This is a genomic window from Vulgatibacter sp. (genome assembly GCF_041687135.1).
In the GTDB taxonomy this organism is placed as follows: domain Bacteria; phylum Myxococcota; class Myxococcia; order Myxococcales; family Vulgatibacteraceae; genus JAWLCN01.
The window spans coordinates 159,175-216,679 of record NZ_JAWLCN010000007.1 but is presented as its reverse complement, the minus strand read 5'-3'; the positions used below and the strand labels follow the sequence as shown (position 1 = coordinate 216,679).

Below are 57,505 nucleotides of genomic sequence, written 5' to 3'. Positions count from 1 at the left end.
GCGGGCGGAATGGGACGGGTGGTGGCCTGGTTGAAGAGGCCTTTTTCCTGATTGACAGCCAGGGGTCGGATCCCTACTATCCGCCCCGCTTTACGGCGCTTTCTGGTTACGTAGCTCAAGGGTAGAGCACTGGTCTCATAAGCCGGTTGTTGGTGGTTCAAATCCACCCGTAACCACCAGATACGGCCCCGATCGCTTCCGCGGTCGGGGCCGTTCTTTTTTGCCGCCGGCTCGATGTCGGACCCCCGCGCTACGCTCGCTCCCGTCCTTGTCGACCGGGGAGGGGAGATGGAGAGCGAACGGGAGCGGGCGTTGCGGATCGCGCTCTGGATGGTCCGCGGGATCTCCGCGCAGGCGATCGATCGGATCGCGGGGCAGGACTTCGTCGGCACCTGCCTCGGCGACAGGCGCGCGCTCGCCGAGGCGATGGCGCTGCGCGAGGGAGGTCGGGAGGCGCTCCTCGCGGCGCCGCCGGATCTCGCCGCGTGGGCCGCGGCGCAGGAGGCGGCGCTGCGCTCGAGGGGCGGGCGCTTCGTCCTGCGGGGCGAGGCAGGCTATCCGCACCTGGGCACATTGGACGATCGGCCCGAGGTGCTCTCGGTGCGTGGCGACCTCTGCGGCGCCGGGGGCGGAGCGCTTCCCCGCGCGGTGGCGGTGATCGGATCCCGCCGGGCCGATCCGGGCACGGTGGGGCTGGCGCGCCGCTTCGGCGCTGCGCTGGCGCGGGCGGGGTTCACCGTGGTCTCCGGAGGCGCACTGGGGATCGACGCCGCTGCCCACGAGGGCGCCCTCGAGGCAGGCGGCGAGACCGTGGCGGTGCTGGGCAGCGGGCTGCTGCGGCCGACGCCCGCCCGCAACCGCGGCCTCTTCGCGAGGATCCTCGCAGCAGGGGGCGGCCTCTGCTCGGAGCTGCCGCCAGGCGAGGGGGCGATGAAGTGGCATTTCCCCAGGCGGAACCGGCTGGTGGCTGCGCTCGCCCGGGCGGTGGTGGTGGTGCGGGCCGCAGCAGGCAGCGGCTGCTTCCATACCGTGGACGCGGCGCACCGGCTGGGCCGGCAGGTGATCGCGGTGCCGGCGCCGGCGGTGGGGGCCCGCAACGCCTACGGCGAGGCGCTGCTCCGGGGCGAGGGGGACCGGCCGCCGGCATCGCCGGCGGGGGACGTGGACGAGCTGCTCGCCCTCTTCGGCAGGCAGCGCGAGCGGCCCGTGGCAGCGGGGCTGGAACCGGAGGAGCAGCAGGTGCTAAGTGCCCTGGGCGAGGCGCCCGCTCCGTTGGGGGCCATCGCCGCCGCCGTCGGGATCGAGGCGGGGGTCGCAGCACGGATCCTCGCGCGGCTCTGCGCCAGGGGCCTCGCCAGGGCGGCGGGGCCCGGCCGCTTCGCCGCCTGAATGGAAGGAGCCTTCTTGGCCAGCCGTCTCGTCATCGTCGAGTCTCCCGCCAAGGCGCGCACGCTGCAGCGCTACCTGGGCAACGACTGGACGGTGCGCGCCACCGGCGGCCACGTGAAGGATCTGCCGGAGGGGCGGCTCGCCATCGATCTCACCGGGAGCTACCAGCCCGAGTACCAGGTCGCCAGGGGCAAGGGACACGTGCTCCAGGAGCTGGCCCGGGAGGCCCGCGTGGCGGAGGAGGTCTTCCTCGCCACCGATCCGGATCGCGAGGGCGAGGCGATCGCCTGGCACGTCGCCGAGGAGCTCGGGCTCGAGGGCCGGGCGCGGCGGGCGCGGATCCTCGAGATCACGCCGGCGGGGCTGGAGCGGGCGCTGCGCGAGGCAGGTCCCCTCGACCGGGCGCGCTACGACGCGCAGCAGGCGCGTCGCGTGGTCGACCGCATCGTCGGCTTCCAGCTGGCGCCGCTCCTCGGCAAGGTGATCCAGCGCGGGCTCTCCGCGGGCCGGGTGCAATCGCTGGCGCTGCGGCTGGTGGTGGAGCGGGAGCAGCGGCGGCGCACCTTCCGCGGCGCCACGCGAAGGTGGGTGGAGGCGACCTGCACGCCGGCGAAGGGCAGGGCGTTCGTGGCCCGCTGCGAGGCGGCGACGCGGCAGGAGGCGGAGGCGATCGCCGCGGCCTTGCACGGAGCAGCCGCGCAGGTGGACCGCGTGGAGTCGAGCGAGCTTTTGCGGCCGGCGCCGCCGCCCTTCGTCACCGCGGCGCTGCAGCGCGAAGGGTACGAGCGGCTCCATTTCGGCCTGAAGAAGACGATGCGGCTCGCGCAGCAGCTCTACGAGGGGGTGGATCTCGGGCCTGCGGGGCCGGTCTCGCTGATCACCTACGCGCGCACCGACTCGCCGCGGGTGAGCGAGCTGGCGCAGCAGGCTGCCCGGCGTCTCCTCGCCGCGCGCTTCGGCGGAGCGGCGCTGCCGGCGGAGCCGCCGGTGCACGTGGTCGGGGCCGCTGCGCAGGACGCCCACGAGGCGATTCGGCCCGCCTCGGTGGAACTCGATCCGGCGCTGGTGAAGCAGCACGTCGACCGCGACACCGGCAGGCTCTACGAGCTGATCTGGAAGCGCTTCTGCGGAAGCCAGCTCGGCCCTGCGCGCTACGACGCGCGCCGCATCGAGGTGGTGGCGGGCGCCCATCGCTTCGTCGCGAGCGGCGCCGCGCTGCGCGAGCCCGGCTTCCTCGCGGTCTGGGACGGCAAACACCAGGAGCCCTTCGTCGGCGAGAAGGTGCAGCTGGGGCCCGTCGCGAAGCTGCCCGCGGTGGAGGCTGGCGATGCGCTCGCGGTGGAGGGGATCGCGGTGGTGGAGGAGGTGGAGGATCCGCCGCCGCCCTTCACCGAGGCGACCCTGCTCGCCGCGCTGGAGCAGCACGGCATCGGCAGGCCCTCCACCTGGACGCAGGTGGTGGAGACCCTGGTCGACCGCGGCTACGTGCAGCGGACCCGCGGGTTGCTCGCCGCCACCGAGCTGGGCGAAGCGGTGGTGGGTCTGCTGCTGCAGGCGGTGCCGGAGCTCGTCGATCCGGAGCTCACCGCGCGGCTCGAGGCCGACCTCGATCGCGTGGGCAGCGGGAGCAGCGATTGGGTCGAGGCGGTGCGCCGCTTCCACCAGCCCTTCGACCAGCGGCTCCGGGAGGCGAAGGAGCGCTTCGGCGCCACCGCGAAGAAGGGGCTCGTCGACACGCCTTGCGAGAAGTGCGGCAAGCCGCTGGCGCTGCGCTGGGGGCGGTCGGGGCCCTTCCTCTCGTGTTCCGGTTATCCGGCCTGCAGGTTCACCCGGGATCTGGCGCGGCCCGGTGAGGCGGCGTCGCTGGTGATCGGCGGTGGTGGTGCCGCAGCGCAGAACGCCGCGGTGTCGGCTGCGGACGGCACGCCGCTGCTCGTCGCCGAGGAGCCGCCGCTGGCGCCGCCCACCCACGGCAACTGCCCGCGCTGCGGATCGGCGCTGGTGGAGCGGCGGGGGCGGAGCGGGCCCTTCCTCTCCTGCAGCGCCTACCCTGCCTGCAGGACCGCGGTGCCGATGTCGACCGGCGTGAAATGCCCCGCCTGCAACGAAGGCGAGCTCGCCGAGAAGCGCTCGCGGCAGGGGCGGACCTTCTTCGGCTGCAACCGCTACCCGGCCTGCTCCCATGCGATGCGGGAGCGGCCGGTGCCGCAGCCGTGCCCGCGCTGCGGCGCGGGCTTCGTGGTGCAGCGCTTCTCGCGGCGGGAGGGCGGGGTGCTTGCCTGCGCTGCCGACGGCTGCGGCCACTGGCAGCCCATCGCCGAAGCGCTGGCGGACTGAAACGTCGCGCGCTCGGGCCGTTACTCCTCGAGCTTGCCGGGCTGCTGGGCGGGCGCGCCCTGCGCCGGGGCGGCAGGGGCTGCGGCAGGCTGGGCGTCGGGCCTCTCGGTCTCGTCCACCTCGGCGGTGGTCGGCTCCTCCACGATCAGCGACTCCTCGCTCTCGCCGGCGGTGCCGCCCTGGTCGACGTGGGTGAGCTGCGCCCGCACCGCGCCGAGGTCGATCACCCCCAGCGACGCTACGGGCAACCTGCGCTCGTCGTTCGAGATCCAGACGTGGACCTCGCGGCGGGCGGCGGGGTTGTCGGTGCGTACCGCCTCGCCCTCGAGGTGCCACGCCTCGAAGACGCCGGCGGGCACCTTCACCGTCTCCAGCCCCTTCACCTTGCCCGTAACGCGCCAGAGCTTGCGGATCGAGTAGGCGTCGAAGCAGACGCTCATCCCTTGCCGGTAGTCGAGGGTCCGCAGGTAGTAGATCGCCGAGACCGGATCGAAAGCCTCGTTGAGGTAGGCGTGGCTGCTCTTGCGCCTGGCGTTGTTGCGCTTGTAGTCGATGCGGATCTTGCCGCCCTCGCTCGGCCGCTCGAAGACCACCACCGCCGACTTGGTGAGCTTGCCCTCCTTGCTGTTCTCCTCGTAGCGGCGCGGATGCATGTCGCGGGCGCGCACGTAGGAGGTGGAGCGGCCGCGCACCTTGCGGATCTTCGAGAAGAAGGAGTTCGAGGCGGCGAGGGCGCGGAAGGGAAGCTCCGCCGACTTGCCCTTGCCCACCGGCGGCAGCGCGACGAGCGAGAGCTTGCCCGCCCTGGCGCCGACCACGTCGATGTCGAAGGAGAGGCGCTCGCCTGGCTGCCACGGCAGGTTCTCGCCGACGGAAGTCGGCAGCGGCGGGCAGACGTCACGCCCAGGCACCTTCTTCGCGGGATGGCCCGTGGGCCTGGGGGCTGCGACTGCGGTGACCGGCGGGAGGGCGAGGCATCCGGCGATCAACCCGGCGAGCAGGGAGCGGAGCATGCGGCGTGTCCTCGTCAGCGGCGTTGCTTGCCGCTCGTCGGCCCGGTCCATCCGAGCGTACTGGAACGACAGACGCGCGGTGGCGCGCGCCTATTCTTTCGGCGTGCGGGCCTGCGGCAAAGGAGCGGGCCCTCCGAGCGTGTGGAGAAAAGGGTCCGGCGAGCGCCGGGCCGCTTTCTCCGCTCGCGCTTCGCGCGAGAGACGCTCCTTCTTGCGTTCGCTCCGCCTTCGGCTCCGCTGGAGAGTTTGTTTCACAAACTCTCCCTCGCCTTCAGCCTACCGCGTGCCACCTGCCGGGCGCTTGCCGGCGAGGAAGTCGAGGAGCTCGTTCCGGGCCGACTCGACGGCGCCGGGATCGTCGGTGACCCGGTAGGGCGCGGCGGCGATCGCCTTCGCCGCCCGCATCGCCAGCGCGGCGCCGCCGGGCCTGGCGGCGACGAGGCGGAGCAGCTCGTAGTCCTCGAGCCCGTCGCGCACGTGGATCAGGCGGAGGGAGCCCACCGGCACGTGGGTCTTGCCGCCGATCCGCCCGGGCGTGCCGGGGTAGAAGAAGGTTCCGTCGCCGTTGCCGCCGAAGGCCCAGAGGGCGCCGGGGCTCCAGGGATCCTGCGCCTTCCCCTCGGGGGCGTAGGCGATCACGGTGTCCCAGTAGAGCTCCCCGCCGATCCCCTCCGCGTGGGCGAGCCAGCCCATCGCCCGGGCCCGGCTCCCTGCGGCGTCGACCACGTAGGAGGGCCAGCCCCGGAAATAGGCGGCGTCGTCGTTCTGCAGCTCGAAACCCTCGCCGCAGCCGTGGGAGGAGCAGCTCTGGTACCACCAGAGCTTCGCGCCGCGCTCCACCGCCTGCCGGTACGCCGCCTGCGGCGCCCGCCACGAGCACCACTCGTCTTCGCTCTTCTTCACGTAGAGGCAGTTGAGGTTCGGCGTCCAGAGATCGACCGGCCCCACCAGCGCGGGATCGAGCGAGGCGGTGAGGAGCACGCGGATCGAGTCGTCCGCCTTCTTCACCAGCTTCGCCCGCTCGAGGATCGGCGGCAGCTCCTCGCGCTTCGGCTCGTCGTGGGCGTAGTCGAAGAGGAGCGCCTCCCAGCCCTTCTCCTCGTGGTGCTTCACGATCGCCCGCCAGTAGGCGATGCGATCCGCGTCGCTCGCGAGCTTCGGGTGGGTGCGGAGATCGACGGTGGTGGCCCTGGCGCCGGAGGGGAGCGCGCTGCCGTCGAGGAAGGGGGCGAGCTCGCGGTCGTATTGCGAGAAGTCGAGCACGAGCTTCTTGCCCTCCTTGCGGAAGGGCGGCGGATCGAAGGTGCCGCCATGGGCCGAGATGCGGTGGCGGAGCAGGGCGGTGCGGTAGAGCCGATCGAGGGCGAGGACCTCCTCCTCCGTGCCGGCCCTGCCGTAGTGGCCCAGGGCGGCGCGGCGGGAGGAGAAGCCGAAGCTGGTGTCCAGGCTCGAGGTCGTTGGCAGCGCCTCCCGCTCGATCCGCAGCGCTAGGGGCACGTGCCGCTCGCTCGCGCCGATCGAGAGGGCCACCTGCGCTTCGCGCTCGCCGGGCGTCGCCTCCCCGCCCACGCAGACCTCGACCAGGATCGCGCGGCTCTCCCCCGAGGGGATCGCGAAGGGGAAGGCGCTGCGTTCCTCGCCGACGTAGGGGTCCACCGCCGGCACGAGGGGATCGGGCCAGCGCCCTGCGGCGCCCTCCGGGCCGGAGGCCTTCTTCAGCTCGACGAGCTCCACCCGGTGGAGCAGCACGTCGACCCCGTCGCCGAGGCTGCCGTCGATCCGCGCGCGCACGGTGGTGGGGGCCTCGCCTGCCCGCACCGCGATCTGCGCCGCCTCGCACTCGCCCCGCAGCGCCCGCAGGCCGATCCGATCGGCGCCTTCTGGTTCGTCGTCCGGGCGCAGCTTGGCCAGGGAGGAGATCACCGCCACCTGCTCGGTGGCCTTCGGCGCCGGCGCCCCCGCCTGTGGAACCAGCTTCGCCGCAGCGGCGTCGCCCGCAGCGAAGACGTCACCCGATCCGAAGGCGAGGGCTGCGAGTCCGCCGCCCACCACCAGCACCGCAAGCAAGCCGATCCAGGTCTTCATGGGGCCCAAAGCTCGGCACCCCTGCGGCCCATGGCAACGCGTGGCTGCGTCTTGTCCACTCGGCCCCGCTGGCGCGGGACCAGGCGGACAAGAAGCGCGCTTGCGCGCAAACTGCTTTGCGTTGGAGCGCCCCACTGGGCGCTACAGTTCCGTCGAGATCTCGAAGAGCAGGCGGTTCCCGCCGCCATATTTGGCCAGCTTGTCGAGGGCCTTGCCGACGCTGCCGGTGAGCCACTCGTAGGGGCCCTCGTCCCGGGGGGGCTGCGAGGGGCCGGGGGCGGGGGTGGGCTCGGGCTGCGTCGGCGGGCGATCGAGCCGCTGCTGCTCCGCGGCGATGGGCAGGTATTGCCCCACCGCCGCCGCGAGGCGGAAGCGGCCCACCGGCACGTAGAGCGCGCCGGTGAGGCCGAGCAGATCGGCCCGGGCCGGCCGGATCTCCTCGGCGGCGAGGGCGCGCTGCAGCGTGCCGGAGGTGATCGAGAAGTCGGTGGGATGGAGGAGCATCCGGAAGAATTGCGCCCCCACCGCGAAGCCGACGCCGTCCTCCACGTGGCGGTCCCAGCCCAGGGCGAATTGGTGGCCCTCGATCCGGTAGCCGCCGTCGAAGAAGAGCCCCATGTCGTAATCGACCTGGAGGAAGGCCCGCGCCGCAGCGGTGCCCACCTCCTCGCCCTGCGAGGCACCCGTGAGCGAGGAGTGGACGTAGCGGCCGCGGATCTGCCCCTTGCCCGTCTCCGCGTCGAAGCCGCCGAAGTAGCGCTCCCGGCGCATGCCGAGATCGACCTGGGCGATGGTGCCGGTGCCGTCCGCCTCCATGGTGTCGTCGAAGCGGTAGACCTCGCTGTCGAAGCCGAGCCGCAGGGCGAGCCAGGGCAGCGGCTTGCCGCCTGCCTCCGCCCAGAGATCCTGCACGTCCTCGAGCACGATGCCGCCGGTGAGCCAGGCGACGTTGCGGCGGCCGAGCTCGGCGCCGAGCTCCGACTCGCTCTGGAGATCGTCGATCCGGTAGTTCACCTCGGGCGACTGGATCTTCCGGGAGACGCCGTCGGGGACGGTGAGCTGGTAATCCCAGGAGGCGCTGCGCCTGCGGTACCAGGCCTCGACGAGGGGCCCGGGGCGGTAGCGCGCCTCGAGGAGCCAGGAGGGTCCGCCTTCGCCGTTCGCTCCCACCGACCCCGCCAGGGAGACGCCCCAGGGGAGCGCGGTGGCGACGCCGACGTCGACGCCGTCCCGGGACTCCACCGAGTCGATGAGCGTGCCGTCCTCGCTGGTGGCGAGGTGGAGCCTGCCGGTCTCCCGCCGCACCCCGACGAAGACGGTGGCGGGGATCTCGTCGAAGACCGGCCGCAAGGGGACGAGGGCGGTGAGCCGGAGCTTGCGATCCCAGGCCTCGGTTCCCGCGTAGCGCCCCGCGTCCATCCGCAGGATCGCCTCGTTCTCGAGCGAGAGCCGCAGCTCCGGGCGTTCCTGCGTGGCGAGGAGGGTGGGGCGCTCGAGGCGCCGGGCCTCGGCCCACCGGTCCCGGAAGACCGCAGCGCCACCGCTGCCCAGCCGATCGACGTCGCCGTCGAGGAAGAGCCGGAGAATGGGCAATGCCCCCGCTTCCAGGGGAAGGAGCACCGCCAACCCGAACGCCGCCCAACGCCACACCCGCACAGCCACCACTCCCATGGACGCCGGATGCGCCCGGGGATCACGGTGGGGGCGGTGGGGTGGGGGGGCAAGCGAGCCGCCGCCGCTGTGCAAGGGCGAGACGGTGGCCGTGCAAGGGTGACCCGGCCCGGGCGCCCGCCCGGCACGATCGAGCCACCGGTCAGAGGCGGATGCCGCGCTTGGCTTCGACCAGCTCGGCCACGATCGACCCGAGGGCGAACTCCGCCTCGAATTTGATCGGCACGTGGCGCTCGTCGTTGGAGAACCAGGCGAGCACGTCCCGCTTCGAGGCGAACTGGCCGTCGAAGCCGAGCTGGATCCGCACCGCCACCGCGTCGAAGGTGCCGGCCTTCGTCTTCACCTGCTCCTGCTTCTCGACGACGCAGCGCAGCTTGAAGACCTTCTTGCCGGTGAAGACGTCGACCTCCTCGACGCTGCCCGGGGTGAGGGGGCGGCGCCGCAGCTCGAAGATCGCGCCGGCGATGTCGTAGCTTCCGGCGGGGATCTGGTAGGTCTTCTTCGAACGCTCGCCGCTCCACTCGCGGATCCGCATCACCTCCGCCTTGCCGCTGGCGTGGTCGAGCTTCGAGGTGCTCCGGTGGCGCTTGCCGCCTTCGTCGGCGAAGAGGTCGGCGCCGATCACCCGGCCGCTCTCGGGGTGCCACCAGGTCACGAATTTGTCGCGCACGGTGTAGACCGAGTCGAAGAGGGAGTCGGTCCGCGCCTGCACCACCACCGGCCAGGCCTTCACGCCGTCGCGCTCCGAGCCGAGGCCGACGCTGATCCGCGCCTTGCCCGCGGTCATACCCAGGGCGGTGATCTTGTAGACGAGCTCCTCGCCAGGGGTGAAGGCGTGGGCCGCGGCCTTCTGCATCTCGGCGACGACGTTCTCCGCCGCCACCTCGGTGGCGACGCTCGTCTCGGCGGTGCCCTCGGTGGCTGGCGCCGCCCCTGCCGGCGCGACGAACGTGAGCAAGAGGGCTGCGACGAGCGGGACGATGCGGTGGCGCTGCACGGCTCTCACCTCCTCGAGGGCACCCGTCGACCGGGCGCCACATCTGCACCGACGCTGCCCGCGGCGGGCTTGTTCAACTGGCATCGAAGCGGCCCCTCCACGCTACCACGCCCCCCTGCGGCCCGCTCCAGACCCCCTGCCGCCTGCTTGCCTGCTTCGGGGCGGCTTCCCACCTTGGGGGGATGCGTCGCCTCGCCCTGCTCCCGCTCGTCGCCCTCGCCGCCTGCTCCGACCCGGAGGAGAAGGCGCCGGCGCCCACGTACCGCGCCATCGCTGGCTTCTCGATGGGGGCGATGGGCGCCACCTTCGTCGGGGGCGCGAACCCCGAGCGCTTCGACGCCATCGGCTCGCTGGGCGGCCCCGTCGACGTGGACTACCTGCTCGGCTACCTCGAGCGCTCCTGGGTCGGCGGCTTCTGCACCCTCGCGGAGCTGGAGGCGATCCTCGCCGCCCACCCCGGTGACCCGGCGGTCCTCGACGATCCGGCGCGGCTCCCCTGCATGGCGCCGGCTGCGGCGCAGGCCGAGGCGGTCCTTCCGGAGCACGCCCAATCCTTCGTGGGCTGGATCTACGGCGACAACGGCGGCTCCTTCGATCGCGACGCCTACCTCGACCTCTTCACCGATCTCTCCCTCGCGTTCGGAAATCCCCTCACCCACAACCCCGACTCGCCCTTCCTGCCACCGGGCGTGAGCGCGGCCGATCTCGACAGGGGCGCCGCGCTCTGCGACGCGCCGGTGGTGATCGAAGGGCTCCACAACGCCGAGTACAACCCCGACGGCAGCTACCCGGTGATCACCTTCTGCGACGGCGAGGAGCCCGCGCTCTTCTGCGCCGACACCGGCACCCCGATCGATTTCTGCGCGGGCGATCCGGACGAGCTCTGCGCAGCGGAGGGCGGGGTGGTCACCGCCACCGAGCGGGAGCGGGGCGATCTCTTCCGCGCTGCGGCGGGGGCCTACGCCGCCTGCTGGGATCACCGCCGCCCGGTGCCCTTCGCCCTCGCCGTCGACCTGAACCGCAACGGCAGGCGGGACTACGGCGAGCCGCTGGTGGTCAACGCCCACGAGCGCTGGGACGACGTCGGCGCCGACGGTTGCGCCAACGATCGCGAGGATGGCAGCGGCGGCTGCAGCGCGTCGGGCGCCACCGGGGATCCCAACGGCGACGACTACCACTGGCGCGATAATCCCGGCGGGACCGAAGGGAATTGGCAGCACGACGAGGGTGAGCCCTTCCGCGACTTCGGCCTCGACGGCGTCGAGGGCACCGGTGATTTCGGCGAAGGGGACGGCGTCTTCAGCGAGGCGCCGGGAAGGACCCGCTTCCGCAGCTTCGATCCCGACGCGCTCCTCTCCAGCTGGAGCGGGGCGGAGCGCCGCCGCCTCGGCTACTACGCCGATGGCGGGATCCGGGACCTCTTCAACTTCGGCGTCTCCGCCGCCCACGCCTGGAGCCACTTCGCCGCAGGGCACGAGGGGGCCCGGGCCTACCTCGGCCTCGCCGACCTCCCCGGCGCGCCGGCGAAGGACAGCGAGCTCGATCCCCTCGCCCTGCGCGCGGACGATCTGCCCAGGCGGATGCTCTTCCTCTACGGCGACCCCGCTGCGGCCCCCGCGGCGATCCGCGCCGGCGACGGCGACCACGTGGGTACCAGCCGGCAGCTGCTCAACCGCTTCTACCTCTTCCTGCGCTGGCTCTCGGTGCGCTGGGCGGACGTCGAGGATCCGCCCGCGGATCGCAGCGGCGTGCAGAGCCGCACCCACGATCTCGTCTACGAATCGGCAGCCCTCGGCGCGGAGCGAAATTACACGGTGGTCCTGCCGCCCGGGTACGACGATCCCCGCAACGCCGAGGCCCGCTACCCGGTGCTCTACCTCCTCCATGGCTACGGGATGCAGCCCGGCAGCAACGGCGGCTTCGCCGAGTCGGCGCTCCTCTTCGACGGGGCGATGGCCTCCGGGGCGCTGCGCAAGATGATCGTCGTCTTCCCCTCGGGCCGCTGCTGCCACGAGGACGGGGCGGGCAACCGCATCTGCACCGAGGATCGGCCGGACGGCTACGGCCGCGAGTGCCGCTCCGGCACCTTCTTCGTCGACAGGGCGGGCGTCGGCGCCGGCGACGACACCCGCTACGGCGAAGCGATCCTCGAGCTCCTGGACGAGGTGGATCGCCGCTTCCGCACCCGCTCCGCCGGGCGATGAAAGACCCCTTCACCAGGTGTAGGCGAAGCGGGAAGTGTTCGAATGAGAACCCTTCCCCGCCACGCGAAAAGGTGCTCTGCTGCCCGCGTCATGGCCTTCGATCCCTACGACTACGACGAGGACGACGCCCCGAAGGCGCCGACCCGGAGCCGGAAGTTCAACGACTTCGACTGCCCGAGCTGCAGCGCGAACAACCCGCGCGACGAGAAGTTCGGGGATGGCGACGAGGTCATGTGCTTCTACTGCGGCACCGACTACCGCGCGCGCGTCACCGACGAAGGCCGCCTCCTCCTGAAAGAACTCTGAGGCTCCTCCCCCGCCGCCGCGTTTTGCCGGCGGACATGCGATCCCCATGAAGTCTCTCGCTCGCTCCTCCGCGATCCCGCTGATCGGGATCCTCACGGGCTGCGCCGGCACCGGCAAGGCGCCCGATCCGCGGCTCTCCGCTGCACCGGCGGATCGCAGGCTCGTCGTGTTGCACGCCTCGGATCTCGAGGGTGAGCTCGTCGGCAACGGGGAGAGCGGCGGGATCGCGCGCTTCGTGGCGGTGGTGGAGGCGCTGCGGCGCTCGGCGGAGGTGCCCACGATCACGGTCGCCGCCGGCGATACCTTCATGCCGGCGCCCGCGCTGCAGGTGGAGCTCGACGGGGCCAACGCCGTCTCCGCAGCGAACGCGCTGGTCGGCCTCGAGGCGAGCGCCCTCGGCAACCACGAGTTCGACAAGGGCGAGGACTTCCTCGCGGAGCGGATCCGGGCCGCGGGCTTTCCCTATCTCACCGCCACCGTCGACTTCGAGGGCGGGAGCCTCGACGCCATCGACGTGGAGAACGAGGCGATCGCCGGCAACACGCCCTGGCTGGCGGAGCATCCCGGCCGCATCCTGCCGCGGGGGCTGCTCTGCGCCGGGGGCACGCTGGAGCGGGGCGAGAGCGGCGGCCTGCGTTGCACCGGGCTCACCGTCGGCGTGATCGGCGCCACCACCGAGACGCTGCGCACCATCTCGAGCACCTCGGTGACGGTGGGCCTGCCGGCGGACTTCGCCGCGCTCCGGCGCCGGGTGCAGGAGCAGGCCGACGCCCTCGCCGCCGAGGGCGTCGACATCGTGGTGCTGCTCTCCCATCTGCAGGACGTGCGGCGGGAGATCGCCCTGGTCGACGAGGGGCTCACCGGCGTGGACGTCGTCGTCTCCGGCGGCGGGGACGATCGCCTCGCCGACCCGGACGACCGGCTCCTCGGCGCGGACGAGCCCCACGCGCTCTGTGCCGAAGCCCGGCCCTGCTACCCGCTGATCCGAACCGCAGCGGACGGCAGGCCCGTCGCGGTGGTCGCCACCGACGGGCAGCTCCGCTACGTGGGCAAGCTCGGACTGCGCTTCGACGCCGCTGGCGTCATCGCCGGCATCGACGCGGACGCGGGACCGGTGCCGGTGGACGATCGCTCCGTGGCCGCGCTCGGCACGGGGCCCGATCCCGCTGCTGCAGCGCTGGAGGCACGGGTCCGCGGGGCGCTGGACGAGGCGCGCACGACGCTGGCGCAGAGCCGCGACTTCCTCGACGGCGAGCGGGAGTCGGTGCGCAACCGCGAGACCAACCTCGGCAACCTCGCCGCCGACTCGATGGCGTGGGCGGCGGGACGGCCCGCTGCTTTCGCGCTGCGCAACGGCGGCGGCATCCGCGCTTCGATCGGCCGGATCGATGGCGACGGCGAGCGCACGGGCGGCGCGATCACCCGTCTCGACCTCCGCGAGGCCTTCCGCTTCGACAACGAGATCGTGCTCGTCACCGCGCCCCACCGGGTGCTGGTGGAGACCCTCGAGTCGGCGCTGCGCGGCGCCGGCACCGGCCGCGGCCATTTCCCGCAGGTGAGCGAGGGGGTGGAGCTCGTCTACGATCCGGCGGCGCCCGAGCAGGTGCAGACGATCGTGGACGGCGAGGTGGTCGGGGTCGAGCAGCCGGGCCGCAGGATCCGGCGCCTCGTCGTCCCCGAGCCCGCCGGGGGCAGGCGCGTGGTGGTGGAGGCGGGCCGGGTCCTCGAGCCCGAGCGGCCGATCTCCTTCGCCACGCTCTCCTATCTCGCCCGCGGCGGCGACGGCTGGTTCCCCGGCGCCGCGGACGCCATCGAGATCCGCCCGCTGGGCGTGCACGAGCAGCAGGCGCTGGCGGACTTCCTGGCCGATCGCGCCGCTTCCGGGAGCTGGAACGAGGGCGCCGCCTACGCCGACTTCGACGCGGCGGAAGCAAAGCGCATCCTCCGCCGTCAGTAGCGCAGCCGCAGCGCGAAGTTGGTGACCCAGCCGTCGGAGGGCAGCACCGGACCTATCTGGATCGGGTAGCCGAAGAGCAGCCGCAGGGCGAGGGGACCAGCGAGGAAGTCGGTTCCCGCCAGCAGGTTGAGGGTGCGCACGTCCCAGAGCTCGTCGGTGTCGTCGGTGACACCGCCGAAGTCGACGCCGCCCACCGCCCGCAGGCCTTCGAAGAGCGCCACCCGGATCAGCCAGTCGAGGGGGAAGGTGAGCTCGGCGTTGGCGACGTAGAATTTGGTGCCGAGGAGCCGCTCGTCCGAGAAGTCGAAGCCGCGCAGGTTGTCGACGCTCGAGAGGTAGAACTGCCGGGAGAAGCGGCTGCCGAAGCCGACGCCGGCAGCGGCCCGGGTCCAGATCGTGGTCCTGCCGCCCAGGTAGAAGTAGTGCTGCAGGTCGGCCTCGGCGAAGCCGGTGAGCGCCTCGTCGGTGTCGAAGCGCTGCGGGAGCACGCCGGCGCCCAGGGTGCCGAGGAACGAGGTGCCGGCGATCGGTCCCACCCAGGGGTGGTAGCGGAGGGTGTCCTGCCCGTAGCTGACGGCGCCGGTCACCTGCGGCTCGCTGCCGCCGGTCAGCTCCTCCCACTCGCCTTCGCGGGTTCCGAGCTTGTCGGTGAAGCGGGAGCGGTCCACGCCCTCGACGGTGCCGGTGAGATCGATGCGCTGGTAGCGGTTGAAGGGCCAGGAGAGGCCGCCCACCACGCCGAATTGGCGCTCCAGGTAGAAGTCCGGATCGTTGATGAAGGCGGGCTCGTCGAAGGTGCGGTCGCGCTTGGGCTGGAAGGTGTGGAAGACGCCCGCGAGCCAGTTCAGCCGCTGCGATCGATCGAGGTAGACGACGCTGGCGTCGGTGAAGTCGAGGTCGCCGTAGACCGCGAGCTGGACCGCCACGATCTTGTCGCGGAGCAGATCCGAGAAGCTGAGGCCGCCCACCGCCACCGACTGCGTGCCCACCGCCACCGCGCCGATGTCGAGGGAGAAGTGCTCGAAGGGCTCGTAGTCCTGCGCGTCCTCCGGCAGGCCGAGGACGGGCAGCTTCCGCGGCGTCGCGTCGTAGCCCGGGGTGATCGCCGGGTGGGGCTGGATCTTGAGGAGCTCCGCTGGCGGCACCTTCGCCAGCCGGAAGCGGCCGCCGTGGACCATGATCCCGTAGACGCTGCCGCCGGGCCCCGGCGCGGGCCAGCGGATCTGGGTCGGCACGTCGGTGAGGCGGTAGGCGGTGCCGTCCTCCTCGACGCGATGGAGATCCCAGCGGCCCTCGCGATCCGAAGTGTAGAGCAGGCCCCCGGCGGTGGGCACCGGGGTCTCCTTGTCATAGGTGTCGGTGACGAGCGGCTTCATCTCGCCGCTCTCCGGATCGAGGAGGAAGAGGTTCGAGTCGCCGTCCGGCGTGGCGTCGCTCGCCAGGTAGATGCCCGCGTCCGCCCAGTAGAGCCCGCTCTCCGAGTAGACGTCGTCGGTGACCTGCCGAAGCTGGGAGAGATCGCTGCCTTCTGCCAGCGGGAGGACGAAGACGTTCTTGAAGCCGATGCGGCTGATCGCCGAGAAGGCGATGAAGCGACCGTCCGGCGAGAAGGTGGGATCGCCGGCCTCGAGGATGTCACGGTCGACCAGGTGGAAGCGCCGGTGGTCGTGGATCTTGAAGAGCTCCTTCGACCCCTCCGGCTGCCGCTCGATCCGCGCCACGGTGAGCACGTCGGCTGGGCCCGACCTGCCGATCCAGGCGATCCACTCGTTGCCCAGGGCGAAGGTCCGCCGCGAGATGATGTGGAGCGATTCGAGCCCGGGGCGCGAGTCGTTGACCACGTGCTGGCTCTTCCTGGGATCGTCGGCGTCGACGAGGTAGAGCGATCCGCGGCCGAGCTCCCGGTCGATGCCGCGGACGAGCAGCGTCTTGCCGTCCGGCGAGGAGGTGAGCGACTCCGGCTCGGTGGGGAGGCCGTCGACGATCTGCACCGCGGGGACGCGCGTCCTTGCGTCGGCGTAGGCGGGCAGGTAACGGCGCTTGAGCCACTCCTCGAACATCCGCTGGACGGTGGGCTCGTCGTAACCGGTGCCGAGCTTCACCAGCTCGGCGAAGCCCATCGCCTTGCCGCCGCCGGTGAAGGCGCCGGGGCCGCCCCCGGTCATCGCGTGGGCGTTGCGCAGCAGCCAGAGGATGAAGTCGCGGCCGAAGGTGTTGCCGAGGAAGGCGAGTCGGAGCTGGCCGAGCTTGTAGGTGTGAACGTAGCTCCTGGGGAAGTCGCTGTAGAAGGGGAAGATCATGTACCCCTCGAACGGCGACGCCTGGTAGAGCAGGTCCCGGGCCCAGGCCTCGGTCTCCGGATCGAGGCCGGGCAGGGTGGGGCCCGCTGCGCCTTCCGGCGATCCGGGGCCCGGCTTCGCGTCGGGATCGAGGCCGCCGTAGGTGGCGTATTCCGCGAGACCCTCGATGAACCAGAGCGGGAAGCCGCCGAGGGCGCTGGGCCGATCCGCCGCTTCCGAATAGGACTTCACCGCCTGGATGGTGAATTCGTGCACGAGCTCGTGGGTCGAGGTGTGCCGGTACTGCTCGAAATCGCCGAAGAAGGGCAGGGCGAGGGTGAGGTCCGCCGGGCTGGTGGCGCCGAGCACGCCTTCGCTGATCGGGAATACGTTGGTCGCCTGGAATTCGAGGTGGGTGCCGTAGAGGATGTAGGGGATCTCGCGCTCCGGCACGTATTCGAAGGCCCGGGCGAGGCGCATGTACTGCTCGCGGATCAGCGCTGCCGCCACCTCCGCCGCCGGCGTCACCGACTCGTAGTAGTAGAGGCGCACGCCCGCGCCGGGCAGCTGCGGCAGCAGCACTTCCTTGAAGTCGAAGCCGTACCAGCGGACCTGGTTCTGCCCGGCGCGGCGGGGGACGACGTAGACCTCTTCGAGCCCTTCCGGCGCGAGGAGCGGCGGCAGCTGGAAGCCGGGGGTCCGCGGACCACCGGTCGAGCGCGCGCCGAAGGGGAGCGACCCCGCGGCGGAAGGCAGCGGTGCGCCCAGCAGGGCGAGGAAGAGCAGCGGTAGGAAGATGCGTCGCACGGGAGCCTTGCCGATGGGCGCGTCCAGTCCTGTCGGAACGTGCCGGTTCAGCAGACGGTAGGGCCCTGCCCCCCATGCGGCAACCTGCCCCGGGCACGTGGGCCGGGCGGGGACGTCGTCTCGTGCACACCGGCGCACGGGGAGCGGCAGCGCTCCTGGGGCCCTCGTGCTGCGACTGCGTTAACGAGGCGGGCGGGCGCCGAAGATCGCGGTGCCGACGCGCACCAGGGTGGCGCCTTCCTCGATCGCCACGGGGTAGTCGTGGCTCATGCCCATCGAGAGATCGCCGCCGGGGAGGTGGCGGTCGCGCAGGGTGCGCAGCACCGCGAACCAGCGCCGGTTCTCCTCGGGATCGTCCACGTCGGGCGGGATGCACATCAGGCCCTGGAGCTGCAGCCCCTCCACCGCCCGCAGCTCGCCGAGCCGGGCCTCCAGCTCGCCGGGGAGGACGCCGCTCTTCTGCGCCTCGCCGGCGACGTTCACCTCGACCAGGCAGGCCACCGGCCCGCCGGCGCGCTTCACCAGCTCCCTGGCGAGCTCGGGGCGATCGAGGGTGTGGACGAGCGCCTTGCCGGCGACGTACTTCGCCTTGTTGGTCTGCAGGTGGCCGATCGCGTGCCAGCGGATCCCGGGGAGATCCTCCAGCTCGCGGATCTTGTCGCGGAGCTCCTGCGCGTAGTTCTCGCCGAAGTCCCGCTGCCCTGCAGCCCAGGCTTCGCGGATCGCCGCGACGGGGTGGGTCTTGGAGACGGCGACGAGTCGCACCGCGGCGCGATCGCGCCTCGCTCGCGTGCAGGCTGCGGCGATCGCAGCCTCGACCGCTGCGAGGTTCGCGGCGATGGTGCTCATCGCTGCGCCCACTGCGGCAGGAAGCCCGCGCGCCGCAGCGCCGCCAGCGTCTCTGCCAGGGGCAGCCCCACCACGTTGGAGTAGGAGCCGTAGATCGCCTCGACGAAGGCGCCGCCCCTGCCCTGGATCGCGTAGGCCCCCGCCTTGTCGAGGGGCTCGCCGGTGGAGACGTACCAGCGGATCTCCGCGGGCTCGAGGGCCCGGAAGCGGACCGCGGTGCGCACCGCGAAGCGCTCCTCGCCGGCGGAAGTGCGGAGGCAGACGCCGGTGATCACCTCGTGGGTGTTGCCGGCCAGGGAGCGGAGCATCTCCTCCGCCTCGGCGGGCCCCCCGGGCTTGCCGAGGATCGCGGGACCGAGGACCACCGCGGTATCCGCTGCGAGGACCAGCGCGCCGGGAAGCTGCGTCGCCACGACGGCGGCCTTCTCCGCTGCCACCCGCTGGGTGAAGGCGGCGGGCGTCTCGCCCGGCTCCACCAGCTCCGGGACGTCGGAGATGCACACATCGAACGACAACCCCTGCCCGGCGAGGAGCTCGCGGCGGCGGGGCGATGCGGAAGCAAGTACGAGAGTGGGGCGCACTTCGGTGTATCCTGCGGATGAGCCCGGTCCGCTGCAGCGGTGGGCAGCACCGCCGGATGGGCCGGCGGGCACCGTAGCCGAGGCAGGGCGATCATGGAAGCACAGGAGCTCCTCAAAGAGCTCAAGCGCACCATCGACGAGCTGCGTGCGTTCAACGAGATCGGCAAGGTGCTGACCTCGACCCTCGACATCCACGAAGTGCTCGGCCTGATCATGGAACAGGTGAGCGCGGTGCTGCAGCCTGCGAACTGGTCGCTGCTGCTGGTGGACGAGGAGAAGGGCGAGCTGGTCTTCGAGGTCGCCGTCGGCCCCAGCGCCGCGACGCTCAAGGGGCTGCGCATCCGCATCGACGAGGGGATCGCCGGCTGGGTGGCGCGGGAGGGGCGGACGCTGCTCGTCCCCGACGTCTCCTCCGATCGCCGCTTCTCCGCCCGCTTCGACGAGGCGACCCGCTTCACCACCCAGTCGATCGTCGCGGTGCCGATGCGCTCCCGCGGCAGGACCCTCGGCGTGATCGAGCTGGTGAACGGCCGCGATCAGCCGGCCTTCACCGAGAAGGACGCGCGGACCCTCGCCTCGATCGCGGATTACGCCGCCATCGCCATCGAGAACGCGCGCAACTTCCAGCGGGTGCAGGAGCTCACCGTCCTCGACGAGCACACCGGCCTCTACAACGCGCGGCATCTGCAGCGGGTGCTGGAGCAGGAGGTCACCCGCAGCAAGCGCTTCGGCCACCCCTTGAGCCTGATCTTCTTCGACCTCGACCGCTTCAAGTCGATCAACGACACCCATGGCCACCAGGCCGGGTCGGCGATCCTCCGCGAATGCGGGCAGGTGATGCTCTCGGCGCTGCGCTCGGTGGACGTGGGGATCCGCTACGGCGGCGACGAGTTCGTCTGCGTCCTGCCGGAGACGAGCAAGGCGCAGGCGCTGCAGATGGCGGGGAAGCTCCGCGAGGCCCTCGTCGGCCACCGCTTCCTGCAGGACCGTGGCCTCGGGCTGCAGGTCACCGCCTCCTTCGGCGTGGCCACCTGGCCCGACGACGCGGACAACGCCGAGGACCTGATGAAGCGGAGCGATCTGGCGATGTACCGGGTGAAGCAGACCACCCGCGACGCCATCTCCGCTGCCTGAAACGATCGCGCGGAAACGAAGAAGGGGAGGGGGCCTCGCGGCCCACCTCCCCTTCGTTTTGCCGCCCGGCTTCCACCGGGCGGCACGTTCGTGCTGCCGATCAGCCCTGCGCGGGTGCTGCGGCGAAGAGGCTCGGGTTCTTCTCGACCTTCGCCTTCTCGCGGAGCTTCGTGGTGAAGTCCTGCACGAGAGTGGCTTCCTTGCGGGCCACGACGCGCTGCCGGTAGTCCTGCGCCTTCGTCTCGAAGGCCTCCATGTCCGGCTTGACCCGGTCGGCGACGACGGCGACCACGAAGGCGTCGCTGACGTCGAAGACCTGCGGCAGGACCGCGCCCTCGTCGGCGTCCTGCACGGCCTTGGCGAGGTCGGCGCTCACGCCGACGCGGGGCACGTACTCGGACTCGACGCTGAACAGCTCGGTGGTCTCGGCGACGGCGAGCTGGTCCTTGTCCACCGGCATCGGCTGGCCGGGGGCGTGGCCGTGGCCGTCGTCCTCGCTGTGGGCAGCGGGGAAGAGGTCCTGCAGGCTCTTGCCGGCCTGGACCTGGGCGAGGACCTCCTGCGCCTTCTTCTCGGCCATTTCGCGGGCCTTGCGCTTGCGCAGCATCTCCTGCGCGAGCTGGTCCTGGACCTCTTCGAGCTGCTGCTCCTTCGGCGCGGTGATGTCGTTCACCTTGATCAGGTGGAAGCCGAAGCGGGTGCGGACGAGGTCGCTCATCTGGCCCTTCTCGAGCGCCATCGCCGCCTCTTCGAAGGGCTTGGCCATGGTGCCGGGGCCGAAGAAGCCCAGGTCGCCGCCCTTCTCCTTCGAACCGGGGTCCTCGGAGATCTGCCTGGCGATCTCGCCGAAGTCGGCGCCGCCCTCGACCTGCTTCTTCGCCTCTTCGAGCTTCGCCTTCGCCGCCGCGACGTCGGCCTCGGGAGCGTCCTCGGCGACCTTCACGAGAATGTGCTGCGCCTGGACGCGCTTGGGCTGCTTGAAGCGGAAGCTCTTGGCCCGGTACTCGGTCTCCACCGCCTTCTTGCCCTCGTCGGTGGCGAGGAAGGCCTTCACCTCTTCGTCGGTGGCCTTCGACTTGTCGAAGAAGGCGGGAGCGGCGAAGCGCACCACCGTCAGGGACGCCTTGTCGTTGTCCTTGCGGTACTCCTCGCGGATCTCCTCGTCGGTGGCCTTGGCCGCCTGGCGGATCTGCTGGACCATCTTCTCGCGGAGGAGGTCGGCGCGGACCTCTTCCTCGAACTTCGCGGGGGTCATGCCCACGGAGTTGGCGAGGACGATCTTGTAGGTCGCGAAGTCGAACTGGCCGTCCTTCTGGAAGGCCGGGATCTCGCGGATCGCCTTGGTGACGTCGGCGTCGGCGACGGCGATGCCGCTCGCCTCGGCGGCCTCGACCAGGAGGCGCCGCTCGACCAGACGGTCGATGACGTTCTCCTTCAGACCGAGCTGCTCGGCCATCTTCTCGTCGAACTGGCCACCCATCTGCTGCTGGTAGGCAGCCAACATGGAGTTGTAGGCGGTCTGGAACTCGCGGACCGAGATCTCCTCGCCGTTCACCTTCGCGGCGTAGGAGGCGTCCGAGACCTCACCGTCGCCCATGGTGGTGAAGCCGGCGCTTCCCTGGCCGAAATAGGCGACGAAGACGACGATGATGGCACCGAAGATGATGTAGGTGCCGATGGAGCGGGAGTTTTCCCGAAGCTTGTCGAGCATGCTTCCTGCCTGTGCCGGACGCGGGTCCGTAGAGGGTTCTGGCACGGTGAAAGGGTTGACACCCTATGGAAATTTCTGGCTTAATGCAAGGCATCCAACGCGAGGATCCCCCACCTTGCTTGCTTTCTTTCAGCGGTACCGCGAGCTGCTGCTCGTTGCTGCGCTGCTCGTTCTACCAGCCGGTACGTACGTAGCGAACGCCAAGCAGGGCCGCGATCTTTCGGCGCTCGACAAGTTCTGCCTGGCGCTCTCCGCTCCGGTCTCCCGTGTGGTCGACGGCGTGCTCGGTGGCGCGACCGCCCTGTGGAGCGACTACGTGGCGCTCCGCGGCGTGCACGAGGAGAACGAGCGCCTCCGCCAGGAGGTCGCCGACCTCCGGTCCGCGCTGAACGAGGGCCGGGAGGCGGAGCTGGAGAACCAGCGGCTCCACGACCTCCTGGGCTTTGCCCGCGGGGATACGGGCAGGCTCCTCGCCGCGCCGGTGATCGGCGTCTCGCCCACCCACCGGCGCACCATCACCATCTCCAAGGGCGCCTTCGCCGGCATCGCCGAGGGGATGGCCGTGGTCACCAGCGAGGGCGTGGTCGGCAAGGTGGTCGCCACCTACGGCGACACCGCCGAGGTGCAGCTCCTCGTCGACGCGGCCTCCGCCGTCGCCGCCCGCGTGCAGCGGAGCAGGGCCCGGGTCACCGTTCGGGGGAACGGCTCCGAGGGCGCCCTCCAGCTCGCCAACGCGCTCCGCACCGACGACATCGAGGAGGGCGATCTGCTCGTGACCTCCGGCACCGACCGCGTCTTCCCCAAGGGGCTGATCGTCGGCAGGATCGGGCGGATCGATCGGAAGCCCTACGGGATGTACCAGGAGGGCGAGGTCCTGCCCGCCGTCGACGTCTCCGGCCTCGAGGAGGTCCTCGTGGTGGTGGAGGCCGGCGTGCCCGCGGTGGAAGAGCTGCCCAACGCCTTCCTCGAAGAGGCCGGGCCGCTGCCCGTGGTGCCGGGAACGCCGTGAACCTGCTCGCCCACTTCATCGCGCGGCTCCGCCGCGAGCGGGGCAACCAGCGGATCGAGCGGCAGGCGCGGCGCGCCATCCTGGGCAGCATCGCCCTCGGCGACCGCAGGCGCGAACCCACGCGGCTCTGGCGCGCGCTCCTCTGGCCGCTCCTCGCCCTGGCGCTCTACCAGGTCGAGGCCGGGATGCTCGCCCACTTCGGCCCGGAAGTGGCGCGGGTGGAGGTCGCGGTTCTCTTCGTCACCTTCTTCGCGCTGCAGCTCGGCGCGATCGAGGGGGCGGTCGCCGCCTACCTCGTCGGCTACGTCGCCGACCTCTTCGTGCAGGGGCCGCCGGGGCTCTGCCGCTTCGTCGCGGTGGCGGTCTGGACGCTGGTGCGGGTCGGTTCCGCCCGGGTCGGGATGCCGGGCTGGCTCTCGATCCTGGTCTGGACCCTCGGCGCTGCGGCTGCCTGGCAGGCCGGGGTGCTGGGAGGCCTGGCCCTGGTCGCAGGGGAAGGGAACGGTCCCGGGACGATCGCCTGGCTCTCGGTTGTTCCGCAGGCAATTCTCACCGCGCTCTTCGCGCTCCCGCTCCACGCGGGCCTGGGCAGGCTGGACCGCTTCAGCACCAGGGGTGAGCCGGCCCGTTGATCGTCCACCCTCGCTGCGGAAACGACCCCAACCCATGAAGCTGGCCGATCGGGCGAGGGAAGGACAGGAGCTGCGCGGGCGGATCGCCTGGATCGGGTTCGCCTTCGCGATCGGCTTCCTCATCCTCGCGGGCAGGCTCTGGCACCTGCAGATCCGCAAGGGCGAGGAGTACTTCGCCAAGAGCGAAGGCAACTTCATCAAGGAGCTGCGCGTTCCCGCCGACCGCGGGATGATCCTCGATCGAAAGGGCGAGATCCTCGTCGACAACCGGCCGAGCTACGACGTGCACCTCACCCCGGCGTTCTGCCAGGACTGCGACGAGGTGATCGGTACGCTCGCCGGTCTACTCTCCCTCGAAGCTGAGGATCTGCAGCGGGTCACCGAGGGCGTGGCGAAGGCCCGCGGTCTCTCCAGCTTCCAGCCGCTGCTGGTGCGCCTCGATCTCACCAGGGACGAGCTCGACGTGCTCGAGGCCTGGCGCGATCGGCTTCCCGGCGTGGACATCCTGCCGGCGCCTCACCGCAACTACCGCAACGGCCACCTCACCGCCCACGTCCTCGGCTACCTGAGCGAGATCGGTCCCGAGGAACTGGAGAAGTCGAAGGCGGAAGGGCGGGCCTACCGGCCTGGCGATTACGTCGGCAGGCGCGGGGTGGAGAAGCGCTACGAGACCTACCTCCGCGGCAGGGACGGCGTGGAGCGCGTGGTCGCCGACGCCAAGGGGCGCAAGCTGCCCCACCTGCAGGGGCTCATCCCCGAGGGCGAGCGCTACGTGGCGAGCGAACCCGGCGACAACGTCGTCCTCTCCATCGACGCCAGGCTGCAGCGCGCAGCGGAGGAGGCCTTCGACGGAGAGGCCGGCGCGGCGGTGGTGGTCGACGTGCACACCGGCTACGTCCTCGCCGCGGTCTCCAAGCCCGCCTACGATCCCAACGTGATGACCGGCAGGATCAGCCGCGAGGAGCTCAAGAAGATCACCGACGATCCCCTCGAGCCGATGCTCTTCCGCCTCACCCAGAACCACTTCCACCCGGGTTCGGTCTGGAAGGTGGTCACCCAGCTCGCTGCGCTGAAGGAGGGCTTCGACGGCCACGTCTTCTGCGGCGGCGGCTACACCTTCGGCAGGCGGCGGTGGCGCTGCCACAAGGCGAGCGGCCACGGCCACGTCGGTCCCGAGAAGGCGATGCAGACCTCCTGCGACACGTGGTTCTACGCAGCGGCGGATCGGATCGGGATCGAGCCGCTGGCCGACATGGCGCGGCACTTCGGCTTCGGCAGCGTCACCGGCCTCGACCTCGGCTTCGAGGTGCCGGGCGTGGTGCCGGACGTCGCCTACCACGATCGTTTCCCCGGCGGGTACCAGCGCGGCTTCGCGCTCAACGCGGTGATCGGGCAGGGCGACGTGAACTCGACGCCGCTGCAGGTGGCCATGGCCTATGCCGCCATCGCCAACGGGGGCACCGTCTACAAGCCGCGGGTGGTCCGACGCATCGTGCGGCCCGACGGCACCCTGGTGCAGGATTTCCTCCCCGAGGCGAAGGACAAGCTGGGGATCGCGCCGGAAGCGATGAAGGTCGTGCGCGAGGGGCTGGAGATGGTGGTGCAGGCGCCGGGGGGCACCGCCTACTCCAAGCGCCTCGCCAACATCCCCGTGGCGGGAAAGACCGGCACCGCGCAGGTGGTGCGGATCGGCTCGGTGCGCCTGAAGAAGGAGCAGATGGACTTCTTCAGCCGCGACCACGCCTGGTTCGCCGCCTACGCGCCGGTGGAAGATCCCCAGATCGCCGTGGTGGTGCTCAACGAGCATGGGGGCCACGGCGGCTCCGACGCGGCGCCGATCGCGATGCGGATCATCGAACGCTACTTCGAGCTCCTCGAGGCGGACCGTGGACCCACCAGCACCGAGCCGCCGGCGGAGACGCCTGCTCCGGTGCGGCTCGAGAGCCCGGGGCTGGGGCCCGCCTTGCCGCAGGGCCACGAATCGGTGGGGGCGAGGGCGGGATGAACCTGACCGGAGCGGGATACGGCGCCGAGCGGCGCCTGTGGCGCAACCTGCCGTGGGGCATGCTCGCCTTCGCCGCGGCGATCGCGCTCGTCTCGGTGATCAACCTGGCCTCCGCCTCCCGCGCGCACCACGCGCCGGTGTGGATCAACCAGGTGGTCTGGTTCTCGCTCGGGATCGGCGGCTGCATCCTCGGCCTGGCGGTGGACTACCGGATCCTCCACCGGCTCGCCTGGCCGATCTACGGCGTGGTGCTGCTGCTCCTCGTGGCGGTGGAGCTCAAGGGCGCGACGATCATGGGCGCGCAGCGCTGGCTGGTGGTGGGGCCGCTCCGGCTCCAGCCTTCGGAGCTCGCCAAGCTCTCCACCATGTTCGTGCTGGCGCGCTACTACCACGAGGAAGGGGAGCAGCCCGGGGGCTATGCGCTCGCCGAACTCTGGCGACCGGGGCTGATCATCGCCGCCCCCTACGTGCTCATCCTCCACCAGCCCGACCTCGGCACCGCGTCGATGATGGCCTTCGTGGCGGGCACGCTGGTGCTCGCTGCCCGGGTCCGCTGGAAGGCGATCGCCACCCTGGGCGTCAGCGGCGTCGCCGTCGCCATCGCCGGCTGGTTCTTCGTGCTCAAGGAGTACCAGAAGAAGCGGGTGATGACGTTGATCGACCCCGAGGCCGACGTCCTCGGCTCCGGCTACCACGCGCACCAGTCGATGATCGCGGTGGGCTCGGGGCAGTGGAGCGGCAAGGGCTGGGCGCAGGGCACCCAGACCCAGCTCTCCTTCCTGCCGGAGCAGCACACCGACTTCGTCTTCTCCGTCTTCGCGGAGGAGTGGGGGCTGCGCGGCGCCCTGGTGCTGCTCGGCCTCTTCTTCTGCTTCTGCGTGGCGGGCCTGCGGGTGGCGGCGACCGCACGGGACCGGCACGGCTCCTTCCTTGCGATCGGCTGCACCGCCCTGGTCTTCTGGCACGTCTTCATCAACATCGGGATGGTCTGCGGAATCCTCCCGGTGGTGGGTGTGACCCTCCCGCTGATGAGCTACGGCGGATCCTCCGCCCTCACCGTGATGGCCTGCATCGGCCTCCTCGCCAACGTCGCCTCCCGGCGGTACGGCTACTGACGCCGGTTGTTGCGTCTTGCGCGTGGGGCTGGTACCTCGCGCAAGCCTTGCGCTTCGTCTTTGCGCAGGATCGGCGCGTCCCGGTGGTTGGGGGAGGGCGCGCCGCTTGCAACCGAAGGCCCCCATGACCGAGACCACGATGCACCTCCCGCCCGCCACCTCCACCGCCGACCGTGGCACCGGCCCCCTGGGCTGGCTGGCGGCGATCTGGGGCGTCGGCGGCGTGGTGCTCCTCCTCGGGAACGCCGTGGCGCGGCTGGCGCCGATGGCGGTGGAGGCGATCCGCGGGCCCCTCGGCTTCCTCGAGTGGGGAAGCCTGGTGGCCTGCGTGGCCTTCATGGGCTTCTTCGAGGGCTACCGGGGCTTCCAGCTGGGGTTCTCTCCCCGGGTGGTCTCGCGCGCCGTTCATCTGGCGCGGCAGCCGCGGCCTGCCCTGGTGCTCCTCGCGCCGCTCTTCTGCATGGGGCTGGTCCACGCCTCCCGGAAGCGGCTCACCGTGAGCTGGATCCTCACCGCGGGGATCGTCGGCCTGGTGATCGCGGTGCGGCAGGTGCCGCAGCCGTGGCGCGGCATCCTCGACGCCGGCGTGGTGGTGGGGCTCTCCTGGGGGATCGTGGCGATCCTCGCGTTCGGGCTGCGGGCCCTCGCCGGCAGGCCGCCGGCGATGCAGGTGGAGTTGCCCCGGCGGTAGGAACGAAAAGAGGCACGCCACCCGGGCATGCCTCCTCGCGTCTGCCTGCAGCTGCTGCTCAGACCGCCTTGTTGAGCGCGTCCACCAGCTTCGACTTCGGGACCGCGCCGATCACCTGATCGACGACCTGGCCACCCTTGAAGACGAGGAGCGTGGGGATGGAGCGGATGCCGTAGCGGCCGGCGACCATCTGGTTCTCGTCGACGTTCAGCTTGCCGACCCTGGCCTTGCCCTTGAACTCCTTGGCCACCTCTTCGACCGCCGGTGCGATCGCGCGGCAGGGACCGCACCACACCGCCCAGAAATCGACGAGCACGGGCTCGCTGCTCTGGAGCACCTCGTTGTCGAAGTTGCCGTCGGTCAAGGTGATCACGTCGCCAGCCATGTCTCTTCCTCCTCGAGGGAATTGTGTCGCACCCTTGGATGCAGCAGGCACCGCGAACGATTCGCACGCTTTCGCGGGAGGCCCTCGGCTCCCTGTGGTGCGGGCAGGCATAAGCCACCGCACCGGGGGTTTCAAGGAGGTTTCGTTGCCGCCGCTCGGCCTCCTTTGCTAGGTTGCGCGCCATGCAGGGCCTGCTCTTCGTGCCGCAGCCGGTATTGGACGCCTGGCTCGAGGCGGGGCAGGCCGACGTCACCGCCGAGGGACTCCACCTCGGCGAAGGTCGGCCGCTCGCCCTTGCGCCAGCGGTGCGCCTCCTCGAGATGCTCGAGGGAGCGGACGACGCCGGCCTGCTCGGCAAGGTGAAGAGCGAGGCCTCGCTCCGGGTGCTGGGCGGAGAGCCCTGCGGCGATTCGCTCCTCCTCGGCGAGGTGGTCTACGCGGTGGAACCCGGTTTCCTCGTGGCGCTCCCCCTTCCAGACGGAATGGGCACGGCTGCTGCAGAGGTTGGCCTCGACGTGGGGCGCAGCCCGTCTCGCGCAGATTTTGCTCCGGACGCAGGGCTTGCGCAGCACCCTGTGGGTCCTACCGGACGTCCGGGTCGTTGACGCGGCGCTCGTCTCCCACGGGCCCGGCAGGTAGAAGCAGGACGCGGCCCGCAGCCGCCACCAGGTGAACGTGAACGCAGCGATCCTCTTCCATCTCGGTCTGGCCGCCTACACCGCCTCCGCGGCGATGTACCTGGCCTACCTGGTCAAGCCCGCCGACCTGAGCGCGCGTTTCGGCGCCTGGGCGATGGGCGTCGGCTTCCTCTTCCACGGCGGCGCGGTCCTCGGGCGGGCGGTCGCCCTCTTCAGCGATCCGACCTTCCGCTTCGCCGAGGGGCTCTCGATCCTCGCCTTCTTCACCGTGGGCGCTGCGCTGCTGGTGGGGCGGATCTACAAGGTGCCGGTGATCGGCGCCTTCGTGGCCCCGCTGGTGGTGGCGGTGCTCGTCCCCGCCCACGCGCTCCCCGGCACCGAGGTGGCGGTGAGCGGCTCGATGCTCGGGGTGGTGATGCCGGTGCACATCGGCGTGGCCCTGGGCGGCATCTCGCTCTTCGCCCTCGGCTTCGGCGTGGCGCTGATGTACCTGCTGCTCGAGCGGGAGCTGAAGGCGAAGAAGCTGGGCACGATGTTCCGCCGGCTTCCGTCGCTGCAGCTCCTCGACTCCCTCAACTACAAGCTCGTGGTCTTCGGCTTCGTGCTCCTCTCGGTCACCATCGCCACCGGCGCGCTCTTCTCCCAGATGGAGCGGGGGCAGTTGGTGGAGTTCGGGCCGAAGCAGAGCTTTGCCTTGATCGCCTGGGGGCTCACCGCTGCGGTGGTGGCGCTCCGGCAGACGGTCGGCTGGCGCGGTCGCCGCGTCGCCATGGCCACCATGGTCGGGTTCGTGCTGATGACCTTCGCCTACGCGGGCATCTTCGTGGGGTCCCCGGTATGAGCAGGACCCCGTCGTTGGTGCTGGTGGGCCTCTCCCATCGGACCGCCCCGGTGGCCGTCCGCGAGAAGGTCGCCGTCACCGAGAGCGTGCTCCCCGAGGTGCTCGGGCAGCTCGCGGCGCTCCCCGGCGTCCACGAGGCGTTCGTGGTCTCCACCTGCAACCGCGTGGAGGTCTACGCCACCGCCGACGACGCGAAGGCGGTGGGGCCGGCGCTGCGCCGCTACCTCGCGACCAACGATCGCAAGGTGGACGACCATCTCTACGAGCACCACGACACCGAGGCGGTGCGCCACCTCTTCCGCGTCTGCTCCAGCCTCGATTCGATGGTCCTCGGCGAGCCGCAGATCCTCGGCCAGGTGAAGGACGCCTTCGCCGCAGCGGAGAGCGCCGGCACGGTGCAGGGGCTGCTGGCCCGTACGGCGAAGCGCGCCTTCGGGGTGGCCAAGCGGGTGCGGACCGAGACCGCCATCGGCAAGTCGGCGGTCTCGATGAGCTTCGCCGCGGTCGATCTCGCCAGGAAGATCCTCGGCAAGCTCGACGGCCACACGGTGCTGCTCGTCGGCGCCGGCAAGATGAGCGCCCTCGCCGCGCGGCATCTGCAGGGCGCCGGCTGCAGGGAGGTGCTGGTGGTCAACCGCTCCGCCGCACGGGCCGAGGCCCTGGCTGCGGAGATCGGCGGCAAGGCGCTCCCCTGGGAGACGCTGCCGCAGGCGCTGGTGCAGGCCGACGTGGTGGTCTGCTCCACCGCTGCGCCGCACGCGGTGATCACCACCGAGCTGGCGCAGGCTGCCCGCAAGGCGCGCAAGCACCGGCCGCTCTTCTTCGTCGACCTCGCCGTGCCCCGGGACGTGGACCCGAAGGTCAACGACCTCGACGGCATCTACGTCTACGACGTCGACGACCTCTCCGCCGTGGTGGAGGAGAATCGCAAGGCCCGCGAGGACGAGGCCCACCGCGCCGAGCGGATCGTCGCCGCGGAGGCGGAGGCCTTCGTCGCCGCCGCCCGCTCCGAGGCGGGGCCGGTGATCAAGGAGCTCCGCGCGCGGGCCGAGGCCTCGGCGAAGATCGAACTCGAGCGCACCTTCTCCCGGGGCGAGTGGACCGACGCGCAGAAGAAGAGCGTCGAGGCGATGGCCCGGGCCCTGGTGAACAAGATTCTCCACGAGCCGACGCAGCGGATCCGCGCCGCGGCCGATCGGGACGACGGCAGGATCCTCGAGGCGGTCTCCGAGCTTTTCGGCTTGTCGCAGGAGACGGAGGCGGGCAACGTCGCCGGCGAGAAGAGCGCGCCGCCGGTGGCTGCGGCGCCGCGCGCCGAGGTGACGCCGATCCGGTCCGCGCCGGAAGACGTGCCCACCGAGAGGACGGGAACCTGACGTGAAGCCCATCGTGATTGCGACCCGCCGCAGCGCCCTGGCGCGCTGGCAGGCGGACCACATCGCCGACCGCATCCGCACGCTCACCGGCCGCGAGGTCGAGCTCCTGCTCATCGTCACCAAGGGCGACAAGATCCTCGACGTGCCGCTGGCGCAGGTCGGCGGCAAGGGGCTCTTCGTCAAGGAGATCGAAGAGGCGCTCCTCGACGGCCGCGCCGATCTCGCGGTGCACTCGCTCAAGGACGTGCCGACCCAGTTTCCGCCGGGGCTCGTCCTCGGCGCGATCACCGAGCGCGAGGATCCCCGCGACGCGATCTGCTCCCCGAAGTACGGCAACCTGGCGGCGCTGCCGCAGGGCGCGAGGGTGGGCACCTCGTCGCTGCGCAGGCAGGCGCAGCTCAAGGCGATCCGGCCGGACATCGAGCTGGTCAACGTGCGCGGCAACGTGCAGACGCGGCTCTCGAAGACCGAGAGCGAATGCGACGCGGTGGTGCTCGCCTACGCCGGCCTGAAGCGGCTGGGCCTGGGGGAGCAGGCCACCGAGATCCTCGACGTGGTCCGGTCGATCCCTGCGATCGGGCAGGGGGCGCTGGCGATCGAGATCCGCGAGAACGATCCGGAGATCGGGCCGATCGTGGCCCGGCTCGAGCACGCGGAGACCCGGGCCGCGGTGACCGCGGAGCGGGCGCTCTTGGCGCGGCTCGAGGGCGGCTGCCAGGTTCCCATCGCCGGCCACGCGGTGGTGCGCGACGGGCAGGTCCACCTCGACGGCCTCGTGGGCAGCCCCGACGGCAAGCAGATCCTCCGGGTGCAGCGGTCGGGCGCGGTCGCCGAGGCCGAGCTGATCGGCACCCAGGCGGCGGAGTCCCTGCTCAAGCAGGGGGCGCAGGCGATCCTCGATTCGCTGGTGGGCACGAAGGTCGGAGTGCCGCATTGAGCGGAGCCGGCGGGCTCGTCGCCATCACCAGGCCCGCGGAGCAGGCCGCCTCGCTTGCGGCGCTCCTCGAGGCGAAGGGGATCGGGAGCCTGGTGGTGCCGGCGATCCGGCGTGAGCCCCCTTCCTCCTGGGCGGGGCTCGATCGCGGGATCGCGCTCCTCGGCCGCGGCACCTACGCAGGCGTGCTCTTCACCTCGCCTGCTGCGGTGGAGGCCTTCTTCTCGCGGGGGCGTGTAACCGGGGAGCCGGTGATCGGCGCGGTGGGGCAGGGGACCGCAGCAGCGCTGGAGCGCCATGGCGTTCGGGCGGCGATCGTTCCCGACGAGGGGAACGGCAGCGGTCTCGCCGGGGCGCTGATCGATCGCTACGGCGCGCGGCTCCACGGGATGCGCTTCCTCCAGCCTCGGGCCGCAGGCGGTCGGGAGGAGCTCTCGAGGGAGCTCCTCGCAGCAGGGGCCGCGGTGGACGTGGTGGACGCCTACCGCACGGTGCTCGCCTCGGCGGCGGAGCTCGATCCGTTGCGACGCGCTCTCGAGGCTGGGAGCGTCGGCGCGGTGATCTACGCGAGCCCGTCGGCGGTGCGCGCGGTGGCGGAGGCGATCGGCTCCCCCGGCGAGGTGCCGGCGGTGGCGATCGGCGGCACCACCGCCGTGGCGCTGCAGGCCTGGGGCGCGCGGGAGGTCGTGGTGGCGGAGCGGCCCGACGACGAGGCGCTCGCCGCTGCTGCGGCGCTGGCGCTGCGGCGCAACGGATAGGCCTTCCCCGCAGGTGTGCTCCCGACCATGGGGGTGCACCGAACCGCACTATTTCGACGTGGCAGCAAGACGGTATCCCGCCGCCCGCATGGCGCGTTCGCGCGCCGGGAGGGATGCCGCCAGATGCGCCACGCCACCACGATCCTCGCAACCGCCGCCGTTCTCGGTCTCGCCACCCCAGCCCTCGCCGCGGCGCCGCCGCCGAAGGGGCAGGCGGCCCGGAAGCAGCGCAGCCGCGCCGCATCGGCGCCCGCACCAGCGCCCGCTCCGGCGGCGACGCCGGCTCCGGCGAAGCAGGCGGCGCCGAAGCCCGCAGCGGAGAAGGCCGCGCCGAAGGCGCAGGCCGTCCCCGCAGCGGCGGTGGCCGCGCCTGCCGCCGCTTCCACCGATCGCCGCCTGCCCGGCAACGGCACCGCCGACACCGTGCTTCCCGAGCGCGAGCTCAACGGCCACTACTTCCTGGCGATCCCTCGCCTCGCCTCGCCCTTCATCACCAGCCACGTCGGCAGCTTCACCACTGCCGGCACCGCTGACTTCGACGACGTGGTGATGCCGGAGGAACTCGGCGGCGGCACCCTGGACCTGCCCTTCCTCGCGCTTGCGCAGAGCTTCGAGCTGCAGATCGGCATCCTCGATCGCGTTGCCGTGCGCGTCGGCGCAGACGGTACCGCGGCCCTCCCGCGTGACGAGGAGTCGGCGATCCTCATCGCGGCCATCGGCGGCTTCTCGACGACAGCGGGCGCCACTGTGAAGGCGATCGAGACGCAGTACTTCCAGGTGGCCGGCTCGTTCGACTACACGTACGGCTACAACCTGACCGCGTTCCCACTCGGACTCCTCGCTGGTCTGCCCGAGATCGATCCGGCCAATATGTTCGAGGACGTCACCTCGGACACCTACTCCTTCGGCGTGCAGGGGGCGTTCGCACCGCACGAGCTGATCGGTTTGGTCCTCGATCTCCAGTGGGACGCCGAGAACGACTCCGAGGGCACGAACGATGCCTTCTTCCGGTTCGGCGGGGGGATCAGCCTGAACTTCGAGTCGGTCGGCGTGCCGATCGGTCTGGTCGGGTCCTACGTCGAGCGGATCGCCGTCGACGACGAGAACGACACGGAAACCGACCGGGTCCTCGGGGGTGGCTTCTACTACACGGGCCGCCGCTATCTCGACGTCGGCCTGGTGATCCAGCACGAGATCCTCGAGGGCGAAACGGCCGACCTGTACACGCTCGCGGGTACGACCGTTCTCCGTGCGTATTTCTGATCCCGCACCGAGGCCCGAAACGAAGAACGCCGCGGCGCCCGAAGGCCCGCGGCGTCTTCACGTCTCGAGGGGCAGGGCGATCAGCCCTCGTCCCCCTCCTCGAGATCGGGATCGATCGGCGCGGCGCCGATGCAGTGGTAGCCGCCGTCGACGTGGACCACCTCGCCGCTCGTGGCGGGGAAGAAGTCCGAGAGCAGCGCCACGCAGGTGCGGGCCACCGCGTCGTGGCGGGCGCGGCTGTCCCAGCCCATCGGCGCCTGCTTGGCCCAGCGCTTCTCCAGCGTCTTGAAGCCGGGGATCCCCTTGGCGGCGACGGTGACCAGCGGCCCTGCAGCCACCGAGTTCACCCGGATCTGCTGCTTGCCCAGATCGCGGGCGAGGTAGCGGACCACCGAGTCGAGGGCCGCCTTGCAGACGCCCATCCAGTCGTAGGTCGGCCAGGCCTGGGTGGTGTTGTCGAAGTCGAGGGTGATGATCCCGGCGCCGGGCTTCATGATCGGCGCCAGCGCAGCGGAGAGCTCCTTGAGGGAGAAGGCGCTGATCCGGAAGGCGGTGGAGACGCTCTCCCACGGCGTGTTGAGGAAGTTGCCGCCGAGCGCGTCCTCGGGGGCGAAGCCGATGGCGTGGACGATGCCGTCGAACGTGCCCCACTTCTTCTCGAGCGAGGCCCGGAGCGCGGTGAAGTGCTCCGGGTTGGTGACGTCGAGCTCGAGGACCTCGGGCGCCGGCTCGAGGCGCCGGGCGCTGCGCTCGGTGAGCGACATCGCCCGGCCGAAGCCGGTGAGGACGATCTCGGCGCCCTGCTTCTGCGCCAGCTCGGCGATGTAGAACGCGATCGACTGGGGCGTCAGGACGCCGGTGATGAGGATCTTCTTGCCCTGAAGAAGCACGCGCTCTCCTCCCGTAGGGAACTTTTGCGCGGTGCTATATCAGAATCGGGCCTGCAAGAGCAGGTTGAATCCGAGCTGATCGAAGTCGTTGTAGACCCGGACGTTCTGGTTGCCGCCGGGGTTGCCGACGATGGTCGAGCGGTTCTGGTCGTAGGTGTAGTAGACCTCGCCGGCTGCCTGCATCGAGTCCGAGAGGTCCATGCGCGCGCTGCCCTTCACCGAGTAGATGGGCCGCGCCTCCTCGCCGGGCGGCAGGATCTCGCGGAAACCCTCGTCCCGGACCACCACCGTGCGCCGGCCCTGGAGCGTGGGCGGCGGGTTGCTGCCCAGCTCGAGGCCGGTGGTCACCGCCGCGGGCATCTGCACGCCGGCGACGAGGCCCGGGGTGAGGCGCAGGGACTCGATGAAGTAGTCGCCGCCCACCGCCACGAAGAACTCGGGATCGATCTCGGCGTCCTCCGGCAGGTTCCGGTAGGGCTCGAGCGAGGGGACGTTGAAGAGCACGTACTCCAGCGAGCGGTAGGACGCGGTGAAGTGGAGGCGCGTCTTGTCGATCTTGAACTTCGCCTGCAGATCGCCGGCGGTCGCCTCCTGGCGCCTGGTGCTGCCGAATTCGTCGGCGTCCTGGAGGTTCTGGGTGAGGTAGGTGGCCTCCGCCGAGAGGATGTAGGAGAAGCCGCCCGGGTAGATCTCCGGCTGGAAGAAGCGCTGGTAGACCTCGGGATCGTTCTTGTAGAGGCGGAAGTCGATCGAGGTGCCGATGGGGATGCCCACGTGCCAGCTGAGCTGGGTGGAGACGCCGCCTGCGGTCACCTCGTCCCCCTCGACGTAGGGGTTGGTGCCGCGCTGGAAGAGGCCGCCGCCCGCCTCCCAGCGGAGGTTCTGGGTGATGTCCCAGCCCGCGCCTGCGAGGCCGCCGTAGTTGGTCTCCCGCTCCCCGGTCTCGTCGTCGCCGAGGAGCGTGGCCTTGGCGCCGACGAAGACGTAGACCGGGCCGCGGGTGAGCTGGAGCTTGAAGCCGGAGTTGGGCACGTCGCCCGGCGCCCGGATGAAGATCCGGTTCCCCGCCCAGGAGAGGCGGTAGGAGTAGCCGAGGCGGAAGCGGTCGGCGGAGATCGGGAAGCCGGTGAAGGAGAGCCCTTCGTACTGGCCCCAGCCGGCGGGCCGGTAGGTGAGGCGCACGTAGCTCGACGCGTCCTGGAAGCGGATGCTGTCCGGACCAGCCACCAGGAGGTTGAGCGCCAGCGCCGCCTCGGTGATCAGGTTCTTGAGGTGACTCTCGTCGCGCTTGTAGAGCACCAGGTTCGAGAGGGTCTCGAAGCCCGTGAACTTGGTGTCGTAGTTGTCGAAGAAGAGCGTCGAGTTGCGGTTCGCCGAGAAGCGGGCTGCGGGGGACGAGGGGATGGTCTCGCCGGCGCCGTGGAGCACGTCCTCGTCGGAGAAGACGAAGGTGAGGCGGGTGTCGACGAAATCACCGGCGAAGGCGGTCGCGGGCGGAGCGATCAGGGCCGCGCACACGACGGCGCCTGCCATACGGCTGAACGAAAACACGATGGAGTACCCCTCCCCCCGGAGTCAGGTCACGTAGATCAGGCAATCACTCGCAGAGCTGCAGCCCAGCGGGGCAGCGGCTCTCGTCCACACAGCAGAGATCCGGCTCGTTGCGCTCGTCGGGGATCCGGGCCTGCACCACCCAGCGCGGGCGGGCCGCACGAACCTGGACGAGGTTGCCGCGGGCGCGGAGGACCGAGCCGAGGTTCTCCTCCAGCTCCGGATCGAATGCGGGAAAGGCGTCGCGGGTGCTCAGGTTGATGCGGGGACCGAGCACCCCGTCCTCGACGATGCGGACGATGTACTGGCCGTAGCCGTGGTAGCTCGTCACCTCGGCGCAGATCTTCCCGGTGGCGTCGAAGGCCTTGTCCGCGTGGCTCGCCTCGAAGGGCGAGTCCGGCGAGGGGAAGGCCCGTGAGGTCTGGCAGGCCACGTTGCAGGCGCACTCCGCGTCGTTCGGATCGAGGCAGCCGAAGACGTTGCCGTCCTGGACGAAAGAAGAGACCTGCCCGTCGCCGTCGAAGTCGCAGCGGGCCCAGAGCTCCGGCGTCTTCACCTCGGGGATCCGGACCAGCGCCGACTCGAGGGACTCCATCTGGAAGTTGGAGGCGGAGTAGCCGCAGCTCTCGAGGCTGATCCCGCTGCCCGAGCCGCCGGTGCAGATCGCCGTGCCGATCACCGGCGCGTTCTGCTCGAGCTCGCCGAGGCGCGCCAGCTCGAGGGTGCGCTGCGCAGCGCGGACCGCCTCCACGTCGTCCCCTGCCACGAGCGGACACGAGGAGATCCGGTAGGTGGGGAAGGTGAGCTGGGTGTTGCCCGAGAATTCCTGGATCGTCCCTTCGAGGGCGTGGAGCCTGTCGCCGACCTCGAGCCCCTCGGGGAAGTTGAAGTTGAAGACGAAGATGTGGCCGTAGTTCCCTGGCAGCACGCCGTCCGCCGGCTCGGTGAGGTCGGTGGCGTAGAAGCCGGTGGCGGTGGTGGCGGTGACGATCACGTCGCGCTTGCCGGCGCCGGGCGCCGCCAGCTCGCAGGGATCTTCGGGCTGGTCGCGGTCCGCGAAGACGAAGCCGTCACGGTGCATGCTGACGAAGTCGCCGCGGGGGCTGCCACGGGTGAAGAACGAGGTGTTGTTGTCGCCCTGCGGCGGGATGGCATTGATGTCGGCGAGGGTCGGCTCGTCGTAGTGGAGCGTCGGGGTGACGCCCACGGCGAAGCTCGCGCCCCAGGCCTTGTCGTCGATCACCCAGAGCCGCGTCTCGGAGTGGGCGCCGAGGATCTGCACGTCGGTCTCGGCGCGGCCGTCGACGAATTCGATCGGGAAGACGTTCGGCACGGTGACGCCGGGGGTGACCTTCACCCGAGCCTTGCCGTTCCAGGCGTAGGGCTTGCCGTCGGTCGCCCAGGCCTGCGCCCGGATCCGCATCGTCGTGATCCCGCGGCTCACCGGCAGCGGTTCCTCGGCGCTGCCTGCAGCCGCCGGATCGGCGAGCTCCACCGAGAACGAGCTCAGGCCGGGAACGACGTCGACGTACTCGTCGACGCAGCCCGCCAGGAGGAGGGCGGCGCAGGCGCCGAGGCCACGGAGGAGGGGGGACTTCACGGCAGCCTCCGGGCGATGCGGTTGTCCTCGACGCCGGTGACGATGGGCACGAGCATCGGGTCCTCGCAGAAGCGGACGAGGTCGGTGGTGACGTAGCCGCAGGTGGCGGTGCGGTGGGCCTCGTCGGCTGCGAGCACGTCGTTGCACATGCACTTGCCTGCGTCGATCCGCGGCGCGTCCTCGGAGAGGAGGCGGGCGTCGCGCTCCGCAGGCGGCAGCGACGCGGTCGCCTGCACCATGCCGGCGAAGCGCTCCGCGGTCTGGCAGTAGGCGACGGCGAGGGGATCGACCACGCGCTCCTCCCGCTCGAGCACGACGTTGGCCGGGCAGCGGTCGAAGGCGTCGTCCGCCAGCAGCTCCTCGCACGAGCAGTAGGTCTGCTGCATGTAGGCGATGAGGGCGTCGCGGAGGGAGATGCCGGTCTCGATCCGGGTGGTGTTGCGCTCGAGGACGGTGAAGCCCGAGCCACCCTTGGCGATGTAGTCGTTGACCGCGACCTTGTAGGTCGAGTCGGGAACGATCGCCTCGCCGCCCAGGCGGATCTCCTCCGCCTTGCCCTCCGCGCAATTCATCGTGAAGGTGATGCCGGCGATCATCGCCTGCGACTGGCAGCCGCGCCCCGCGGAACGGTCGGCCACGAAGTCGAACATCTCCTGGATCTCCGAGCCCGACAGGTACATCAGGTTGATCGTGTTCTCGAAGGGGAAGACGTTGAACATCGACTCGATGGTGATCGGGCCCTGGTAGAGCGAGTCGCGGATGCCCAGCGTGTTGGTCAGGGCGAACTCCGCCTCGACGCCGCGGCGGACGCGCATCGACTCGGCGGTCATGTTGCCGAGGGGCGAGTCGGCGCCTGCCGACGAGGAGCGCCGGAGGATCTCGCGGGGCGCGTAGGCGAAGATGCGCTGCAGATCGAAGCGCTGATCGAGATCCCAGATGTACTCCTCGAGGAGCTCCAGGGTCTGCGTGTGTTCCTGCTGCTCGCAGCTCGAGCGCTCGCGCTGGACGTAGGCTGCGGCGTCGTCCCAGTTGGCGTCGGGCTGGAGCTCCGCCACCGTGCGGTGGTCCTTGCACCAGACCGCGTCCACCGGGAAGGCGTAGTAGTCGTGGGCGACGATCTCGGCGCCGCGCCAGCGCTGCTCCGGGGTCTGCTCCTCCGGCGGCACGTCGGGCATCCTGACCACGAGGTCGAGGCGGCCGAGGTATTTGGCGAAGGCGCCGGAGTGGAAGATGACGACCTTCCTGCCGTCGGTGTCGACCACCGTCTGCGGCGGGTTGGTCACCACGTGGAGGTGGCCGCCGGCGACGAAGTCGAGGTTCTTGACGCCGGGGACGTGCACCACCACCTGGCCCTCTTTCAGCCGCCAGTTCCGGGTGCGCTCTTCGTCGATGATCCACGGATCGTGTTTGCGCTCGAGCATCGGGCGGACCTTCTCGAGGTCGTAGACCGCGTGGTAGCCCTCGATGATCTCCTTGTCCTCCTCGAGGCCGAGGTGGGAGACGATGCCGACGAGATCGACCATCGGCGCGAGCAGCTCCACGTAGCTCCGCACCGTCTCGTTCTGCTCGAGGGGCGTGACCTGGAGGCTGTTGCCCTCCTCGCCGATCGAGTTGAGCGAGGAGATGTTGGCCATGCCGATCACCGCCACGCGCAGGCCGTTGGCGTTGATGATCGTGTAGGGCTGGGAGAGGCGGCCGAGCTCGGTGAAGCGGGGGTCGCGCCAGTCGTACCAGTCGTAGTTCGCGGCGAGGAGCGGGTAGCGGCCCCAGTTGGCGTACTGCTCGGAGAAGTTCCGGACGCCCGCGTCGAACTCGTGGTTGCCCACGACGACCGCGTCGGCCTTCATCCGCGAGAGCCAGCGGACTTCGACCTCGCCGTTGTAGGCGTTGAAGATCGGGGCGCCCTGGAAGCAGTCGCCGGAGTCGAGGTGGATCACGCGCTGGGACGCAGCGCGCTCCCGCTCGATCAGCGCGCCCAGCCGCGAGATCCCGCCGTAGGGAGCGGCGTCCGCCCGCAGCCCGAGATCCACGTCCGTCTTCGAGGGACGGAAGTCGTAGGGGAGCAGCCGGCTGTGGATGTCGCTCGTGTGGAGGATGGTGAGCGGAATCTCCCGCCCCCACAGTTCCGGCTGCTCGGTCGTGATGGTGTTGCAGCCCGTGGCGCCCGCCGCCACCGCGAGGGCGGCGGCGAGGGCGAGGGCCGGCTTACTGCGCTGCGACAAGGTCGGAATCTCCGCGCGGGTGCAGGCGGTAGGTCCCCGAGAAGTCATCGAGGATGCCGGTCACCGACGACAGCTGCTGGTTCAGGGTGAGCGAGAGCCCGGTGTGGAAGAGCTTGCCGATGTAGATCTCGTCGCTGGTGTCCGCGTCGACGGTCGCCTGGGCCTTGAAGAACGAGCTGCCGCTGGCGTCCGAGACCGTGACGTTGCTCACGCGGACGAGGCAGTTTTCGTAATCCTCGGCGAGCACGTTGCCCGCGGCGATCTCGGTGGCGGTGACCTCGGCGACCTGGACCGTCCCCGTGCCCGCGCTCTCGAGACGAACCTCGGTGAGGAAGATCTCGGAGAGGGTGCGCGAGCCGGCGGGGGCGCTGCTCGAGACGTACTCGGTGTACTCGCCGACCAGGGTGACCACGTCGCCGACCGCGAGGGCGGGGGCGGAGACCGCGCTCGGCTTGTAGGCGTAGATGCCGCTGAACGCGCCGCCCGCCGACTCGGCCACGTAGAAGGAGCCGTTCGAGCGCAGCGCCGTCACGACCACGTTGCGAACCTCGACGTCGGTGCCCGAGGCAGGGTGGTTGGCGTCGCCCTCGTCCTGCAGCTCGTAGATGGTGGCGACCACCGGGCCGGCGCTGCCGGGGTGCGAGCCGTCGGCCAGGGTGATGTCCTCGTTGCCGCGGGGCTGGAGCCGGAAGGCGCCGTAGGAGTAGTCGAGCACGCCGGCGATCGCCTGGAACCCGTCGCCCACCGTGCCGTCGTAGTCGTGGCCGATGAGGGTGCCGACCACCACGCCACCTGTGCCGCCCGCGGCCTGGACGCGAAAGTCGCCGCGGTCGCTGCCGTCGGTGCCGAGGACCGGATCCTGGGTGTTCTCGACGCCGCGCACCTCGACGAGCACGCCCTCGAGCTCCTCGGCGCGGTTGCCGCCGGCGATCTGGTCGGGGGTGACGACCACGGGCGCGGGTACGACGCCGTCGCCGGTGACGGTCACCGCGGAGACGGTGATCTCGGAGAGGTCGTTGAACTCGACGTAGACGCCCTCGACGTCGACCAGCTTGCCCACCGTGGGCAGCTGCACGGTGCTGCCGTTCGGCCGGTAGACGTAGATGCCGGCGAAGGAGGTGGCAGCGGTGTCCTGGATCCAGAAGCCGCGGCTGCCCACGGCGGTGACCACGGCGTCCTCGACCCGCACGGTGCTGTTCACCGCGGGGTGGCCTGCGGCGTCGACGTCCTGGATCTGCGGGATGGTGACCAGCGAGGCCGGGGGCGGCTCGGGGTGGCTGCCGTCGTCGAAGGTGATGTCGGCGTTGCCGCGGGTCTCGAGGCGGGCCTCGTCGAAGGAGAAGTCCATGATGCCGACGAGGGCGTCGAAGCGGTCGCCGACCTCACCCTCGTAGTCGTCCGGCCAGATGTGGCCGACGACCACGCCCTCGGTGCCGCCGAAGGGGCCGACGCGGAAGTCGCCGCGGTCGGAGCCGTCGGTGCCGAGCACCGGATCCTGGACGTTGGCCACGTCGCGGACCTCGACCAGCACACCCTCGTAGGCCTCGAAGTCCGGGCCGCCGGTGGCGACGCGGACTGCGTCCACCACCGCAGGGGCGGGGAGGGTGCCGGTGCCGGTGGTCTCGATGGTGGTGGCCTGGAGCTGGGTCTTGGTGAAGTACTCGAAGACCTTGCCGTCCACCGTGACCAGCGAGCCGACGGTGGGAGCGACGAGGCCCGAGCCGTTGGGGATGCGGACGTAGATGCCGGCGAACTTCGGATCGCCCGAGGTCTCCTGGACGAAGAAGCCGGAGGTGGAGGCGCCGGTGACCACCACGTCCTCGACCGTGGCGCCGATGTCGGTGCCGGCGAAGGTGGCGGAGCTCTCGTCCTGCAGGTCGCGGATCGAGACCACGCCGACGTGGGGCACCGAGGGGTGGGTGCCGTCCTCGAAGGTGATGTCGTCGTTGCCGCGGGCCTGGAGGACGAACTCGGAGAAGGTGTAGTCGAGGACGCCGACGATGGAGCGGAAGCGGTCGCCCACGGTCCCGTCGTAGTCGTTGTCGAAGGCGTGGCCGACGACGACGCCGTTCTCGACCGAGCCGCCGGCGATGGGGGCGACGCGGAAGTCGCCGCGGTCGGTGCCGTCCGAGCCGTTGACCGGATCCTCCACGTTCTGGACGTCGCTCACCTGGACGAGCACGCCCTCCCACTGCTCCGCGTCGGCGGAGCCGGTGCGGATGGCGGCGGTCTCGACCACCACCGGCGCCGGGACGGTGGCGGTGCCGGTGACCTCGACGGTCGCCTCGTCGATCTGGGCGTTGTTGTAGTACTCGGTGTAGGTGCCGCTCAGGGTCACCTTGCTGCCCACGGCGGGGGCGGTAACTGCGGCGGGCAGGCGCACCTGGATCCCCGACCACGGGCCACCGGCCTGCGCCTGCACCCAGATCCTGCTGCCGGCATTGGCGGTGACGATCACGTCCTTGACCGTCACCGTCGCGGGCGGGTGGGGGTAGGCGGGGTCTGCCGGGTTCTGGAGCTGGTAGACGGTCTTCTCGCCTGCGTCGCGGAGGCCTGGGTGGGTTCCGTCGGTGAAGGTGATGTCCTCGGCAAAGCGCGGCTCGAGGCGCGACTCCTCGTAGGCGTAGTCGAGCACGCCGACCACCGAGGTGAAGGTGTCGCCGGGCACGCGCACGTAGCCGGTGCGCATCAGCGTGCCGACGAGGACGCCGCCTTCGGTCCGGCCCTGGGTGTTGATCCGGAAGTTGCCGCGATCCTGGCCCTGGTCGTCGAGGACGGCGGCGTCGGTGGAGATGGCGTCGTCCACCTGGACGAGCACGCCCTCCCAGGCCTCCTGCTCCGCGCCGCCGGTGGCGATCGCCTCGGGATCGACGACCGCAGGGGCGGGCAGGGTGCCGGTGCCCTTGTTGTCCAGGGTGAGCACCTCGATCTGGGTGCGCTCGTAGTACTCGTCCAGGGTGCCGGCCAGCTTCACGACGTCGCCGACGGCGGGGACGTCCTTGACCACGTGCTGCCCGTCGCTGCCGTTGCGGACGAAGATGCCGGAGTACGGGCCGCCCGCCTGCTCCTGCACGAAGAAGTGCTGGGGGGCGTAGCTGCCGTCCGGCTGGCGCCGCTCGACCACCGCGGTGACCACCACGTCGTCGAGCACCACCTGCGTGTTGAGCGCGGGCTGCTTCTCGGGGTCCTGGAGGTCGTAGATCCGGGTCTCGCCGAAGGGAGAGCCGCCGGTGCCACCGGTGCCGCCACCGGTCCCGCCGGTGCCGCCCTGGGTGGTGCGCTTTTCCGAGCAGCCGACGGAGGCCACAGCGAGGGCAAGGGCTCCGACGAGGAGCGGGAGACGAGCCAGACGCATCGAGAACCTCCGGACGGGGGCGACACGCAGTGTCGACCAGCCGATAGTGCTGTCGCACGCTCGTGCAACAGGTGCACGCCGGGTGCGGGTCGGCGCGGTGAATAGCGCCGGGTGGCGCAGGGTGTCAAGGAGCCGACCTTTGGCCCGCCGGAGCCCGTCGGGAGGGCGTTGCAGCCCATTCCAGGCAGGCATGCGGTGGCCCAGCGACCCCTGGCGCAACGCGGCGCGTCGCCCCTTTTCCTTTGACTGGACGACAGGGAGACCCTATCTCTCGCGCGATTTTTTACCGGGAGGAGGTCCCACGGTGGCGAACCCCAGGTACGGGCTCGCGGAAAAGCTCGATCGCGACACCCTGATCGAGATGTATCGGCAGATGTACTTGCTGCGGCGCTTCGAGGAGCGCTCGGCCCAGCAGTACGGCCTGCAGAAGATCGGCGGCTTCTGCCACCTCTACATCGGCCAGGAGGCCGTTGCGGTCGGCACCGAGGCAGCGCTCAACGATGACGACTACGTCATCACCGCCTACCGCGATCACGGCCAGATCCTGGCCCGCGGCACGCCCCCGGGGCCGGTCATGGCCGAGCTCTTCGGCAAGGCGACGGGTGTGGCCGGCGGCAAGGGCGGATCGATGCATCTCTTCGATATCCCCCGCCATTTCTACGGCGGCTGGGGCATCGTCGGCGCGCAGATCCCGCTGGCACTCGGCACCGCCTTCGCGTCCCACTACCGGGACGACAAGCGCGTGACCGTCTGCTACTTCGGCGAGGCGGCGGTGAACCAGGGCGCCTTCCACGAGGCGCTCAACATGGCGGCGCTCTGGAAGGTCCCCGCGATCTTCATCTGCGAGAACAACCGCTACGGCATGGGCACGCCGATCAAGGTCTCCTCCGCGGAGGTCGAGGTCTGGAAGCGCGGCTCCGCCCACAACATCCCCGGCGAGCCGGTCGACGGCATGGACGCGCTGGCGATGTACGACGCGGTGAAGCGCGCCGCGGATCGCGCCAGGGCCGGTGAGGGTCCGACGCTCCTCGAGGCCCGCACCTACCGGTTCCGCGGCCACTCGATGTCGGATCCGGCGGTCTACCGCACCCGCGACGAGGTCGAGACCGAGCGCAAGAACGACCCGATCCCGAAGCTCCGCGACTACATGACGAAGAAGAAGCTGGCGAAGGACGCCGACTTCACCGCCATCGAGGAGCAGGTGGAGAAGGACGTGGACGGGTCGGTGAAGTTCGCCGACGAGTCGCCGTGGCCGGAGCCCTCCCAGCTCTACGCCGACATCTACGTGGATCCGATCCGCCGCGGGGAGAGCAAGTGATGCGTGAGCTCACCTTCCGTGAAGCCCTGAACGAGGCCCTCGACGAGGAACTCGGCCGCGACGGCGACGTCTTCCTCATGGGTGAGGAAGTCGGCGCCTACAACGGCGCCTACAAGGTGTCGAAGGGCCTGCTCGACAAATACGGCTCGAAGCGGGTGATCGACTCGCCGATCTCCGAGCTCGGCTTCGCCGGCCTCGGCGTGGGTGCGGCGATGGCCGGCCTGCGGCCGATCATCGAGGTGATGACCTGGAACTTCGCGATCCTCGCGATGGACCAGATCGTCAACACCGCGGCGAAGATGCGCTACATGAGCGCCGGCGCCCTCAAGTGCCCGATCGTCTTCCGCGGCCCGAACGGCGCGGCGCACTCGCTGGCTGCGCAGCACTCGCAGTTCTTCGAGGCGCAGTACGCCTACTTCCCGGGCCTCAAGGTGATCGTGCCCGGCACCCCCGCCGACGCGAAGGGGCTCCTCAAGAGCGCCATCCGCGACGACGACCCGGTCTGCTTCATGGAAAGCGAGACCATGTACGCGTGGAAGGGCATGGTGCCCGACGGCGAGTACACCATCCCGATCGGCGTGGGCGACATCAAGCGCGAGGGCAGCCACTGCACCGTCGTCGCCTGGGGCCGTGCCCTCAAACTGGCGATGGACGGCGCCGAGGAGCTGGCGAAGCAGGGCATCGAGGTGGAGGTCGTCGACCCCCGCACGATCCGGCCGCTCGACGAGGAGATCATCGTCAACTCGGTGCGCAAGACCGGCAGCTGCGTGATCGTCGAGGAGGGTTGGCCCTACTTCAACGTGGGCTCCACCATCTCCGACATCGTGCAGCGCGCCTGCTTCGACGTCCTCGACGCACCGGTGATGCGCGTCACCGGCGGTGACGTGCCGATGCCCTATTCGATGGCCCTCGAGAAGCTGGCCCGGCCGGACGCCTCGAGCGTGGTCGAGACCGTGAAGCTCACCCTCAACGTGCGGTAGGGGTAGTCCGTGGCAAGCGCGATCCAGATGCCGAAGCTCTCGGACACCATGACCGAGGGCACCATCCAGAAGTGGCTGGTCAAGGAGGGTGACACCGTCCGGGCGGGCGATCCCATCGCCGAGGTGGAGACCGACAAGGCCACCCTGGAGATGGAGGCCTACGAGGCCGGCACCATCCTCAAGATCCTGAGCGCCGACGGCGCCTCCGCAGCGGTGGGCTCGGTCATCGCCGTGGTCGGCAAGGCCGGCGAGGATTGGCAGGCTGCTGCCGGTGGCGCCGCTGCGCCGAAGGCGGCGCCCGCGCCGGCTCCTGCTGCTGCGCCCGCTCCCGCTGCTGCACCTGCGGCTGCTCCTGCGGCTGCCGGGGCAGGCGGCAAGGCCACCGCGGTGCAGATGCCCAAGCTCTCGGACACCATGACCGAGGGCACCATCCAGAAGTGGCTGGTCAAGGAAGGCGACAAGGTCCGCACCGGCGATCCGATCGCCGAGGTGGAGACCGACAAGGCCACGCTGGAGATGGAGGCCTACGAGGGCGGCACCATCCTCAAGATCCTCGTCGGCGACGGCGCTGCTGCGCCGGTCGGCGGCGTGATCGCGGTGATCGGTGAGCCGGGCGCCAACTGGCAGGCGGTCGCCGGCGGCGCAGCTCCTGCTGCACCTGCCGCCGCTGCGCCGGCTCCCGCTCCCGCTCCCGCAGCGGACAAGGGCGAGAAGGTGCAGTGGAAGCCTTCGAAGCCTGCAGCAGGCGCCATCCAGCCTGCAGCAGCCGAGTACCGCAAGCGCAGCGCCCCCGGCGAGATCCCCGGCATCACCTTCGGCTGGGGCCACACCATGGCGCCGCCGGTGCCGAAGGCCGGCCGCACCGCCAGCGGTGAGAAGGTCCGCGCCTCCCCGGTCGCCCGGAAGATGGCGGCGGAGATGGGCGTCGATCTCACCACGCTCCAGGGCACCGGCCCCGGCGGGCGGATCACCCGCGAGGACGTGCAGCAGGCGAGCCGTGCCCCGGCCAGTGCCGCCGCTGCTGCCGCACCGGCAGCTGCCCCTGCGGTCGCCGCAGCGGCGCAGACCCAGCCGATGTCGCAGATGCGCAAGGCGATCGCGCGCAACCTCCAGCAGGCCAAGCGCGACATCCCGCACTTCTACCTGACCATGGACGTCGACATGGCGCAGGCGGTGAAGTTCCGGGCGGAGGCCAAGGCCGCCGAGGTGCAGTTCTCGATCAACGACCTGATCCTCAAGGCGGTGGCGATGGGCGTGCGGGAGTTCCCGCGGGTCCACGCCCAGCTCGTCGACGAGAACACCCTGTCGATCCCGGCGGAGGTGAACCTCGGTGTGGCGGTGGCCCTCGAGGACGGTCTCATCACGCCGGTGCTCCGCAGCGCCGACCGGATGAGCCTCGGCGAGATGAACCGCCAGGTCCGCGAGCTGGCGACGAAGGCCCGCGACAAGAAGCTCAAGCCGGACGAGTACCAGGGCGGCACGATCACCGTGTCGAACCTCGGCATGTTCGACATCGAGCACTTCTATGCCATCGTCAACCCGCCCCAGGCCTCCATCGTCTCGGTGGGCAAGGTCCGCGAGGAGCCGGTGGTGGAGAAGGGCCAGATCGTCGTCGGCCACCGGATGCGGATCGGCTACTCGGGTGATCACCGCATCGTCGACGGCGCCGTGGGCGCGCAGTTCCTCCAGGCCGTGAAGCGCGCCCTGGAGAACCCGATGCGGATGCTGGTGGGCTGATCCCCAGAGCCAGATTGCAGCTCGAAGGCCGTCTCCACCACCGCGTGGGGGCGGCCTTCTTCTCTTCGGGGGATGCATCCTGCCCGCGGCGACACAGCTTGGCGTCGTGGACCCGCAAGGCAAGGAGCCCTTCCGCCATGTACGCAGGCGTCACCCGCTACCACTTCCTCCCCGAGCGGATGAACGACGCGAAGCGCGTCTTCCACGACGAGGGGCTTGGCCCCAAGCAGCAGCTCGACGGCTACCTGGGCTGCCTCTTCCTCGGCGATCCGGAGACCGGCAGCGCCCTCGCCGTCGACTTCTGGCTCGAGGAGGAATGCGCCCGTCGCTTCCAGGGCAACGGCGGCCTCGGGCGCCTGGTGGCGGCGCTGCAGCCCTTCTTCTCCACCGCGGCGGATCGCCCCGTCGGCTACGAGGTCCTCCTCGCCGATCGGGTGGGCTGGCTCCGGGAGGAGGAACTCGGCGGCGGCGAAGTACCCATCGGCTGACGTTTCGGCGGCTTTCCACAGGTGCGGGGCAGGGGGGCGCACTACCGGCCGCCGTGCGGGCCGTCGTACGATCCCGTCCATGGACAACAGCACCCTTCGTCCCCTCGTCGCGGATCGCGTCTGGATCGCGGAGCGCCCCTTGCGCTTCTACGGCGTGCCGATGGGCACCCGGATGACGGTCGTTCGCCTCCGCAGCGGCGACCTCTGGGTCCACTCGCCGGTGGAGCCGGACGATCTGCTGGTGGAGGCGCTGCAGCAGCTCGGGCCGGTGAGGTGGGTGGTGGCGCCGAGCAAGCTGCACCACCTCTACGCCGGCGCCTTCCGCCAGCGCTTCCCCGGTTCGCAGCTCTTCGTCTCGCCAGGGCTGCCGAAGAAGCGGCCCGACCTGCAGCCCGCCACCGTCCTCGGCGACGAGGCGCCGGCGGGCTGGCTCGGCGAGATCGATCAGCAGGTGGTCCACGGCCACCGCTACCTCGACGAGGTCGCCTTCTTCCACCGCGACACGCGCACGCTCGTCCTCGCCGACTTGATGGAATCGGCCCACCGCGACTCTTCGTGGGAGATGCGGATGGTGGGGCGGGCCTTCGGCCTCTACGAGAAGCCCGGGCCGCCCCTCGACATGAAGCTCACCTTCACCCGCGAGGCGCGGCCCTCGATCGCGCGGATCGCCGGCTGGGATTTCGACCGCGTGGTCCTCGCCCACGGCCACCTGATCGAGACCGGCGGCAAGGCGATCTTCGAGCAGGCCTACCGCTTCCTCCTCGGCGACGAGGCGGAGGGCGGCACCCGGGTCGCCTGATCCTCTCCCGCTACCGGTCCGCGGCGTGGAGCGCCGCGCCGTACCAGGAGGCCTCGCGATCCCGCTGCGCCGCGAGCTTGGTGCGGGCCAGCGCCAGCGTGCGCGCGTCCGCCTCGGCGCCGAAGGTCGCGGCGATCTCCGCCTCGGTGAGGCCGGCCGCAGCCTTCCGGGCCACGTCCGCGATGAGCGCGGAGAGCATTTTGTCGAAGGGCCTGCCCTCGGGCGACGCCGCGGCGAAGAGATCCTCCTGCAGGTAGAGCGAGCGGATCTCCCGGGTGGCGAGGAGGAGCTCCACCGGATCGGCGCGGAGCCGCTCGAAGGCATCCACCGCCAGGGCGAGGAAGGCGTCGCTGCGCAGGAGCGCCGCGGTGCCCTCGCCGGCGTAGAGCCCGACGAACTCCGCCGGGAGGAGCACCGGCTGCCGGGGGGTGGTCCAGATCGGCGAGGGGAACTCCACCGGGCCGCCGGCGCCGCCGCGGCGCTCGGCCTTCGCGTAGGCGGCGAGGTTCTCCTCGACGATCGCCCGGGCCGCTGCGAAGAGCTCCTCGCGGTGGGGCTCGAGGAGCGCAGCCGGCGGTCCGCCGAGCTGCGTGGCGAGGTAGGCGGCGGAGCGCTCGAGGGCGCCGACGTACCAGCGCTCGCGCTCGGCGCCATCGGAGAGCTGTGCCAGGAGTGCCCAGGCGAGGTGGTTCTGCGCGTTGGCCTCCTCGAGCGATTCCTCGCTCCCGGCCTCGAGGGGATCGCCTGGGAGGAGCCGGACCGCGGCGAGGGCGAGCGTGCGTGCGGCGGCAGCGTCGCCGCCCTCCCAGGCCAGGTGCGCGCGGGCGAAGGCGGCGGTGGCCATCGCCTTCTTCGGGCGGACGCTGGCGCCGGTGGGCGGCACGTCGACCACGAGGAGCGCATTGCCCGAGGCGCTCACCAGCTGGACCCGGGCGCTGGCCCTGCCGAGGCGCAGGTCGACGATGGCGCCGGGGCGGGGCGGCTCGCCTGCAGGGAGGGCCTGGAGCGTCGCCTCGAGGACCGCCCTGCCGAGGGTGACGTCCTCGGGCAGCACGCCCTCCACCGCCACCTCGGGCTCGAGCCCCTCGGTGACGACGCGGAAGCGCTCGGTGCCGCGCAGGGCGCGGGTCTCGATCGGCGGCAGGTCCCGCTGCGTGGTGGCGACGGAGGAGGAGCTGGTGGCGCAGCCAGCAGCGAGGGCGGCGAAGACGAGGGAGAGGCAGAAACGGCGCATCGGGAGGCAAGCCTACCCGGATGGAGAGCGATGGCCAACGTCCGCAGCAGGCGAAGAGGCAGGCGCACCCCCGGTGGGCGGCTTGTTGATGGCGGGTACCACCCATAGATGGGGGCAATGTCCCAGACACGAATCGAGCAGGACCCGCTCGGCGCGATCGAGGTCCCCGGCGCCGCCTATTGGGGCGCCCAGACCGCCAGGGCGGTGGCCAACTTCCCCATCTCCGGCCACGGCCCCCATCCCGCCCTGGTCCGCGCCACCGTGCAGCTCAAGAAGGCGGCGGCCCTCGCCCACAGGGACGGGGGCCACCTCGACGCGACCATCGCCGACGCCATCGTCCGGGCCTGCGACGAGATCCTCGGCGGCGCGCTCCTCGACCAGTTCGTGGTCGATCCCTACCAGGCGGGCGCCGGCACCTCGCACCACATGAACACCAACGAGGTGATCGCGAGCCGCGCCAGCGAGATCCTCGGCGGGGCGCGCACGCCCGGCGACAGGGTCCACCCCAACGACCACGTCAACAAGGCGCAGTCGACCAACGACGTCTTCCCCACCGCGCTGCGGCTGGCGGTGCTCGAGCAGGCGCAGCCGCTCCTCGCTGCGATGGGAGGCCTCGCCGAATCGATCGAGGGGAAGGCGCAGGAATTCCACCACGTGGTGAAAAGCGGGCGCACCCACCTGCAGGACGCAGCGCCGATCCGCCTCGGGCGGGAGGTCGGCGCCTGGGCGGAGAACGTGCGGCGCCACGTGGCGCGGATCGGCGCCGCCGCGGCGGAATGCGCCGAGCTCGGGATCGGCGGCACCGCGGCGGGAACGGGGCTCACCGCGGCGGAGGGCTACCGCGAGAAGGTGGTGGAGCACCTCGCCCGGATCAGCGGGCTGCCCCTGCGATCGGCGCCGGATCTCTACGAGGCGATGCAATCGCTCCGTCCCGCGCAGGCGCTCTCCTCGTCGATCCGCGACTTCGCCCTCGATCTCTACCGGATCTCCTCGGACGTCCGTCTCCTCGCCTCGGGGCCGAGCACCGGCATCGGCGAGCTCCTCCTGCCTGCGGTGCAGCCCGGCTCCTCGATCATGCCGGGCAAGGTGAACCCCTCGATCGCGGAGATGGTGGGGCAGGTCTGCGCCCGGGTGATCGGCTGTGACGCCACCGTGGCCTGGGCCACCGCCTCCGGGCAGCTCGAGCTCAACGTCTTCTTTCCGGTGGCGGCCCACGCGCTGCTCGAGGCGGAGACGATCCTCGCCAACGCGGTGGGGGTCTTCGATCACAAATGCATCCAGGGGCTGCGGGCCGACGAGGCGCGCTGCGCCGACTACGCGCGGCGATCGCAGCAGCTCGTCCTCGCCCTCATGCCGAAGCTCGGCTACACGGCCGCCTCGGGGATCGCCAAGCGCGCCGTGGCGGAGGGGCGCACGATCGAGGCGCAGGTGGTCCACGAGGGGGTGATGCCTGCAGACGAGGCGGCGCGTCTCCTCGATCCGGCGAAGCTGGCTGGGGGCTGAAGATGCAGCACCACGATTTCGGCAGGGAGGTGCGGCGCCGCAGGGACCAGAGCCTCTACGTGACCCACTTCACCAAGGAGGTGGAGAGCGACGAGGGCAAGCTCTCCCCGGGGCAGGTGCTGCGCCGGATCCTCCGGCAGCGGCGGATCTACGCGAGGCCGGTGGGGGATCGCTGCGCGGGGCAGGGCCGAGACGCGGACGCGGTCTGTCTCACCGAGGCGCCGCTCCTCGGCCTCATCGTTCCCACCGCGCCCCGCAGCCCCGCCCACGGCATCGGCTTCGACAAGCGCTTCGTCTACGCGCAAGGGGGCATGCCGGTGATCTACCTGCGCCGCGATCTGCTCGACGAGGAGCACACGCCGCCGGTGGACCCGCGGCTCTATCCCTTCGTGAAGCCCTTCGAGGTGGAGGTCGAGAACCCGACCTACGAGCGGGAGTGGCGGGTGCCGCACGACCTCGCCTTCACCTTCGAGGAGGTCGCCTACCTCATCGTGCCGCGGGAGGAGCGGCGGCGCTTCCTCGAGGAGTTCCCGTCGGTGCCGCGGATCCTCGACTACGAGTTCCTGCTCGAGTCGATGTGAGCGCACGAGCAAGCGGCCGCGCATCGGCGGGACCGATTCCTCGGCTCGCGCTACGCGCGAGAGACGGTCCCTGCGTTTGCTCCGCCTTCGGCTTCGCGATCAATCCTCGCCGGTGTCGCGGCCGAAGCCCTTGAGCTTGCGCTGCAGCGTGCGGCGGTCGATGCCGAGGGCCTGCGCCACCCGGGTGACGTTGCCGCCCATCCGCTCGAAGGTGTCGAGGATGTGCTTCTTCTCGAGGTCGGCGAGGGTCGTCTCGTTGCCGCCGTCGGTGTCCACCGCAGCGGGCCGCGCCGCAGCCCGCGCCTCGGGGTGGTTGAAGATCGACGCGCCCACCGCCTCGCGGATGTCGGCGGCATCGAGGGCCTGGCCGCTGCAGAAGATCGCCGCGCGCTTGAGCACGTTGGCGAGCTCGCGGACGTTGCCCGGCCAGTCGTAGCGCTCCAGCTCGGCGACGGCGCTCTCGTCGAGGCTCACCGTGCGGCTGCCGCCACAGCAGCGCACCAGCAGGGTCTTCGCGATGGGCGCGAGGTCCTCCTTGCGCTGCCGGAGCGGGGGCACGCCCACCGAGAGCACGTGGAGCCGGTAGAAGAGATCCTCGCGGAAGCGGCCGCTGCGGACCTCCTCGGCGAGGTCGCGGTTGGTGGCGGCGATCACCCGCACGTCGACGGGCTCCTCGCGGGCGCCGCCCACCGGCCGCACGCTGCGGGTCTCCAGCGCACGCAGCAGCTTCGCCTGCGCGCCCTCGGGCAGCTCGCCCACCTCGTCGAGGAAGAGCGTGCCGCCGTTGGCCTCGCGGAAGAGGCCGAGGCGGTCCTGGGTGGCGCCGGTGAACGCGCCCTTCACGTAGCCGAAGAGCTCGGCGTCGAAGAGATCGCGGTGGGCCTGCGCGCAGTTGAAGGCGACAAAGGGCATCTTCGCGCGGTTGCTCGAGGCATGGAGCGCACGGGCGACGAGCTCCTTGCCGGTGCCGCTCTCGCCGGTGACGAGCACGGTCTCGTCGGTGGGGCCGGCGCGGCGGATCAGCTCGCGGACGCGCCCCAGCGCGGCGCTGTTGCCGGCGAGGCCGAGGTTGCCCGCCGCCTCCTCCTCGTGCGGATGGGCCACCGCGTCCTCGAGGAGCGGGAGCAGGCTCGGCGCATCCACCGGCTTCTGGACGAAGTTGACCGCGCCGAGGCGCAAAGCCTCCACCGCTGCGGGGATGGTGCCGTGGCCGGTGACCACGATCACCCGGGTGCGGCTGCCCTGGCTCTGGCGGAGGACCTCGAGGCCGTCGATGTCGCCGAGCTGGAGATCGAGCAGCGCCACGTCGCTCCTGCCGCTGCGGAGCGCGAGGATCGCGTCCATGCCGGTGGCGGCCTCCTCCACCGGAAAGCCGAGGCGGCCGAGGGCCTTGCTCATGGCGAGGCGAAAGGCGTTGTCGTCGTCTGCCACGAGGATGCGCGGATGGGTCACGAGGTGGTTCCTCCAGCGGGCAGGTCGAGCAGCGCCCGGGCGCCGCCGCCTGGCGCGTCGGCGAGATCCAGCGACCCGCCCGCTTCGCGGACGAGGCTGCGTGCGGTGTAGAGCCCGAGGCCGGTGCCCTTGCCCGGCGGCTTGGTCGTATAGAACGCCTCGAAGACGCGGTCACGCGTTCCGGGGGAGAGGCCGGGCCCGTCGTCGTCGACGAAGAGGCGCACCAGCCCGGGAGCAGCGGGCAGGACGCCGACGCGGACCTTGCCGGCGGGCTTGCCCTCGATCACGTCCGCGGCGTTTTGGAGCAGGTTGACGAAGACCTGCACCAGCGCGTCGTGGGCCATCGCCACCGAGAGGGCGGCGAGCTCCGGCGCCACCTCGAGGCGGGAGCGGGCGACGCCGGTGCCGAAGACCAGCGTCGCCGCCCGGCGGATGGCGTCGCCTGCGACGGTCGGTCCCTGGCTCGAGTTGCCGCTCAGCTGATCCCTGCCGCCGAGGAGCCCCTGGGTGATCTCCCTGCAGCGGCGCATCTCGTCGAGGATCACCAGCGCGCTCTCGTCCAGGTCGCGGGCGAGGGCCTCCGCCTCCGGCGGCGCGCCCTGCAGGGCGGCGCGCATGTCGGCGGCGAGGGTCTGGATGGTGGCGAGCGGCGTGTTGAGCTCGTGGGCCACCGCCTGCACCGTGCGACCGAGGGAGGCGAGGCGCTCGGCGAAGAGGAGCTTGCGCTCGGCGAGCACGTTCTCGGTGCGATCGAGGTGGAGTCGGAGCACCGGCGCGGGCCTGGCTTCGGAGAGGGGAAACGAGAGGAGCTCGATCACCCGCTCCCTTCCACCGCGATCCATCACCGCGAAGCGGCAGGTGCCGGTCCGTCCCTGCCGCGCCTCCTCCACCGGGCAGCCGCCGTTGATCGTCTCGCAGGTCTGCGAATCCCTGGGGCAATCGGTGCGGAAGTCCCGACGCTCGAGGAGGTGGCGGTTGCGGAAGGAGGGGGTGCCGTCGGGCTGGAGGATCTCGACGCCGACCTCGAGACGATCGAGGGCGGCGAGCAGGATTTCCGCGTCGCGCCGGAGCGCGCGCCGGGCGGCCTCCGCCTCGCGCCGGCGCAGCGAGAGCTCGGTCGCCGCGCGATCGGCGACCCAGGCCGAGGCGAGCAGGGTGACCACGAAGGCCAGCGACTGGAGCGGCGAGACCCAGCGGGGGTCCGGCGTGTAGCTCGAGAGGCGCAGGGGCTCGTAGAGATCGGCGAACGAGAGGAAGGCGGCGCAGAAGAGCGCCACCGCGCAGGCGAGCAGCCCCGAGCGCCTGCCGGAGAGCACGCTCACCAGGAGCACGTGGACGAAGAAGAGGGAGACGAAGGGGTTGTCCACGCCGCCGGTGGACCAGAGCACGAGGGTGAGGGCGCCGAAGTCGGGGAGGGCGTGGAGGAGGGGCTCGCCGACCTTCTCCGGATGGCGGCGCAGGCCCCAGAGGATCCAGCCGTTGAAGGCGACGCCTGCAGCGAGGGCGCCGAAGAGCACCGGGTGATCGATCTCGGTGATGCCGAGCCAGGGCGCGGCCACGGCGCCGGCGAGCACGCTCGCGAGCGCTGCCCAGCGCAGCCGGACCAGCCAGGCCATGCGTTCGGCCCGGGCCACGTGCAGGCTCTGCGGACGTTCGTCGCCGGCGATCGGCAGCGAAGCCGAAATCTCCAAGGCTACCTCCAGGGGAAGGAGAACCACCGAGGGATCCCCCGTTCATCCCTGTAGCCCCCGGGCACGCCTTCGTCCAGCAGCGGCCGGGCAGGCCACCTCCCCTCCAGGGTGTTCGCTCGTCGACAGGGTTCGTGTAGGGTTGCCCTCCTGTTCGTGTAGCGATCACACGACACGCGGGAGGTGGCAGATGGATACCGGCTTCTGGACCCGGCTGCACGGAAAGCTCCGGCACGCGGCGCTGGCCCTCGGCCCCGAGGCGATCGAGGCCCTGGCTGCAGACGCGAACCGGGCGCTCGAGCTCGGCTCGCTCGCCGAGCCGCCGAAGGGCGGCGCGAAGCGGACGGAGCGGCGCAACCGGGCGGTCCGGCGCGAGCGGAGCTGAATTCGCCAGACGGGAAAAGAAAAGGCCGCCCCGGTCGAAACCGAGGCGGCCTTCTCAAAACCGTCTCTCAGAAAAGACGAAGGGCCGGCCCATTTCTCACGGCCGGCCCTTCTTGGCATGTGGTGACCCGTACGGGAATCGAACCCATGTTTTCGGCGTGAGAGGCCGACGTCCTAACCGCTAGACGAACGGGCCACAAAGCCTCTCACTTAAAAAGCGAAGGGCCAGCTTCTCACAAGCTGGCCCTTCAAACGATTGGTGACCCGTACGGGAATCGAACCCATGTTTTCGGCGTGAGAGGCCGACGTCCTAACCGCTAGACGAACGGGCCATCACCAAGTCGCTGCATCGGCCTGACGATCCGATGCTGCCGAAGCGATCCGCGAGGCGGGTGCTCCAGCGAAATGTGGCTGGGGGACTAGGATTCGAACCTAGATAGACGGAGTCAGAGTCCGTCGTCCTGCCGTTAGACGATCCCCCAGCAGGTGCTTCCGATAGACTTTGTCGGGAACCGGCGCTCGCTGGTGAATCTTCCAGTGAATCCGCCGCTTTCCGGTCCGCGTTGGCGTCACCGCCGCTGCGATGAGGAGCCTTGTAGGCCAAGCGCCTCCGGGGGTCAACGGGAAAAATCACGGCGCGCGGATTTTTCGCCGGCGCCGTGAGATGGTCCGCGTCAGCTCCGGCTCGCCAGCACCGCGTCGATGCGGGCGAGGCTCTCCTCGCGGCCGAGGATGGCGATCACGTCGTAGATGCCAGGCGAGGCGGTGCCCCCGGTGAGCGCGACCCGGACCGGCTGGGCGATCTTGCCGAGGCCGAGTCCGTGCTTCGCCGCCATCTCCTGGAACCGGGGCTCGATGGTGGCGGGCTCCACGTCCGCGGCGCCCGAAAGGATCTCGCGGACCTCGCGCAGGTAGTCGAGGGAGGGGCCGGCGAGGAATTTGGCCGCGGCCTTCTCCTCTGGCTCGATCCGGACGAAGAAATAGCGGGAGACCTCGACCAGCTCGACCAGGGTCTTGGACCGCTCCTGCTGCTGCCGGCAGACCTCCACCCACTTCTCCCGGGCGATCATCGGCAGCCCGGCCTTCTCCACGAAGGGAGCGGCGCGGTCGGCGAGCTCGTCGGGATCCATGTGCTTGATCCGCTCGTGGTTGAGCCACACCAGCTTGTCGGCGGGGAAGACGCCGGCGGTGTTGCCCACGCCCTCGATGCTGAACTTCTCGATCAGCTCTTCGCGGCTGAAGATCTCCTGATCGCCGCAGCTCCAGCCGATGCGGGCGAGGAAGTTGACCATCGCCTCGGGGAGGAAGCCCTCGTCGCGGTACTTGGTCACCGAGACCGGGCCGTGGCGCTTGGAGAGCTTGCTGCGGTCCTGCCCGAGGATGAAGGGCAGGTGGGCGAAGCGCGGCGGCTCCACGCCCAGCGCGCGGTAGAGCGTGAGCTGGGTCTGCGTGTTGTTGAGCCCGTCCTCGCCGCGCATCACCAGGCTGATCTCCATCTCGATGTCGTCGATCACCACGACGAAGTTGTAGATGGGCGAGCCGTCGGTGCGGGCGATGATCCAGTCCTGCAGCTGCTCGTTCTGGACCTCGATGTGGCCGTAGACGAGGTCGTCGAACGCGGTCACGCCCTCGGTCGGCGCCTTGAGGCGGACGGTGAAGGGCAGGTCCGGCTGATCGGCGCGCGCGCGGCAGGTGCGCGGGTAGCGGTACTGCCGCTTCTCCGCCTGCGCCCGCTGGCGATCGGCCTCGATCTCGGCCTGGGTGCAGTAGCACTTGTAGGCTTTGCCCTCGGCGAGGAGCCGGTCGATGTACTTCCGGTAGCGATCGCCACGCTGCGACTGGAAGTAGGGCGCGTGGGGGCCGCCGACCTCGGGACCCTCGTCCCAGTCGAGACCGAGCCAGCGCAGCCCCTCGAGGATGGCGGCGGTGTTCTCGTCGGTGCTCCGCTCCTTGTCGGTGTCCTCGATGCGGAGAACGAAGGTTCCGCCGTTGTGGCGGGCATACAGCCAGTTGAAGAGGGCCGTACGGGCGCCGCCGATGTGCAGATACCCCGTGGGCGATGGGGCGAAGCGGACGCGAGGCTTGCTGGACATTTGTTCCACCTCCGGAGAGTCGCGCCGGATGTAGCACCTTGAAGGCAACCCTTCAACGGCACGTCCATCTTTCCATGGTAGGCTCCAGCGGGCCTCCGGAGGTCAATACCGATGGGTTTTCGCCGTTTCGTCCTCGCCGCAGCAGCCGCCCTCGTGGTGGGTTTCGCCGGCACTGCATCCGCCTCGGTGATGATCGAGGCCAACGTCACCGAGATGACCCGCGAGGCGGACGTCGTCGCGAAGGGCAAGGTCACCACCACCGAGTCGAAGGTCTCCCGTGACGGGAAGCGGATCTTCACGGTGGTCACCCTCCGGGTCGACGAGGCCTGGAAGGGCGCCCCCGGCAAGACCTTGCAGATCCAGGTCCCCGGCGGCACCCACGGCGGCATCGGGCAGGTGGTTCACGGCGCGCCGCGCTTCACCGAAGGCGAGGAGGTGGTGGTCTTCCTCCGGGCGCCGGTCCGGGGCGCCGAGGTGCAGGCGCCGACCCTGCCGCTCCGCGTGGTCGCGATGGCGCAGGGCAAGCTCCGGGTGGAGCGCAACGCCGAGGGCAACGAAGTGGCGGCGCCCGATCTCAGCGGTCTCGAGCTGATCGAGCCCGGTACCACCGAGCCCGTGCCCGCCACGAAGGTGGCCCCGGTGCAGCTGCAGATTCTCGAGCAG

The 57,505-nt window shown here is 70.9% G+C and carries 45 protein-coding genes and 4 tRNA genes (2 of these 49 running past the window's edge); 28 read left to right on the top strand and 21 right to left on the bottom strand.

The window, feature by feature from the left end:
* The 4 genes from ACESMR_RS16905 to topA form a co-directional block, all read left to right on the top strand.
* Window positions 1-51, top strand: the final stretch of a protein-coding gene (locus ACESMR_RS16905) for a tyrosine-protein phosphatase (protein WP_373048279.1). The gene continues 747 nt to the left of window position 1, outside the view; the window shows 51 of its 798 coding nt (coding positions 748-798); its start codon lies beyond the left edge, outside the window; its stop codon occupies window positions 49-51.
* Window positions 52-104: 53 nt separating this feature from the next.
* Window positions 105-179, top strand: a tRNA-Met gene (locus ACESMR_RS16900).
* A 109-nt stretch (window positions 180-288) separates the two neighbouring features.
* Window positions 289-1,389, top strand: coding sequence for a DNA-processing protein DprA (locus ACESMR_RS16895; RefSeq protein WP_373048278.1), 1,101 nt, complete (start codon window positions 289-291; stop codon window positions 1,387-1,389).
* A 15-nt stretch (window positions 1,390-1,404) separates the two neighbouring features.
* The gene (topA, locus tag ACESMR_RS16890) at window positions 1,405-3,726 is read left to right on the top strand and encodes a type I DNA topoisomerase (protein ID WP_373048277.1); all 2,322 of its coding nucleotides are present in this window, start codon (window positions 1,405-1,407) and stop codon (window positions 3,724-3,726) included.
* A gap of 20 nt (window positions 3,727-3,746) precedes the next feature.
* Here the strand turns inward: topA and ACESMR_RS16885 are convergent, their stop codons facing one another.
* The 4 genes from ACESMR_RS16885 to ACESMR_RS16870 all read right to left on the bottom strand — a co-directional run bounded on the left by ACESMR_RS16885 (window position 3,747) and on the right by ACESMR_RS16870 (window position 9,492).
* The gene (locus tag ACESMR_RS16885) at window positions 3,747-4,739 is read right to left on the bottom strand and encodes a DUF3108 domain-containing protein (protein WP_373048276.1); all 993 of its coding nucleotides are present in this window, start codon (window positions 4,737-4,739) and stop codon (window positions 3,747-3,749) included.
* Window positions 4,740-5,015: 276 nt separating this feature from the next.
* Window positions 5,016-6,824 (bottom strand): glycoside hydrolase domain-containing protein, encoded by a 1,809-nt coding sequence (locus ACESMR_RS16880; RefSeq protein ID WP_373048275.1) that lies wholly within the window; start codon window positions 6,822-6,824, stop codon window positions 5,016-5,018.
* 141 nt (window positions 6,825-6,965) lie between these two features.
* On the bottom strand, window positions 6,966-8,417 hold the full coding sequence (locus tag ACESMR_RS16875) for a hypothetical protein (protein ID WP_373048274.1): 1,452 nt from the start codon (window positions 8,415-8,417) through the stop codon (window positions 6,966-6,968).
* Between the two features lie 220 nt (window positions 8,418-8,637).
* On the bottom strand, window positions 8,638-9,492 hold the full coding sequence (locus ACESMR_RS16870; protein ID WP_373048273.1) for a DUF3108 domain-containing protein: 855 nt from the start codon (window positions 9,490-9,492) through the stop codon (window positions 8,638-8,640).
* A gap of 182 nt (window positions 9,493-9,674) precedes the next feature.
* On the opposite strand from ACESMR_RS16870, the gene ACESMR_RS16865 reads away from it, so the two are divergent.
* The 3 genes from ACESMR_RS16865 to ACESMR_RS16855 are packed head-to-tail and all read left to right on the top strand — an operon-like array spanning window position 9,675 to window position 13,959.
* Window positions 9,675-11,696 (top strand): alpha/beta hydrolase-fold protein, encoded by a 2,022-nt coding sequence (locus ACESMR_RS16865; protein WP_373048272.1) that lies wholly within the window; start codon window positions 9,675-9,677, stop codon window positions 11,694-11,696.
* A 42-nt stretch (window positions 11,697-11,738) separates the two neighbouring features.
* Complete coding sequence (locus ACESMR_RS16860; RefSeq protein ID WP_373048271.1) at window positions 11,739-12,002, top strand: hypothetical protein; 264 nt, start codon at window positions 11,739-11,741, stop codon at window positions 12,000-12,002.
* Between the two features lie 46 nt (window positions 12,003-12,048).
* Window positions 12,049-13,959: a bifunctional metallophosphatase/5'-nucleotidase gene (locus ACESMR_RS16855; protein WP_373048270.1), complete on the top strand. Its 1,911-nt coding sequence runs from the start codon at window positions 12,049-12,051 to the stop codon at window positions 13,957-13,959.
* On the opposite strand, the gene ACESMR_RS16850 is transcribed toward ACESMR_RS16855, so the two are convergent.
* The 3 genes from ACESMR_RS16850 to ACESMR_RS16840 form a co-directional block, all read right to left on the bottom strand.
* Window positions 13,953-17,045: a hypothetical protein gene (locus tag ACESMR_RS16850; protein WP_373048269.1), complete on the bottom strand. Its 3,093-nt coding sequence runs from the start codon at window positions 17,043-17,045 to the stop codon at window positions 13,953-13,955. The genes ACESMR_RS16855 and ACESMR_RS16850 overlap by 7 nt on opposite strands.
* 180 nt (window positions 17,046-17,225) lie before the next feature.
* Window positions 17,226-17,894 (bottom strand): YggS family pyridoxal phosphate-dependent enzyme, encoded by a 669-nt coding sequence (locus ACESMR_RS16845; RefSeq protein WP_373048268.1) that lies wholly within the window; start codon window positions 17,892-17,894, stop codon window positions 17,226-17,228.
* Entirely contained in the window at window positions 17,891-18,475 is a 585-nt protein-coding gene (locus ACESMR_RS16840; RefSeq protein WP_373048267.1) for a Maf family protein, read from the bottom strand. Before ACESMR_RS16840 ends, ACESMR_RS16845 begins: the two co-directional genes overlap by 4 nt.
* A gap of 93 nt (window positions 18,476-18,568) precedes the next feature.
* Between ACESMR_RS16840 and ACESMR_RS16835 the strand changes: the two genes are divergently transcribed.
* Complete coding sequence (locus tag ACESMR_RS16835) at window positions 18,569-19,609, top strand: GGDEF domain-containing protein (protein ID WP_373048266.1); 1,041 nt, start codon at window positions 18,569-18,571, stop codon at window positions 19,607-19,609.
* A 100-nt stretch (window positions 19,610-19,709) separates the two neighbouring features.
* Here the strand turns inward: ACESMR_RS16835 and ACESMR_RS16830 are convergent, their stop codons facing one another.
* Window positions 19,710-21,320, bottom strand: coding sequence for a peptidylprolyl isomerase (locus ACESMR_RS16830; RefSeq protein WP_373048265.1), 1,611 nt, complete (start codon window positions 21,318-21,320; stop codon window positions 19,710-19,712).
* 115 nt (window positions 21,321-21,435) lie between these two features.
* Between ACESMR_RS16830 and mreC the strand changes: the two genes are divergently transcribed.
* The 5 genes from mreC (at window position 21,436) to ACESMR_RS16805 (ending at window position 26,772) form a co-directional block, all read left to right on the top strand.
* Complete coding sequence (gene mreC / locus ACESMR_RS16825; protein WP_373048264.1) at window positions 21,436-22,329, top strand: rod shape-determining protein MreC; 894 nt, start codon at window positions 21,436-21,438, stop codon at window positions 22,327-22,329.
* Entirely contained in the window at window positions 22,326-22,961 is a 636-nt protein-coding gene (locus tag ACESMR_RS16820; RefSeq protein WP_373048263.1) for a hypothetical protein, read from the top strand. The genes mreC and ACESMR_RS16820 overlap by 4 nt, the downstream gene beginning before the upstream one ends.
* A gap of 34 nt (window positions 22,962-22,995) precedes the next feature.
* Window positions 22,996-24,966: a penicillin-binding protein 2 gene (gene mrdA / locus ACESMR_RS16815; protein ID WP_373048262.1), complete on the top strand. Its 1,971-nt coding sequence runs from the start codon at window positions 22,996-22,998 to the stop codon at window positions 24,964-24,966.
* Entirely contained in the window at window positions 24,963-26,081 is a 1,119-nt protein-coding gene (gene rodA, locus ACESMR_RS16810) for a rod shape-determining protein RodA (RefSeq protein ID WP_373048261.1), read from the top strand. The genes mrdA and rodA overlap by 4 nt, the downstream gene beginning before the upstream one ends.
* A 124-nt stretch (window positions 26,082-26,205) precedes the next feature.
* The gene (locus ACESMR_RS16805; protein ID WP_373048260.1) at window positions 26,206-26,772 is read left to right on the top strand and encodes a hypothetical protein; all 567 of its coding nucleotides are present in this window, start codon (window positions 26,206-26,208) and stop codon (window positions 26,770-26,772) included.
* A 58-nt stretch (window positions 26,773-26,830) separates the two neighbouring features.
* Here ACESMR_RS16805 and trxA read toward each other — a convergent pair whose 3' ends face one another.
* Entirely contained in the window at window positions 26,831-27,157 is a 327-nt protein-coding gene (gene trxA / locus ACESMR_RS16800) for a thioredoxin (protein ID WP_373048259.1), read from the bottom strand.
* A gap of 182 nt (window positions 27,158-27,339) precedes the next feature.
* On the opposite strand from trxA, the gene ACESMR_RS16795 reads away from it, so the two are divergent.
* From ACESMR_RS16795 to ACESMR_RS16770, 6 genes are all read left to right on the top strand, one after another.
* Window positions 27,340-27,762, top strand: a complete 423-nt coding sequence (locus ACESMR_RS16795; protein WP_373048258.1) for a hypothetical protein — start codon at window positions 27,340-27,342, stop codon at window positions 27,760-27,762.
* Between the two features lie 70 nt (window positions 27,763-27,832).
* Window positions 27,833-28,636 (top strand): inner membrane protein YpjD, encoded by an 804-nt coding sequence (locus ACESMR_RS16790; RefSeq protein WP_373048257.1) that lies wholly within the window; start codon window positions 27,833-27,835, stop codon window positions 28,634-28,636.
* The gene (hemA, locus tag ACESMR_RS16785) at window positions 28,633-30,012 is read left to right on the top strand and encodes a glutamyl-tRNA reductase (RefSeq protein WP_373048256.1); all 1,380 of its coding nucleotides are present in this window, start codon (window positions 28,633-28,635) and stop codon (window positions 30,010-30,012) included. The genes ACESMR_RS16790 and hemA overlap by 4 nt, the downstream gene beginning before the upstream one ends.
* A 1-nt stretch (window position 30,013) precedes the next feature.
* Complete coding sequence (gene hemC, locus ACESMR_RS16780; protein WP_373048255.1) at window positions 30,014-30,949, top strand: hydroxymethylbilane synthase; 936 nt, start codon at window positions 30,014-30,016, stop codon at window positions 30,947-30,949.
* Complete coding sequence (locus ACESMR_RS16775; protein WP_373048254.1) at window positions 30,946-31,704, top strand: uroporphyrinogen-III synthase; 759 nt, start codon at window positions 30,946-30,948, stop codon at window positions 31,702-31,704. Before hemC ends, ACESMR_RS16775 begins: the two co-directional genes overlap by 4 nt.
* 123 nt (window positions 31,705-31,827) lie before the next feature.
* Complete coding sequence (locus ACESMR_RS16770; protein WP_373048253.1) at window positions 31,828-32,967, top strand: hypothetical protein; 1,140 nt, start codon at window positions 31,828-31,830, stop codon at window positions 32,965-32,967.
* Between the two features lie 80 nt (window positions 32,968-33,047).
* On the opposite strand, the gene fabI is transcribed toward ACESMR_RS16770, so the two are convergent.
* From fabI to ACESMR_RS16745, 5 genes are all read right to left on the bottom strand, one after another.
* On the bottom strand, window positions 33,048-33,857 hold the full coding sequence (gene fabI / locus ACESMR_RS16765; protein ID WP_373048252.1) for an enoyl-ACP reductase FabI: 810 nt from the start codon (window positions 33,855-33,857) through the stop codon (window positions 33,048-33,050).
* 39 nt (window positions 33,858-33,896) lie between these two features.
* On the bottom strand, window positions 33,897-35,390 hold the full coding sequence (locus ACESMR_RS16760) for a hypothetical protein (RefSeq protein ID WP_373048251.1): 1,494 nt from the start codon (window positions 35,388-35,390) through the stop codon (window positions 33,897-33,899).
* A 64-nt stretch (window positions 35,391-35,454) separates the two neighbouring features.
* On the bottom strand, window positions 35,455-37,008 hold the full coding sequence (locus ACESMR_RS16755) for a hypothetical protein (RefSeq protein ID WP_373048250.1): 1,554 nt from the start codon (window positions 37,006-37,008) through the stop codon (window positions 35,455-35,457).
* Window positions 37,005-39,230: a bifunctional metallophosphatase/5'-nucleotidase gene (locus ACESMR_RS16750; RefSeq protein WP_373048249.1), complete on the bottom strand. Its 2,226-nt coding sequence runs from the start codon at window positions 39,228-39,230 to the stop codon at window positions 37,005-37,007. The genes ACESMR_RS16755 and ACESMR_RS16750 overlap by 4 nt, the downstream gene beginning before the upstream one ends.
* Window positions 39,214-42,585 (bottom strand): hypothetical protein, encoded by a 3,372-nt coding sequence (locus tag ACESMR_RS16745; protein WP_373048248.1) that lies wholly within the window; start codon window positions 42,583-42,585, stop codon window positions 39,214-39,216. The genes ACESMR_RS16750 and ACESMR_RS16745 overlap by 17 nt, the downstream gene beginning before the upstream one ends.
* A 304-nt stretch (window positions 42,586-42,889) precedes the next feature.
* On the opposite strand from ACESMR_RS16745, the gene pdhA reads away from it, so the two are divergent.
* The 5 genes from pdhA (at window position 42,890) to ACESMR_RS16720 (ending at window position 47,907) form a co-directional block, all read left to right on the top strand.
* Window positions 42,890-43,903 carry a pyruvate dehydrogenase (acetyl-transferring) E1 component subunit alpha gene (gene pdhA, locus ACESMR_RS16740; protein ID WP_373048247.1) on the top strand — a complete coding sequence of 338 codons (1,014 nt, stop codon included), beginning with the start codon at window positions 42,890-42,892 and terminating at the stop codon, window positions 43,901-43,903.
* A complete protein-coding gene (locus ACESMR_RS16735; protein WP_373048246.1) occupies window positions 43,903-44,883 on the top strand; it encodes a pyruvate dehydrogenase complex E1 component subunit beta in 981 nt (326 codons plus the stop codon). The genes pdhA and ACESMR_RS16735 overlap by 1 nt, the downstream gene beginning before the upstream one ends.
* Before the next feature lie 9 nt (window positions 44,884-44,892).
* A complete protein-coding gene (locus tag ACESMR_RS16730; protein WP_373048245.1) occupies window positions 44,893-46,620 on the top strand; it encodes a 2-oxo acid dehydrogenase subunit E2 in 1,728 nt (575 codons plus the stop codon).
* Window positions 46,621-46,757: 137 nt separating this feature from the next.
* Window positions 46,758-47,108 (top strand): hypothetical protein, encoded by a 351-nt coding sequence (locus ACESMR_RS16725; RefSeq protein WP_373048244.1) that lies wholly within the window; start codon window positions 46,758-46,760, stop codon window positions 47,106-47,108.
* A 79-nt stretch (window positions 47,109-47,187) separates the two neighbouring features.
* Window positions 47,188-47,907, top strand: coding sequence for a DUF4336 domain-containing protein (locus tag ACESMR_RS16720; RefSeq protein WP_373048243.1), 720 nt, complete (start codon window positions 47,188-47,190; stop codon window positions 47,905-47,907).
* Between the two features lie 10 nt (window positions 47,908-47,917).
* Here ACESMR_RS16720 and ACESMR_RS16715 read toward each other — a convergent pair whose 3' ends face one another.
* Window positions 47,918-49,141: a hypothetical protein gene (locus ACESMR_RS16715; RefSeq protein ID WP_373048242.1), complete on the bottom strand. Its 1,224-nt coding sequence runs from the start codon at window positions 49,139-49,141 to the stop codon at window positions 47,918-47,920.
* Window positions 49,142-49,258: 117 nt separating this feature from the next.
* On the opposite strand from ACESMR_RS16715, the gene ACESMR_RS16710 reads away from it, so the two are divergent.
* Entirely contained in the window at window positions 49,259-50,644 is a 1,386-nt protein-coding gene (locus ACESMR_RS16710) for an aspartate ammonia-lyase (RefSeq protein ID WP_373048241.1), read from the top strand.
* Window positions 50,645-50,646: 2 nt separating this feature from the next.
* Window positions 50,647-51,225 carry a hypothetical protein gene (locus ACESMR_RS16705; protein ID WP_373048240.1) on the top strand — a complete coding sequence of 193 codons (579 nt, stop codon included), beginning with the start codon at window positions 50,647-50,649 and terminating at the stop codon, window positions 51,223-51,225.
* Window positions 51,226-51,324: 99 nt separating this feature from the next.
* Here the strand turns inward: ACESMR_RS16705 and ACESMR_RS16700 are convergent, their stop codons facing one another.
* Both ACESMR_RS16700 and ACESMR_RS16695 read right to left on the bottom strand, forming a co-directional pair.
* The gene (locus ACESMR_RS16700; protein WP_373048239.1) at window positions 51,325-52,677 is read right to left on the bottom strand and encodes a sigma-54-dependent transcriptional regulator; all 1,353 of its coding nucleotides are present in this window, start codon (window positions 52,675-52,677) and stop codon (window positions 51,325-51,327) included.
* Window positions 52,674-54,368, bottom strand: a complete 1,695-nt coding sequence (locus tag ACESMR_RS16695) for a sensor histidine kinase (protein ID WP_373048238.1) — start codon at window positions 54,366-54,368, stop codon at window positions 52,674-52,676. The genes ACESMR_RS16700 and ACESMR_RS16695 overlap by 4 nt, the downstream gene beginning before the upstream one ends.
* A 187-nt stretch (window positions 54,369-54,555) precedes the next feature.
* Here ACESMR_RS16695 and ACESMR_RS16690 point away from each other — a divergent pair, with 187 nt between their 5' ends.
* On the top strand, window positions 54,556-54,750 hold the full coding sequence (locus ACESMR_RS16690) for a hypothetical protein (protein WP_373048237.1): 195 nt from the start codon (window positions 54,556-54,558) through the stop codon (window positions 54,748-54,750).
* A 120-nt stretch (window positions 54,751-54,870) separates the two neighbouring features.
* On the opposite strand, the gene ACESMR_RS16685 is transcribed toward ACESMR_RS16690, so the two are convergent.
* From ACESMR_RS16685 to gltX, 4 genes are all read right to left on the bottom strand, one after another.
* Window positions 54,871-54,945, bottom strand: a tRNA-Glu gene (locus ACESMR_RS16685).
* A gap of 61 nt (window positions 54,946-55,006) precedes the next feature.
* A tRNA-Glu gene (locus ACESMR_RS16680) sits at window positions 55,007-55,081 on the bottom strand.
* A gap of 76 nt (window positions 55,082-55,157) precedes the next feature.
* A tRNA-Gln gene (locus tag ACESMR_RS16675) sits at window positions 55,158-55,231 on the bottom strand.
* A gap of 192 nt (window positions 55,232-55,423) precedes the next feature.
* Window positions 55,424-56,842, bottom strand: a complete 1,419-nt coding sequence (gene gltX, locus ACESMR_RS16670; protein ID WP_373048236.1) for a glutamate--tRNA ligase — start codon at window positions 56,840-56,842, stop codon at window positions 55,424-55,426.
* Between the two features lie 111 nt (window positions 56,843-56,953).
* On the opposite strand from gltX, the gene ACESMR_RS16665 reads away from it, so the two are divergent.
* Window positions 56,954-57,505, top strand: partial view of a hypothetical protein gene (locus ACESMR_RS16665; protein ID WP_373048235.1) — the 5' portion only. Its footprint extends 27 nt past the window's final position; 552 of the gene's 579 nt are visible here — the first part of the coding sequence; its start codon is at window positions 56,954-56,956; the stop codon falls past the right edge of the window.

What these genes read in the sequence shown, in the direction of transcription:
- ACESMR_RS16895 (WP_373048278.1), top strand. Translation starts at nt 289, where the DNA reads ATGGAGAGCGAACGGGAGCGGGCGTTGCGGATCGCGCTCTGGATGGTC.
- ACESMR_RS16885 (WP_373048276.1), bottom strand. Translation starts at nt 4,739, where the DNA reads ATGCTCCGCTCCCTGCTCGCCGGGTTGATCGCCGGATGCCTCGCCCTC.
- ACESMR_RS16880 (WP_373048275.1), bottom strand. Translation starts at nt 6,824, where the DNA reads ATGAAGACCTGGATCGGCTTGCTTGCGGTGCTGGTGGTGGGCGGCGGA.
- ACESMR_RS16865 (WP_373048272.1), top strand. Translation starts at nt 9,675, where the DNA reads ATGCGTCGCCTCGCCCTGCTCCCGCTCGTCGCCCTCGCCGCCTGCTCC.
- ACESMR_RS16860 (WP_373048271.1), top strand. Translation starts at nt 11,739, where the DNA reads ATGAGAACCCTTCCCCGCCACGCGAAAAGGTGCTCTGCTGCCCGCGTC.
- ACESMR_RS16855 (WP_373048270.1), top strand. Translation starts at nt 12,049, where the DNA reads ATGAAGTCTCTCGCTCGCTCCTCCGCGATCCCGCTGATCGGGATCCTC.
- ACESMR_RS16845 (WP_373048268.1), bottom strand. Translation starts at nt 17,894, where the DNA reads ATGAGCACCATCGCCGCGAACCTCGCAGCGGTCGAGGCTGCGATCGCC.
- ACESMR_RS16835 (WP_373048266.1), top strand. Translation starts at nt 18,569, where the DNA reads ATGGAAGCACAGGAGCTCCTCAAAGAGCTCAAGCGCACCATCGACGAG.
- ACESMR_RS16830 (WP_373048265.1), bottom strand. Translation starts at nt 21,320, where the DNA reads ATGCTCGACAAGCTTCGGGAAAACTCCCGCTCCATCGGCACCTACATC.
- mrdA (WP_373048262.1), top strand. Translation starts at nt 22,996, where the DNA reads ATGAAGCTGGCCGATCGGGCGAGGGAAGGACAGGAGCTGCGCGGGCGG.
- rodA (WP_373048261.1), top strand. Translation starts at nt 24,963, where the DNA reads ATGAACCTGACCGGAGCGGGATACGGCGCCGAGCGGCGCCTGTGGCGC.
- ACESMR_RS16805 (WP_373048260.1), top strand. Translation starts at nt 26,206, where the DNA reads ATGACCGAGACCACGATGCACCTCCCGCCCGCCACCTCCACCGCCGAC.
- trxA (WP_373048259.1), bottom strand. Translation starts at nt 27,157, where the DNA reads ATGGCTGGCGACGTGATCACCTTGACCGACGGCAACTTCGACAACGAG.
- ACESMR_RS16795 (WP_373048258.1), top strand. Translation starts at nt 27,340, where the DNA reads ATGCAGGGCCTGCTCTTCGTGCCGCAGCCGGTATTGGACGCCTGGCTC.
- hemA (WP_373048256.1), top strand. Translation starts at nt 28,633, where the DNA reads ATGAGCAGGACCCCGTCGTTGGTGCTGGTGGGCCTCTCCCATCGGACC.
- ACESMR_RS16770 (WP_373048253.1), top strand. Translation starts at nt 31,828, where the DNA reads ATGCGCCACGCCACCACGATCCTCGCAACCGCCGCCGTTCTCGGTCTC.
- ACESMR_RS16760 (WP_373048251.1), bottom strand. Translation starts at nt 35,390, where the DNA reads ATGGCAGGCGCCGTCGTGTGCGCGGCCCTGATCGCTCCGCCCGCGACC.
- ACESMR_RS16745 (WP_373048248.1), bottom strand. Translation starts at nt 42,585, where the DNA reads ATGCGTCTGGCTCGTCTCCCGCTCCTCGTCGGAGCCCTTGCCCTCGCT.
- ACESMR_RS16735 (WP_373048246.1), top strand. Translation starts at nt 43,903, where the DNA reads ATGCGTGAGCTCACCTTCCGTGAAGCCCTGAACGAGGCCCTCGACGAG.
- ACESMR_RS16725 (WP_373048244.1), top strand. Translation starts at nt 46,758, where the DNA reads ATGTACGCAGGCGTCACCCGCTACCACTTCCTCCCCGAGCGGATGAAC.
- ACESMR_RS16720 (WP_373048243.1), top strand. Translation starts at nt 47,188, where the DNA reads ATGGACAACAGCACCCTTCGTCCCCTCGTCGCGGATCGCGTCTGGATC.
- ACESMR_RS16715 (WP_373048242.1), bottom strand. Translation starts at nt 49,141, where the DNA reads ATGCGCCGTTTCTGCCTCTCCCTCGTCTTCGCCGCCCTCGCTGCTGGC.
- ACESMR_RS16710 (WP_373048241.1), top strand. Translation starts at nt 49,259, where the DNA reads ATGTCCCAGACACGAATCGAGCAGGACCCGCTCGGCGCGATCGAGGTC.
- ACESMR_RS16705 (WP_373048240.1), top strand. Translation starts at nt 50,647, where the DNA reads ATGCAGCACCACGATTTCGGCAGGGAGGTGCGGCGCCGCAGGGACCAG.
- ACESMR_RS16690 (WP_373048237.1), top strand. Translation starts at nt 54,556, where the DNA reads ATGGATACCGGCTTCTGGACCCGGCTGCACGGAAAGCTCCGGCACGCG.
- gltX (WP_373048236.1), bottom strand. Translation starts at nt 56,842, where the DNA reads ATGTCCAGCAAGCCTCGCGTCCGCTTCGCCCCATCGCCCACGGGGTAT.